The following is a 56,233-nucleotide window of genomic DNA, read 5'->3' on the forward strand; positions in this document are numbered from 1 at the left end:
CGGTCACGGCGGGCAAGATCGGGTACTACGGGTTCTCCAACTACCTCGGCTGGCAGCTGACCAAGGCCGTGGCCGTCGCCGACGGCTACGGGTTCGTCCCTCCGGTCACGCTGCAGCCGCAGTACAGCCTCCTGGTGCGGGGGATCGAGCACGAGATCGTGCCGGCCGCGCTCGACGCGGGCGTCGGTCTGCTGCCGTGGTCGCCGCTCGCGGGCGGCTGGCTGAGCGGCAAGTACCGCCGCGACCAGGCGCCGACCGGCGCGACGCGCCTGGGTGAGAACCCGAAGCGCGGCATGGAGGCCTTCGACGCCCGCAACGCCGACCCGCGCACCTGGGAGGTCATCGACGCCGTGCAGGCCGTCGCGGAGGAGACCGGGTCGAGCATGTCCCGGGTGGCGCTGGCGTGGCTGGTCGATCGTCCGGCCGTGACGAGCGTCATCCTGGGCGCGCGCACGGTCGAGCAGCTCGACGACAACCTCGCCGCGGCCGACCTGGTGCTCAGCGAGGAGCAGCGCAGCCGTCTCGACCGGGTGAGCGAGCCGCGCACCGAGGTGTACCCCTACGGGCCGCAGGCGGTCGCGCAGCGGCACCGCAAGCGCGAGGGCGGCCGCTGAGCGCTGCAGGGGGGGCGTGACGCGCCGCCACCCGATCGGGAGAACGGCGTGTCGCGTCCCCTCTGCGCCCCGGCGGCGCCGCTCGCGCCGTGCGCGACGGCCTCGCCCGGCAGGGCGACGCTGCGCGGCTCGTCGGCATCCTCCAGGAGCACGGGCGTCACCGCGGCGGCGGGACGACGGTCAGCACGCGCTCGATGTACTCGAAGAACGACACCATGAAGCCGCGCAGGAATGCCTCGGTCGACTCGTCGGTGACCACGCCCTCGTCGTCGATCAGCCCGGGCCGCAGCTGGATGTAGGCCTCCGGCGCGTTCATCTGCGGAGCCTGCAGGAAGCTGAGCACGCTGCGCAACTGCTGCTGCGCCACCGCGGTGCCGATCGCCCCCGTGGAGGCCCCGATCACGGCGGTCGCCTTCCGCGCGATCACATTCTCCCCGTGGGGCCGGCTCGCCCAGTCGATCGCGTTCTTCAGCGCGCCAGGGATCGACCGGTTGTACTCCGGTGTGACGAAGAGCAGGGCCTCCTGCGCGGCGATCGACGCCTTGTAGTCGCGGGCGACCTGCGGGAAGTCGCCGTCCAGGTCGCGGTTGTAGAGCGGCAGGTTCCCGATCGCGATCTCGGTGAAGACGAGCTCGTCGGGGGCGAGGCGGAGGAGGGCCTTCGACAGCCTCCGGTTGATGGAGACCGAGGAGAGGCTCCCGACGAAGTAACCGACGCGATAGGGAGGCCGGAGCTCGTTGATCGTTGCCATGAGGTCAGCTTGCTCCGGCGGTCGCACACTGTCGAGTCCCTGCCTCCCCGATCGACGTAGGAGGAGAGAGCGGACCGGAATAGGGCATCTTCCCGATGTGGGAGGGGGGCCTTAGCGACGAGTCTGAGGGAGTCGAAGAAAGCAGTGGAACGAAGGGTGAGGCTCATGATGCTGTCCGAGGAGTTCGTCGCCGGGCGCGTGTTCGAGGGGGATGTCCGCCGTGCGGAGCGGGAGCGCGATCTGCTGCGCCGCGTCCGTGAGCAGCAGGCCGGGCGGCGCGCGGAGCGGGCCACCCGGCGCGCTGCACGCGACGACGTTCGTGCGGCGGCGAGCACGGGCCGCAGCGCGGCCTCGATCCCCGTCGCCCCGGCCGCCGTGCCGGCCGCAGAAGCCCCGGCCGAGCTGCAGCGGGAGCTCGCCCGCGCCGGGCGATGAGGTTCGTTCTGCCCTCCGCGAAGCCGGGCGCGCGGGAGGTGAGGATGTCGGTGGTGCGTGGCACGATGAGGCCATGCGATCACCGGCGTCCAGCCCCACGATGATCGGACGCGAGTCCGATCTCGAGGCGCTGCGCGATGAGCTCCGTGCCGTCGAGCAGGTCGGCGGCCTCCGCGCCGTCGTCGTCGGAGGAGAGGCCGGAATCGGCAAGTCCCGGCTGCTCGCGGAGTTCCTCGCCGAGGCCGAAGGGTCGGCGACGGTACTTCTCGGGAGGTGCGTCGATCTCGGCAACGACGGGGCGCCGTACGCGCCCTTCGCGAGCATCCTGCGCCGGCTCATCGAACTGCGCGGGCTCGACACCGTGCTCGCGGCCGCCGGGCACGGCGCCGGCGTCCTCCCGGTGCTGCTGCCCGAGCTCGCCGACGACTCGGCCGTGCCCGCCCGCACCGGCGCCGAGCGGCTCTACGAGCTCGTGACGGTGCTGTTCGAGACGCTGTCGGCCGACCGGCCCCTCGTGCTCGCCGTCGAAGACATCCACTGGGCCGACTCGGCGACGCTCGAACTCCTCCGGTTCCTCGTGCGCATGGCCGAGCGCGGGCGCATCCTCGTGCTGCTCAGCTACCGCAGCGACGAGGTCGGGCGTGGGCACCCCCTGCGGTCGTACCTCGCCGAGCTCGAGCGCACGCGACGGCTCACGCGGTGGGAGCTCTCACGGCTCGGCCGCGACCAGGTGGAGGCCCTGATCGCCCGGCTGCTCGGCTGCGAGCCCGACGCGGCGACCGTCGAGCGCGTCTACGAGATGAGCGAGGGCGTGCCCTTCTTCGTCGAGGAGCTCATCGGGATCGACGGGCTCGTGACCGGAGAAGACCTCCCCGAGACGTTGCGCGAGCTGCTCCTGGCGCGGTTCGAGAAGCTCAGCGAGCCCGCCCAGCAGCTGCTGCGCCTGGTGTCGGCGGGCGGGGTCTGCGTCGACCACGAGCTGCTGAGCGCGGTCTTCGAGGGAACGGCCGACCAGCTCGACGCGGCGGCTCGCGAGGCCGTGGTCGCCAACGTTCTCGCTGCCGACACCACCGAGTACACGTTCCGCCACGCGCTCGTTCGGGAGGCGATCCACGCCGATCTCCTCCCGGGCGAGCGCAGCCGGTACCACCGGCGGTTCGCCGAGGCGCTGGAAGCCGGCCCGCAGCGCTCCGCCACGCAGCTGTCCACGCACTGGCTGGCCGCGCACGACCTGCGGCGGGCGTTCATCTCCTCGCTCGAGGCGATGGAGGAGGCGCGCCGTTCGTACGCGTACGCCACCGCCGCGGCGATGGGCGATCGCGCCCTCGAGCTGTGGGACAGCGTGCCGGACGCCGCCGAGCTCGGCAGGGGTGCGCTCGGCATCACCAGCCGCACCGAGCTGCTCGCACGCACGGCTTCTGCGCTCCGCAACGCGGGCGACAACGAGCGGGCACTGGCGACGGTGAACGCCGCCCTCGACTCGGCCGTCGAGCTGCCGCCTGCCCGGTATGCCCGCCTCCTGCGCGACAAGGCCCAGTACCTCATGAACCTCAACCGGCCGGGAGTCATCGAGCTGCTGCAGCAGGCTCTGGAGGCCGTTCCGCCGGGATCGCTGCCGCCGGCAGACGGACTGCGTCCCCAGTTGCTCACCGAGCTCGCCGCGCGCTACATGCTGGCGGCGCGCTTCGATGAGGCGATCGCGCTCACGACCCGGGCCATCGACGAGGTCGGCGGCGCGCAGGCGGTCGGCGGCGCGGAGTCCGCCGGAGGTGCCGAGGCGCTCCTCTCGGTCGCGCACAACATCCGCGGCAGTTCCCTGGTGGCCGCGGGGTCCGTCGACCGGGGACTGGCCGAGCTCGACGAAGCGGGACGGCTCGCCGAGCGAGACCCCGCCGCGTCGCTGCGCTACGCGGTCAACGCGTCGGACGCCATGAACACCCTGGGCCGCTACGAGGAGGCCGTGGCCCTCGCGGAGCGCGGAGCCCGCGAAGCGCGCGCCCGCGGTGTCGAGCGCACGTCCGGGGTCATCCTCTCGTCGAACGCCGTCGAGCCGCTCCTGGCCCTCGGTCAGCTCGACCGCGCCGAAGCCATGCTCGATCCGGCGCTCGCGCTCGACCCTCCACCGAGCTTCCGCGCGCATCTGCAGCGCATGAAGCTGTGGCTGACGCTCTGGCGGGGCGACCTCCACAGCGCGGAGAATCTGCTGCGCCGCTGGCACGGCGGCCTGCGCACGCTCGGCGAGCTGGAGGTGCAGTCGGAGCTGGGCGTCGCCCGGCTCGTCGCCGAGCTGGCGATCGCACGCGGCGACCATCTCGGAGCGTGGGAGGCGACCGCTCCCGTCCGCGCGCAGGCGCACCCCCGCCTCCCGGCGTCCGACCTCCCGGTGCTCGCCGCTGCCGCGCGGGCGCTCGCAGACGGCGCCTTCAGTACGTCCCGCACGGCGCCCGCGGCCGACGGCGAGGGCCAGACCGCTGAACGCGACGTCGTGGCGGAGGTGGCCCGCCTGGACCAGGTGCTGGCCGCCATCGAGACCTGGCCGACCGCGGTGGTCTGGGGTCCGGTGATCCGCGCCGAGCTCGCCACGGCTCTGGCCGCGGCGGGTGCCGCCGACGCGGACACGCGCGACGGGGTGGGCGCTGTGCGCGACCCGGCCCGGTTCGACGCCGCCCGCGCCGCCTGGGATGCCGCTGTCGCAGCGACGGCCATCCCGCTGGCGCCGGTGCACCTGCACCCGTACGCGCTCGTGCGCGCAGCCCGTGTCGCCCGGGCCGCCGGCGACAGCGGAGCGGTCGAGCAGCTGGCCGGCGCGGCCCGGGCCGAGGCCGATCGCCGGGGCTTCGGGCTGATGAGCGACGCCGCGACCGCTCTCGCCTCGTCGCGGATCCCGCGCGTAGCGCACGGCACCGGGGGAGTCGGCCCCGGGGCTCCGCTCACCGAGCGTGAAGAGCAGGTGCTCGCCCTCATCGAGCAGGGGCTCAGCAACAAGCAGATCGGCGAAGCGCTGTTCATCTCCGCCAAGACCGCGAGCGTGCACGTCTCGAGCATCCTGCGCAAGGTGGGCGCGTCCAGCCGGACCGAGGCGGTCTACCGCGCCGCCCGCGCCTCCCGCTAGTTCGCGCCGGGACGTCTACGCGGGTCAGCGCTCCGCGGCGACCGCGCAGACGATGCACAGCTCGGTCGTCGGGCGCGCCTCGAGCCGCTGCACTCCGATCGGCCGTCCGCACGACGCGCACGTGCCGTAGCGTCCGAGGCGGATGCGTTCCCGAGCGGCATCGACGGCGGTGATGTCGGCCGCCGAGTCGGAGCGCAGTGCGTGCAGGCGGCTCCATTCCGAGCTGAGCGTCGGGCCCTCCGGGTCGTGCTCGTCGTCGGCGGTCGACTCCGACCGCGACGACAGCAGGCTTCCCAGCGCCTCGGCGTGCCGTTGAGATTCGGCGACGTCCCGGCGGCGCCGCTCGTCGAGCATCCTGTCGAAGCGTTCCAGCTCGTCGGCGGTGAGGCCGGATTCCTGGATGATGTAGAGCTCTCGTGTGTCCGGTGATTCGGTGTGCATCGGCGCACCCCCTTCCGATCCCGCCGTGTCAGCGTACGACATAGTAGACCTGCCCGCCGTAGGCTCGGCGCGTGCCTTCGTTTCGTGTGATCATCCCGGTCGGGCGGCTGCGCAGTGACGTGCCGGCCACCTCCATCGAGCCGGCCGCCGCAGCGGCCACCGCCGAACGCGCGACGGTCGAGGCGACGAGCGTCGACGTCGTGAGCCGGGAGGCGCGGCTCACGGTCCGGTTCACCGCCGACCGCGCCGATGAAGCGCTGGCGGTGGCCGAGCACACCGTCGCCGCGGTCCACGCTCTTGCGGAGACGGGAGCGTGGCGGCTCACCGAGCGCGTCGGCGGCCGGTGGTTCCGCCGCGCCTGAGCACGCCTCCGCGCCCTGCGGGCCGGGAACGGGGGATCAGGCGACCGCCGGGAGGGATGCCTCGATCAGTCCGACGATCCGCGGATCGTCCGGCTCGGTCTGCGGACGGAAGCGATGCACCTCGCCGTCGGGCGTGATGACGAACTTCTCGAAGTTCCACTTGACCTTGCCGGCTTTGCCGTCTGCGTCGGGATGGGTGGTCAGCTCGGCGTAGAGCGGGTGCGCGTTGCGCCCGTTCAGCCGCACCTTCTCCATCATCGGGAAGGTGACGCCCCAGGTCGTCGAGCAGTATTCCTTGATCGCGTCCGTCGAGCTCAGCTCTTGCAGGAACTGGTTGCTCGGGAAGCCGATGACGGTGAAGCCGCGGTCGCCGTACGTCTCCTGCAGTCGCTCGAGCTTCTCGTACTGCGGTGCGAGTCCGCAGCGGGAGGCGACGTTGACGACGAGGATCACCTTGCCCGCGTACTCGGACAGGCTGCTCGGCGCCCCGTCGATGGTGTTGAACGGAATATCCATCAGGGTCATGCTCCGAGCCTACGTCCCGCAGTGGCACCGAGTGCCCGATTGCGGTGAAGACCCAGGTCACCGCGAAGCGGGATCACAGACTCGCCAGCGGAGCCTCCGGGTCGGACGCCCACTCGTTGAGCGAACCGTCGTAGACCGTGACGTCGTGGCGGCCGAGGACGGCGAGCGCGAGCGCGTCCGCGGCGGCGGCGATACCACCTCCGCAATAGGCGATGATCGGGTCGGGAGAGGCGAGCACGTCGGCGAAGAGCTCGCGCAGTTGGGCACGGGGCAGGAACGCGTTCGTCGCCCGGTCCACCAGCCGCAGAGCGGGCGCGCTCACGCTGCCCGGGATGTGCCGGGCCGCGAAGTCACGCGGGGCGGTGCCGCAGACCAGCGTTCCCCGGCGTTCGCCGGAGAGGAGGGCTGCAACGTCGTCCGTGTCGCTCCAGAAGCCGCTGAGCTCGGCGGCCGGGAAGGCGTCTGCCGCGACCGGCGCGACCTCGCCGGTCTCGAGCGGGCGGTCCTCGCCGCTCCATTTGGTGACACCGCCGTCGAGCACGGCGACCCGGTCGTGCCCGAACGAACGGAACAGCCACCAGAGCCGCGACGCCCACTGCCCGACGGAGGCGTCGTAGATCACGACGGTGGTGTCGGCGCCGACGCCGAGCGCGGCGGCCGCGTCCGCGAACGCCGCGGCGGTCGGACGGGTGAACGGGAACCGCCCGGACGGGTCGCTGAAGGGGTCGAGCAGATCGGCGAAGACGGCACCGGGCAGGTGTCCCGCGCGGTGCTGCTCCGCGCCGCGGAGATAGGAGACGACTCCGTCGGCTCCCGGCGACGCCACCACCGTCGCATCGATGACGACCAGCCCTTCGGAGCCCAGATGGTCGCAGAGCCACTGCGTCGACACGAGCGGCCCGGCGAGCGCGGCGCCGAGCGGAGTGCTCCGGGGGTCGCGGGACGGAAGCGGGCGATCGTCGGTCGTGATGCTCATGCGGACCACGCTAACGGCGGCCGCCGACGCTCCCAACGGCCTGCGCAACCGGGCGTAACGCGGCGCCCGTGCGCGGCTCAGCACTCGATGACGTTGACCGCGAGGCCGCCCTCGCTGGTCTCCTTGTACTTGGTCGACATGTCGAGGCCGGTCTGCCGCATCGTCTCGATCACGGTGTCGAGCGACACCAGGTGCGAACCGTCGCCGTGCAGCGCCAGGCGGGCCGCCGAGACGGCGGTGGAGGAGGCGATCGCATTGCGCTCGATGCAGGGGATCTGCACGAGGCCGCCGACCGGGTCGCAGGTCAGACCCAGGTGGTGCTCCATCGCGATCTCCGCTGCGTTCTCGACCTGCTTCGGCGTTCCGCCGAGCACGGCGCAGAGCGCGCCGGCCGCCATCGCGCAGGCCGAGCCGACCTCCGCCTGGCAGCCGCCCTCCGCTCCCGAGATCGAGGCGTTCGCCTTGAACAGCGAGCCGATGGCGGTCGCTGTGAGCAGGTACGTGCGGATGCCCTCCAGCGACGCGCCCGGCACGAAGCGCAGATAGTAGTGCGCGACGGCGGGGACGATGCCGGCGGCGCCGTTCGTCGGAGCGGTGACCACCCGCCCACCGGAGGCGTTCTCCTCGTTGACCGCCAGCGCGAACGCGTGCAGCCACTCCAGCGACGTCGCGCGTCCCGGCTCGTCCTGCACCCTCTCGAGGTGCTCTCGCATCGCGGCGGCGCGTCGCTTCACTCCGAGGCCGCCCGGGAGGGTGCCGCCGCCGGCGAGCCCGCGTGCGACGCACTCGGCCATGGCCTCCCAGATCAGGTCGAGCCGCGCATCGGTGGCCTCGGCGCCGTGCAGGGCGACCTCGTTGCGTCGGGCCACCTCGCAGATCGGGATGTCGAGCCGCTCGCAGATCGCGAGGAGCTCTTCGGCGGAGTCGTACGGGAGGGGGTGTGCGGCTCGCGCCGCGAGGTCGGCCTCCTCGCCGTCGCGGCGGATGAACCCGCCGCCGATCGAGTAGAACGTCTCCTCGCGCAGCGGCAGCGGTTCGCGCGCGCCATCGGCGGAGCGCCCCCATGCCCGAAGCGTGAGCGCGTTCGGGTGGCCGGGGAGTCGCGTGCGCGGCTCGAAGGCGATGTCGTCCTTCGATAGCGGGATCTCGTGCAGCCCGGCCAGCGGCAGCGTCGCGCCCGGTTCGATGCCGGACCAGGCGCCGCGCACGTCCTCCGGGCGGCAGTTCTCGGGCTCGTTGCCGCGCAGGCCTGCGACGACGGCGTCCGGGGTGCCGTGTCCGATCCCGGTGGAGCCGAGCGATCCGTAGAGCGTGCAGGTGACCTGGTCGACGCGGTCGAGGAGGCGGTCGGCGAGGAGTCGGTCGGCGAACGCCTTCGCGGCCCGCAGGGGTCCGACGGTGTGCGAACTCGAAGGACCGATGCCGATCGAGAACAGGTCGAAGGCGGAGACGTACGCTGTCACTTCATCAGTGTACGTCGGTCTGTGCGCGGGATTCCGGCGCCAGGTTGCACATCCGCGCAGCTATCGTGCGTGGGGATCAGGTCTCGCGCGGATACACCCGGGCATCGCCCGGAAGGCACCATGCGCTCTCCAGCCTGCCGTCGAGCGCCGAGTACTCGATGAGGAACTGACCGCCTTCGTCCGGTCCTTCCACGACGACTCCGGGGCGATCCCCGAGCCACACGGTGCTGCCGACTCCGATGTCCATGCCGGTCAGGATACGCGTGCTGGTCGCTAACGGAGGAGATCGGCGGCCGGGGCCGGGCGATTTGAGGCTACCGGAGGAGATCGCCCCCGGACGGCACCGGATCTCCTCCGTTGCCGACCCCGCGAACCTGTGCGGCTGCACCATTGATCGCGTGCCGACCGGAGGAGATCCAGCCGGGATGGCACCGGAACTGCTCACTTGCCTGCGCCCGTCCGGCGTGGCGCGCCGAAGCTCCTCCGTTCCCGGCGCGAAGCAACTTGAGCGTCTCGTCGCGTCTCCGCGGGTCGCCCGCCCGCGCTGGGGCGCGTCCGCGAAGGCGGCCGGCGTCGCATCGGTCCGCGACCTGCGCTGACCCCGGCCGCCGCTCACGGCCTGATCTCCTACCGTCGCTTTCACCCCGGCGGTAGCTCTGTAAGCACGCCGTAAGCGCCGTGTAAGCGCGCCCGGCGAGCATCGACGCATCCACCTCATCAGGAAGGACCACCATGACTCGCAGCACCGAGTGGGCCGTCGAGGCCCACGGGCTCGTCAAGGTCTTCGGCGACAACCGCGCGGTCGACGGCGTCGACCTCACGGTCCGCGCCGGCACCGTCTACGGTGTCCTCGGCCCGAACGGGGCCGGCAAGACCACCACCATCTCCATGCTCGCCACCCTGCTGCGGCCCGACGGCGGCGACGCGTTCGTCTTCGGCCACGACATCCGCACGGAGCAGCAGGTCGTCCGCCAGCTGCTCGGCGTCACCGCCCAGTTCGCCTCGGTGGACGAGACGCTCTCGGCCAACGAGAACCTCATGATCTTCGCCCGCCTGCTCGGCCTGAGCGGTCGCGAGGCGAAGGCCAAGACCGCCGAGCTCCTCGAGGAGTTCGGGCTGACGGACGCCGCCAAGCGGCCGCTCAAGAAGTTCTCCGGCGGCATGCGACGCCGTCTCGACCTGGCGGCCAGCCTCATCGCGCAACCGCCGCTGATCTTCCTCGACGAGCCGACCACCGGTCTCGACCCGCGCACCAGGGCGCAGATGTGGGACACCATCCGCCGCCTGGTCGCCACCGGTTCGACTGTGCTGCTGACCACGCAGTACCTCGACGAGGCCGACCAGCTCGCCGACCGCATCGCGGTCATCGACCGGGGCCGGGTCGTCGCCGAGGGCACCGCAGACGAGCTCAAGGCGTCCGTCGGCGAGTCCTCGCTGCAGCTGCGGCTGGCCGACTCCAGCGACATCGAGGACGCCCGCCGTGCCATCGCCGCCGTGCTGGGGGTGGAGGCCGTGGTCTCGCCGGAAGGCTCGCGGCTCACCGCGCCGATGCGCGAGGCGGACGCCGTCACCGACCTGTTCGTCACGTTCCGCGAGGCGGGCATCCACCTGCAGGAGATGTCGGTGCAGAAGCCGACGCTCGACGAGGTCTTCCTGACGCTCACCGGCCACGGCGTGGAGGACGAGGAGACCGCGGACCAGGAGTCCGCCGAGACCGGGCAGGACGCTGCATCAGAAGGAGCCACTACATCAGAAGGAATACGGGCATGAGCGCCATCGCCACCATCACCCCGCCCGCCGAGCGGAACCTGAAGAACCACGTCGGTCTCGGCCAGACGTTCTCGAACACGCTCACCATGGCCCACCGTGGCCTCCTGAAGATCAAGCGGACGCCCGAGCAGCTGTTCGACGTGACGCTGCAGCCGATCATCTTCACGATCATGTTCGCCCTGCTGTTCGGCGGTGCGATCACCGGGAGCGTCTCCAACTATCTGCCGTACCTGATCCCCGGCATCCTGGCGCAGACGGTGATCACGACCTCCGTGGTCACCGGTGTGCAGCTGCGGGAGGACATGGACAAGGGCGTCTTCGACCGCTTCAAGTCCATGCCGATCGCGCGGATCGCGCCCCTCTCCGGGGCACTGCTGGCGGACACGCTGCGCTACGCCATCGCCACGACGATCACGTTCATCACCGGGTTCTTCATGGGCTACCGTCCCGCGGCGGGCCTCGGCTTCGTGATCCTCGCCGGACTGCTCGTCATCGTGTGCGCGTGGGCGATCAGCTGGATCTTCGCCTTCTTCGGCGTGATCGCACGCACGGCCGGATCGGTCCAAGGCATCTCGTTCCTGGTGCTCTTCCCGCTGACGTTCTTCTCGAACGCGTTCGTGCCGGTGTCGTCGCTGCCCGACTGGCTGCAGTGGTTCGTGAACGTCAACCCGGTCTCGCATCTGGTGACCGCGGTCCGCGACCTCGCCAACAACGGCACGTTCGGCGCCGACGGCTGGTGGGCGCTCCTGGGCGCCACGGTCATCGTCGCGGTCTTCGCGCCCCTCACCGTGCGCGCCTACATGCGGAAGGCGTAGCCTCCGCCCCCGATCAGCGGCCGTCGTCTCCTGCGGAGGGAGGCGGCGGCCGCTCTGCTGCTCACCGACAGGAGATCCTGTCCTGCCCCTCAGCCTCGGGCATCGGCCAGCACCGCCAGCCCGCGCACGGCCGCCGCATCCCGCGTCAGCCCCGCCGCCGCCGCCTGCGCCGCGGCCAGCCGCTCATCGCCCCACACGCGACGCACCCGCGCCGCGAGCGGGCCGCGCCGCAGGCTCTCGATGTCCTGCCGGGAGTTCGACCGCTCGGCCAGCGCGAACAGCTCCAGGCCGCTGTCGACCCACGGGTCGCCGTGCGCCGCTGCGACCTCGGCGTCGAGCATCCAGATCGCGTAGCCGAGGAGCCCGGTGCCGACGACCGGCTTGTCCAGGTAGGGCGGGCTCAGGCGCCCGTTCACCAGCACGCGTGTCCGCAGCCGCCGGGCCGCCGCCTCCGTGTCCTCCCGGTCCAGCAGGTCCGGGGCCGCCTCCTGCGCACGCAGCCGGGCCGCGACCAGCGCGGCGCCGAGGATCGTGAGCCACGGGTTGGCGACCGCGTCGCGCCCCGCCGAAGTGTCGTCGAGGTAGACGCCGATGGCCTCCTCGTAGAGCCGCACGCCCGCGCTGAAGTCGCCCTCGGCCAGCGCGATCTCCGCCATGCCGGCGAATCCGATGCCGTGGTAGTCGACGTAGTCGAAGCCGGTGCGGTCGACCTCTTCGTAGAGGTAGTTCTCGAGCAGGATCCGCCCGCGCGCGATGTCGCCCGCCGAGATGGAGTTGACCGCGATCAGCCAGTCCAGCTGCCGCAGGTCGCCGGTGGCCTGGAGCAGCGCCAGGCCGGCGTGCGCCCGCTCGGCCCACTCGAGCGCCTCGCGCGGGTGGGCCAGCTGGCTGTGCAGCTGGGCGAGCGCCTGCGCCGCCGACGCGATCGACCAGGCGTCCTCCGCCTCCCGGGCCTTGGCGTGCGCGTGGGAGGCCGTGACGAGGGCATCGTCGAGCTCGCCGGCGTTCTCCTGCAGCTGCGCCGTGAGGAGGCTGCCCATCGCCGCCAGCTCCGGGTCGTCCGAGCGGCTGAACTCGGCGAGCAGGCGCATGCCCGGTTCGACATGACCCGCCGAGAGCACCAGGCCGGCGATCGCGTCGAGGCGCGGGTCGCCGAACGGCCGTTCGCGCCGCAGCCTCCGCAGGCGCGAGATGGCGCGGACGGCGGTGCGCAGCCCGGCGTAGAGGAACGTGCCGCCGACCAGCGCGTAGCACGCCGCCGCCGCGTCGCGGTCGTCGCCGTCGGGCTCCCAGCCGTCGAGCGCATCCATCACCGCCGGCCCGAACCCCAAGACCTCGGTGTGCATGCTCCGCAGCGACCAGTAGTAGGCCAGCAGCGCGAACACGGCGGCCGCGATCTCCGGCCGCCGCCCGTCGATCGCCGAGCGCAGCACCGCGACCAGATTGTCCTGCTCGGCTGTCACGCGCGCGAACGTCGGCACCTGCGCGGGGCCGTGCATGTGCGCGAGGGCATGGCGTGCGAAGCCGACGGCCCACGCGTCCACGCCGTCGCGGACCTCGCCGGTCTCGCCCGCCGAAGCGAGCTCCCGTTCGCCGAACTCCCGGACGGTCTCGAGCATGCGGTAGCGGAGGATGCCGGTGGCCGCGTCCTCCGACACCGTCACGAGCGATTGCGCGACGAGCGCGTCGAGGTCGTCGAGGACGGATGCGCCGCCCGTGCCGGCGACGGCCTCCGCCGCATCGGTGCTGAAGCCGTCGGGGAAGACCGAGAGCCGGCGCATCAGCGACTGCTCGGACGCTCCCAGCAGGTTCCAGCTCCAATCGATGACCGCGAACAGGGTGCGATGACGTTCCGGGGCCGTGCGATCGCCTCCGGTCAGCAGCGCGAACCGGTTGCCCAGGCGGCGTGCGATCTCCTCCACCGACAGTGAGCGTGTCCGGGCGGCCGCGAGCTCGATGGCGAGGGGGAGGCCGTCGAGCCGTTCGCACAACCGGGCCACGGCCTCCGGAGGCAGCACGACGCCCGGCCGCGCCGCCCTCGCCCGCTCGGCGAACAGCCGAGCTGCGGGCCCGTCGTCGTCGGAGGGCAGCGGGCCGAGGGCGTAGACGCGCTCGGCGCCGATCGCGAGCGGCGCGCGACTCGTGGCGAGTACCCGCACTGTCGGGGTCGACGAGAGGATGTCCTCGATGTAGGCCGCTGCGGCATCCACGATGTGCTCGCAGTTGTCGACGATGAGCAGGGTCTCACGCTCCGAGAGCAGCCCCAGGATCCGCGAGCGCAGATCGAGCTGGGCTCCGGGCTCGGCGAGGCGGGTGGTCCGGGCCTCGCGGATGCCGAGCGTGGAGGCGAACGCCAGCTCCACGTCGTCGCCGGTCCGCACGCTCGCCAGCTCGACCAGGATCACCGCCGGCGTGTGGATGGCGCGCTGGCCGACCTCGTTCGCCAGCCGCGTCTTGCCCAGCCCGCCGGCGCCGAGGATCGTGGTCAATCGGGAGGTCGCGACGAGGTCCTCGACGGCGTCGAGGTCGTACTCGCGGCCGACGAGCGCGTTCGGGGCCGTGCGCAGCCCGATGCGGACCCGGCGGGGCGCGGCGGCCTCGCGATCGTCCTCCTCGGCGAGGAGCTGCGCGTTCAGGGCGACCAGTTCGGGGCCGGGGCGCGTGCCCAGGCGGTCGAGGAGGGCCTCCTTCAGCTCGGCGAACGCCAGCAGGGCGTCGCTGCGCCGTCCGGCGTCGGCGAGGGCGCGCATCCGCTCGGCGTGCAGAGTCTCGTCGTACGGGCGCTCCGCGAGCAGGCGCTGGAGGTCCGCCAGCGCTGTCGCCGTGTCGCCGCTCTCGCGGGCCGCGCCGGCGCGCACCGCCAGCAGGTCGGAGCGCAGTTCGCCGGCCGCCCGCGCGAGCTCGTCGGCCAGCCGCGTTCCGCCCAACTCCAGCCCGGGCTCACCGCGCCACAGCAGGAGGCCCGTGTTCGCGACCCGTGCGGCCTCAGCCGGGTCGCCCGCCGCGCGCGCGGCACGCGCCTGCCCGAGCAGTGCGCGCGCGAGTCCGAGGTCGGTGCGGTCGGCCGCGACCGCGAGTGCGTAACCGGACGGCGTCGACTCCAGCAGGCCGTTCGCGGTGGCCGTCCGCACGCGGGAGACCAGCGTCTGCAGCGCGGCACGTTCCTGGCGTGGCGGGGTGTCGTCCCAGAGGTCTTCGACCAGTGTCGCGACCGACGCTGTTCCGTCGGCCAGCACCAGCGCGACGAGGAGGCTCTTGCCGCGCGTGCCCGGCGGCTCGGCGAGCGTGCCCGTGCGGTCTTCGGCGAGCACCGGGCCGAGCACGGCGACACGGAGGCTGGCGGGCGCGGATTCCACTCGCCGATCTTAGCCAGCGTGGCACACCGCTCGCGGCACCGCGCGTAGGCTCAGCCCATGGCGTTCGACTGGTCCCGCTTCTACGAGAAGCAAGGCGGACGCGGGGTGCGCCCCACGTTCGAGGCGGCACTCGACGCGTGGGACGGCGCTCCGGGGTTCGCGGTCGATCTGGGCTGCGGTGACGGTGTGGAGACGCGCGAGCTCGCCGAGCGCGGCTGGAGCGTGCTGGCGGTCGACGCGGACCCCGGCGTCGACGACCGGGTGCGGGCGGGGCTCTCTCCGGAGGCGTCCGCGCGGGTGGAGACCCGGCGGGCAGCGTTCGAGGCGCTCGGCGAGCTGCCGCGGGCGGAGATCGTCTACGCCGGGTTCGCGCTCCCGTTCTGCGACCCCACGCGGTTCCCCTATCTGTGGGCCGACATCCGCGACGCGATCGAGCCGGGCGGCCTGTTCGCGGGGGAGCTGTTCGGGCCGCACGACGAGTGGTTCGGGCGGCCCGGGATGAACTTCCACGACCGCAGCGGCGTGGAGGCCATGCTCACGGGGCTCGAGGTGCTCCGCCTGGTGGAGGACGACCGCCGCGGGATGTCGTTCGAGGGGCCCAAGCACTGGCACGTGTTCCACATCGTCGCGCGCGCCTGAGCGGCGGTGGACGGTCGGCTCCTCCTCCACAAGGCGCAGGCCGTGCGACTTGTCCACGGTTTCGCGCGACGCGTCCGCAGGCCGTCGCCCGTCGGACACGATGGACGCAGTGAGCACGCGTTCGTGCTCGCGTCCCGCCTTCGACGCTCAGGAGACCTGCACAATGCCATCACTGCTGCTAAAGTGCATGCATGCCCATTTCGATCACCATCCGGTCCGTTCCCGACGATGTCCGCGACGAACTCGCGGCGCGCGCGGCGCGGTCGGGACGCTCACTCCAGGAGTACCTCGTGCATGAACTCACCCGGCTGGCGGGCAAGCGACCCATCGACGACGTCCTCGACGGCATCCGCCGCCGCGCCGAGCACTTCCCTCCGATCGACAGGGAGGTCGTCCTCGACATCATCGCCGGAGGTCGCGAATGATCGGCGTCGCACCCGGCCTACCCGAGACGGTCGTCGTCGATACGAGTGCACTGGTCGGCCTGCTCATCGACCCCTCCGAGGCCGGCCGGGCCGTCGCGGAACGGCTGCGCGGTCGCGATCTGGCCGCCCCCGACCTGATATTCGTCGAGGCGGCGAACGTCTTGCGCAGGCTTCGCCTGCGCGGACTGCTCAGCGACGCGGAGGCATCAATGGCGTACGCCGAGCTGCTGGAGCTTCCGATCGAGGTCTGGCCGTTCGAGACGGTCGAGCATCGCGTCTGGGAGTTGCGTCACGGCATGAGCGCGTTCGACGCGACGTTCGTGGCGCTGGCCGAGCTCCTCACCGCTCCTCTCGTGACCAGCGACGGCCGGCTCGCGCGAGCGGCCGAGTCACTGCCCGCCGCCCGGGTTCGGCGAGTGGAGGTGGTCGAAACGCGCTGACGCGCCTCAGCGGATGGTCTTGCGGGATGTGATCTGGCCGGTGTCGAAGCCCAGCAGATGCAAGCCGCCGTGGAAGCGGGCGTGCTCGATCTTGATGCAGCGATCCATCACCACGGTGAGGCCGAGCGACTCTCCGTGCTCCGCGGCCTCCTGGTTCCAGATCCCGAGCTGCACCCAGACCGTCGGGACGCCCAGCGCGGCGGCTTCGTCGATCACGCTCGGGATGTCGGCCGGACGGCGGAAGACGTCCACGATGTCCGGCACCTCCGGAAGCGAGGCCAGGTCGGGATACGCCGGGTGGCCCAGGATCGTGTCGGCGTTGGGATTGACGAAGTACACGCGGAAGTCGGTGGACTGCAGCAAGTACGTTCCCACGAAATAGCTCGAGCGGGTCGGATTGGACGACGCCCCCACGATCGCCACGGACTTCGCCGCGCGGAGGATGCGCAGTCGTTCCTTGGCGTCCGGTCCGGTCCAGGTGCGCTGCGACTTGAGCAGCTTCGCCAGCGGCGAGTCCGAGGGAAGCGAGCAGCTGAGTCCGTTCACGAGCTGCACGTCGGTCAGGTCGGTTCCCGATGTGGCTGTCGCCGCGTCCGTCGTCGTCATGCTGCCGTCTCCTTCAGCGCCGCGCTCAGCGCTTGGTCCAGATCGTAGATGATGTCGTCCACGTCTTCGATGCCGACGCTGATGCGCACGACGCCGGGGAGGACGCCCGCGTCGAGGAGCTGCTGCTCGGTCAGCTGCGCGTGCGTGGTCGAGGCCGGGTGGATGACGAGGGTCTTGGCGTCGCCGATGTTCGCCAGATGGCTCGCCAGGTTGAGCGACTCGATGAGGCGCTGGCCGACCTCCCGGCCGCCCGCCACCACGAACGAGAACACGCTGCCCGGCCCCTGAGGCAGGTACTTCCGCGCCCGGTCGTGGTGCGGGTGCTCCGGCAGCCCGGCCCAGTAGACCTTCTCGATGCGGGGGTCGGCGTCGAGCCATTCGGCGACCGCGCGCGCATTGTCCACGTGGGCCTGGATGCGGTACGGCAGCGTCTCGACTCCCTGGGCGAGCAGGAAGGCGGAGTGCGGCGCGAGCGACGGGCCGATGTCGCGCAGCTGCTCGGCGCGCAGCCGCGTGAGGAATGCGTACTCGCCGAAGTTGCCCGACCACTGCAGGCCGCCGTACGACGGGACCGGCTCGCCGAACAGCGGGAACTTGTCGGTGTGCCAGTCGAAGCGACCGCTCTCGACCACGACGCCGCCGAGGGTCGTGCCGTGGCCGCCGAGGAACTTGGTGGCGGAGTGGATGACGATGTCGGCGCCCCACTCGATCGGACGGTTGAGGTACGGCGTCGCGATGGTGGAGTCGATGATGAGCGGCAGCCCGGCGGCGTGGGCCACCTGCGCGAGGCCCTCGATGTCGGCGATCTCGCCGGACGGGTTGGCGATCGTCTCGGCGAAGACGAGCTTCGTGCGGTCGTTGATGGCCGCGGCGTAGTCGGCTGGGTCGGAGCTCTGCACGAAGGTGGTCTCCACGCCGAACCGGCGGAGCGTGACGTCCAGCTGGGTGATCGATCCGCCGTACAGGTTGGCGGACGCGACGATGTGGTCACCCGCGCCGGCGAGCGACGCGAAGGTGATGTACTGCGCGCTCAGTCCGCTCGCGGTCGCGACGGCGCCCAAGCCGCCTTCGAGGCTCGCGATGCGCTCCTCGAACGAGGCCACGGTCGGATTGGCGAGCCGGGAGTAGATGTTGCCGTACTTCTGCAGCGCGAAGCGCGCCGCGGCATCCGCGGTGTCGTCGAAGACGAAAGCGCTCGTCTGGTAGATCGGGAGGGCGCGTGCTCCGGTCACGGGGTCGGGGATGTTGCCCGCGTGGATCGCACGCGTCCGGAAGCCATATTCGCGATCAGCCATGCGGCCACGCTACCCGAGGCCGCCGGGGCACCGGACGCGCTGCTCGTAACACGCGGACATCGACCGGCCGGCCGCGTGCACTGCGTGTGCACAGCGTGCCGCTGTACCGTAGGGGCGATCGCGGCGACGGCGATCCCGGACGACGGTTCAGTACCCGGCACGCGACAAGACTGGCCAAGGAGTCGTCATCGTGTCGTGGATCGTCCTCATCCTCTCCGGCGTGCTCGAAGCCGTGTGGGCCACCGCTCTGGGGAGGTCGGCCGGCTTCACCCGGCTCTGGCCGAGCCTCGTCTTCGCCGTCGCCCTGCTGGCCTCGATGGCCGGGCTCGCCTACGCGATGCGCGAGATCTCCACCGGCACCGCCTACGCCGTGTGGGTGGGCATCGGCGCAGCACTCACCGTGGTCTACGCGATGTTCTTCGGCGGCGATGGCTTCTCGCCGGTGAAGCTGTTGCTCATCCTCGGCCTGGTCGCGTGCGTGATCGGGCTCAAGCTGGTGCACTGACGCCGAGCTGGTGCACGGACGCCGAGCCGCAGTCTTCGTGTCGGGCGATTTGGTCGCGTGGATCGAGCACCCGGCTCATCTCACAGCGCCGCGAGCAGCCGGGCCCCCTCCGGCACCCCGAGGCCGGTGCACGCGTCCCAGCCCGCGACCGCCGTGTACGCGCCGTTGTCGCCGGAGGTGATGTCGCGGAACCCGGCGGCCACCTGTCCGGCCCGTGTCGAGTCGTAGAGCGCGGGCTGCACGAGTCCGAAGCGCTTTCCGGTCGACTGCGCCAGTCGCGCGATCAGTGCCGCCCAGAGCGGTGCGACGGCGCTGGTCCCGCCGATGACAAGGTCCTTCCCGTCGACGCGCACCTGGTAGCCGGTCTGCGGGTCGGCCACCGCCGAGACATCGGGTACGCCGCGGCCACCCGCGCCGTTGGCGTTGCCGCCCGCGTCCGTCCCTCCCGGTCCCGACGGCACTCCGACCGTGCGTTGCCACGACGGGAGGGCGAACACCGCGCTGACACCGCCACCGGTGGCGCCGCCTCCTGCCCCGTTGTTCCACACGGTCTCGGAGCGGACGGTTCCGGTGGAGGTGTCCGCCTCGAGGCGCGTCCCGCCGCAGGCGAGAGCGTGCGGCGACGAGGCCGGGAAGTCGACGTGCGCCTTCCCGTCGCCGACGCGATCGCTGCTGCCGTCGTCGCCGGCGGCGACGGTGGTGGTCACACCGAGCGCCGCGGCGTCCTGCAGCGCCTGGTCGAAGGCGGTGCGTGCCTGCGACGTCCACTGATCCTCCGACTGCCCCCAGCTGATGCTGATGGCCGCCGGGGTCGGTGTCGCGTGCGCCGCGGTGCTGACGGCGTCCAGGAAACCGGCATCGGTGTTGGGTGCGAAGTACACGACGATCGCCGCGCCGGGCGCCAGGGCGCCGGCGACCTCGATGTCGAGCATCACCTCGCCGTCGGCGCCGTTCGGGTCCTGACCCGGCACGTTGGCGCCGCCGTCGACGCCCACCGCCGTGACGGACGGCGTGGGGACGCCGAGGCCGGAGAAGTACGTGTCGAGGTCCGACTGCTCGTAGCCTCCGCCGAGCTCGACGATCGCGATCGTCTGGCCGGTGCCGTCGGTCCCGGCGGGGAAGTCGTAGATCGTGCCGAGCTGCGGCGGCGTGTAGCTCGTCGAGACCGCGGCCGTTCGTGCGACGCGGAACTGGGCGCGTGCCTGCGGGCGGTCGTCGAGCCCGAGAACCGCGGTCACGACCCCGTCGAGCTCGGCGGGGATGCTCAGGCCGCCGGAGCGCTGGCGGTAGCGCGGCGCGTCCGCACCGGCGTCGGCGGGGCGGGACTCGGCGAGGTCGGTTCCGAAGACACGCGCGAGGACCGACGCGGGGCCGGACACCCGCACGCGACGCTCTGCCGCGTTCTCCTCGTCGATCGTCACCCCGAGCCGGGTGAGGGTGGAGACGACGAGCTGCAGGTCCTCCGGCGATGCCCCGTAGCGCTCGCCCAGCTCCTGGGCGGTCATCGGCGACGCGAACGCGTCCTCCGGCAGCGGCGTCCTGCGTCGCAGGATCAGCGTCGCCTGGACGGGCGCTTGCGGCGCGACGGCGCCGTGCGCCTCGTAACCGGTGCGTTCCGGTCGTTCGCTGCCGGGAAGGGGGACGAGGTGTAGCGGCTCTTCGGCATCCATACCCACCGGTCTACCACCGGGGGCCGACAGCCGGAACGGCTCGAGGCGCCGGAAGCGTTCACACCCAGCTGGGCAGCCACATGTGGATCTGCCAGTACCAGAACGGCACCTGCTGCGCCGTCCAGAGCGGCCAGAAGAAGACGCTCACGGCGGTGACGACCGCGAGGAAGACCGCCGTCCAGGCGATGCCGCGCCGCCGTCGATGCTCCGGGTCGGTCCGTCTCCCGAGCACGATGCCGATGACCGCGGCCAGGCCGAGGATCAGGTAGGGCTCGAAGGCGATCGCGTAGAACTGGAAGATCGTCCGGTTGATGTAGAGCAGCCACGGCAGGTAGCCGGCGGCGAGCCCGGTGAGGATGAGGCCGGCCTGCCACTCGCGATAGCGCGCCAGCCGGTAGACGAGATAGAACGCCGCTGCGGCGGCGGCCCACCAGATGATCGGGTTGCCGAGCGAGGTGATCGCCGCCGAGCAGCCGCCCGGGGCGGTGCAGCCGGCCTGCCCGAACGCGTTGCCGGTGTAGTACATGCTCGTCGGCCGGATCATGAACAGCCAGGTCAACGGATTCGCCTGGTACGGGTGGGGCACGTGCAGGTTGATGCTGTAGTTGTACATCTCGGTCTGGTAGTGCCAGAGGTTCTGGAACCAGAGCGGCACCCACGAGAGCGCGCCGGTCCACTGCCCGTGCGCCGACTCCGCCCAGTCGCGGTAGTAGCCGCCGCTGGTGACGAGCCAGCCGGTCCAGGTGGCGATGTACGAGACCAGGGCGATCGGCACCATCAGCACGAAGGTCGCAGGGGCCTGCTTGAGCAGCGAGCCGCTGACGTAGAAGGCGATGCCCTCCCGCCGACGGGCCACCGCATCCACCACGACGGTGTAGACGGCGAAGAACGCGAGGAAGTAGAAACCGCTCCACTTGACTCCGGCGCACAGCCCGGCGAGGATGCCGGCCGCGATCAGCCACGGGCGCCACCAGAGCACCGGCCCCCAAGCGGGGTCGCGCCCGGCCGACCGTTCCGCGGCGACGCGCGCCGCGAGCCGGGTCGCGTGCCAGCGGCGGTCGAGCAGGATGCAGCCGAACGCGAGGAGCGCGAAGAACATCACGATGTCGTCCAGGAGGGCCACCCGGCTCATCACGATGGCGTGCCCGTCGATCGCCATCAGGAAGCCCGCGATGGTCGCCAGGATGGTCGAGGAGAACAGCATCCGCGCGATCAGGAAGACCAGCAGCACCGCGAGGGTCCCGACGACCGCCGTCGAGACACGCCAGCCGAACGAGTTCCCCGCGCCGGTCGCGGCCATCCCGAGCGCGATGATCCATTTGCCGAGCGGGGGATGGGCGACGAACGACGGCGAGGAGGAGAACACGTCGGTGTTCCCTGCGGCGAACGACTGGTCCGCCTTGTCGGGCCAGCTGCCCTCGTAGCCGAGGTGGAAGAGGCTCCAGGCGTCCTTGACGTAGAAGGTCTCGTCGAAGACCAGCACGTGCGGCGAGCCGAGGTCCCACAGGCGCAGCACGGCCGCGAGCAGGGTCACGCCGATCGGGGCTCCCCAGTACCAGAGCTTCAGCCGCAGCGGAGTGCGCAGGACCCGGGCCCACCAGTCGTCGAGCCGGCTCCCGGTGCGCTCGGGTGCGACGTGGGCTGCGGGCGCCGACGAGTGCGCGGTGTCGCCCGCGAGAGGGGAAGGGGAGCTCACCAGGACATCCTGACAGACTGGACCTATGATCATCCTCGCCGCGACGCCGATCGGTAACCTCGGCGACGCCTCCGCCCGGTTGACCGAGGTGCTCGGCTCCGCGACGATCGTCGCAGCCGAGGACACCCGCGTCACCCAGCGGCTCCTGACCGGTCTCGGAATCGACAACCGGCCCCGCCTCATCGCGCTCCACGAGCACAACGAGCGCGAACGCGCGGCGGAACTCGTCGAGCTGGCCCGCGACCAGGACGTGGTCGTGCTCTCCGACGCGGGCATGCCGACCGTCTCCGACCCGGGATTCCCGCTGGTGGAGGCCGCGGCGGCTGCCGGCGTCGACGTCACCGTGATCCCGGGGCCGAGCGCCGTGCTCACCGCGCTCGCCGTCTCCGGTCTCCCGACCGACCGCTTCACCTTCGAGGGGTTCCTGCCCCGCAAGCAGGGCGAGCGGCTCTCGGCGCTCAACGCGCTCGCTGCCGAGCAGCGCACGATGGTCTTCTTCGAGTCCCCGAACCGGCTCGCGGCCTCCCTCGCCGATCTCGCCGCGGTGTTCGGCGCGGACCGCCGGGCCGTGGTCTGCCGCGAGTTGACCAAGCTGCACGAGGAGGTGCGCCGCGCTCCGCTCGCCGAGCTGGCCGAGTGGGCGGCCGACGGGGTGCGCGGCGAGATCGTGGTCGTCGTCGCGGGTGCGCCCGCACGGGAGGCCGACCCGGCGACGGCGCTCGACCAGGTGCTCGCCCTCGTCGCCGACGGCGTGCGCCTCAAGGACGCCGCAGCCGAGGTCGCGGAGGCCACTGGTCTGTCCAAGCGCGACCTCTATCAGGCCGCGCTCGACTCCCGCCACCGCTAGCGCCCAGGAACGTGCCCCTCGGCGGCGGCCTCGGTAACATCGCCGGCCCATCCCGCGCGCGCCCGTAGGATAGTCAGCATGTCCGACGGCTCCGCGTTCTACATCACCACGCCGATCTTCTACGTCAACGACGTCCCGCACATCGGGCACGCCTACACGGAGGTCGCCGCGGACGTGCTCGCGCGCTGGCACCGCCAGGCCGGCGACGACACCTGGCTGCTCACCGGCACGGATGAGCACGGGCAGAAGATCCTGCGCACCGCGACCGCGAACGGCACCACACCGAAGGAGTGGGCCGACCGGCTGGTGACGAACGAGTGGCTGCCGCTGCTGAAGACGATCGACATCGCCAACGACGACTTCATCCGCACCACCGACGAGCGGCACGAGAAGAACGTCCAGAAGTTCCTGCAGAAGCTCTACGACGACGGCTTCATCTACGCCGGCGAGTACGAGGCGCTGTACTGCGTCGGCTGCGAGGAGTTCAAGCCGCAGAGCGAGATCGTCGACGGCACGGGGGAGTACGAGGGCCAGAAGGTCTGTGCCATCCACTCCAAGCCGCTGGAGCTGCTGCAGGAGAAGAACTACTTCTTCCGCATGAGCGAGTTCGCCGACCGGCTGCTCGCGCTCTACGAGGAGCGGCCGGACTTCGTCCAGCCGGAGTCGGCGCGCAACGAGGTGGTGTCGTTCGTGCGGCAGGGTCTCAGCGACCTGTCGATCTCGCGTTCGAGCTTCGACTGGGGCATCAAGGTGCCGTGGGACGAGTCCCACGTCGTCTACGTGTGGTTCGACGCCCTCCTCAACTATGTGACCGCGGTCGGCTACGGCCAGGACGACGAGACCTTCGAGCGCCGCTGGCCCGCCACCCACCTCGTGGGCAAAGACATCCTCCGCTTCCACGCCGTGATCTGGCCGGCGATGCTGCTGGCCGCCGGCCTGGAGGTGCCGCACCAGGTCTTCGGGCACGGCTGGCTGCTGGTCGGCGGCGAGAAGATGTCCAAGTCGAAGCTCACCGGCATCGCCCCGACCCAGATCACCGACACGTTCGGCTCCGACGCGTTCCGGTACTACTTCCTGCGCGCCATCAACTTCGGCCAGGACGGCTCGTTCAGCTGGGAGGACCTCGCCGCGCGCTACCAGGCCGAGCTGGCGAACGGCTTCGGCAACCTCGCGTCGCGCGTCATCGCCATGCTGACCCGGTACTTCGAGGGCATCGTGCCGCCGGCGGCGTCCTACGAGGAGGCCGACCTCCACGTGCAGGAGATCGTCGCGAAGGCGACGGCCGACGCCGACGCCGCGATGGGCAAGCTGGCGATCCACGACGCCCTCGCGGCCGTCTGGACGGTGGTCGACGAGCTGAACGGCTACATCACGCTGCAGGAGCCGTGGAGCCTGGCGAAGGACGATGCGAAGCGCGAGCGTCTCCAGACCGTGCTGTACACGGCGGCGGAGGGCCTCCGCGCCCTCGCGGTACTGCTGTCGCCGGTCATCCCCCAGGCGACCGCCAAGCTGTGGACGGCGCTCGGGGCGACGGACGAGCTGGGACCGCTGGAGGCGCAGCCGCTGCGTCGCGCGGGCGACTGGGGCCGGCTGCCGGCCGGCACCGAGGTCAACGGCCTCGAGGCGCTGTTCCCCCGGATCGACGCGGACGCGGTGCCCGCGGCATGACCGACCCGGCGTTCATCCGCCAGCGGCATGTCACCGACGGCCGCGACCTCGCGTACCCTCCGCTGCCGGAGGCGCTGGTCGTGCCGGTGTACGACAACCACACGCACCTGGAGATCGCCGACGGGGATGACCCGCTCGACTATCGCGAGCACCTCGACCGGGCGTCGAGCGTCGGCGTGCGCGGCGTCGTGCAGGTCGGCAACGACGTGGAGACCTCGCGGTGGTCGGCCGAGACCGCGGCCGTCGAGCCGCGCATGCTCGCGGCCGTGGCGCTCCACCCCAACGACGCACCCGACTATGCCGAGCGCGGGGAGCTCGGCGACGCTCTCGCGGTGATCGCCGAACTGGCCGGCCGCCCGCGCGTGCGGGCCGTCGGAGAGACGGGACTCGACTTCTTCCGGACCGAGGAGGGCCCGCGGCGCGACGCCCAGTTCGCGTCGTTCGAGGCGCACATCGAGATCGCGAAGCAGAACGACATCGCGCTGCAGATCCACGACCGGGATGCGCACGCGGCCGTCGTGGCGACGCTGAAGCGGGTGGGCGCCCCGGAACGCACCGTCTTCCACTGCTTCTCCGGCGACGTGGAGCTCGCGCGGATCTGCGCGGAGAACGGCTGGTTCATGTCGTTCGCCGGCAACGTGACCTTCAAGAACGCGCCCGGCCTGCGCGAGGCGCTCCGCGTGGCGCCGCGGAACCTGATCATGGTCGAGACCGATGCGCCGTTCCTGACGCCCACCCCGTTCCGCGGGCGGCCGAATGCGCCCTACCTCATCCCGCTCACCGTGCGCGCGATGGCGGAGACGATCGGCACCGACGCATCCACGCTCGCGGCGCAGATCAACTCCAACACCGAGCTGGTCTACGGCCGGTGGGACAGCGAGCCGGTCGGGTCGCCGCCGACGGAGCCGATCGGGACGATCGCGTGAGCGAGCTGCGCCTGCTCGGACCGGCCGAGATCCGCGATCTCGCGGAGCTCCTCGACGTGACGCCCACCAAGAAGCTCGGCCAGAACTTCGTCATCGACGCCAACACGGTGCGCCGCATCGTGCGGGTGGCGGAGGTGGCCGAGGGTGACATCGTGGTCGAAGTCGGGCCCGGTCTCGGCTCGCTCACGCTCGGGCTGCTGGAGGCCGGAGCACGGGTCGTCGCCGTCGAGATCGACGGTCGGCTGGCCGCGCAGCTCCCGGTCACGGTCGGGCAGCTCGCGCCGTCCGTCGCTGACCGGCTGACGGTCGTGCACCAGGACGCGCTCGCCGTGTCCGCCCTCCCGGAGAGCCCGGTGCGCCTGGTCGCCAACCTCCCCTACAACGTGTCCGTGCCGGTGCTGCTGCATTTTCTCGAGACCTTCCCGACGCTGCGATCGGGCGTGGTGATGGTGCAGGCCGAGGTCGGCCACCGCATCGCAGCCGGCCCCGGGTCCAAGGTGTACGGCGCACCCAGCGTCAAGGCCGCCTGGTACGGCGCGTGGCGCACGGCGGGCACGGTGAGCAGGCAGATCTTCTGGCCCGTGCCCAACGTCGACTCGGTGCTCGTCGCCTTCGATCGCCGGCCGGAACCGCGGGGGGACGAGGCACTGCGGAAGCGCACGTTCGCCCTGGTGGACGCCGCCTTCCAGCAGCGCAGGAAGACCCTCCGTCAGTCGCTCTCGACGGTGTTCGGCGACCCGACCGCGGCTGCGACGGCGCTGGAGGCCGCGGGCATCGCTCCGTCGCTGCGCGGCGAGCAGCTGGAGCTCGACGACTTCGTGAGACTCGCCGCCACCACCTGATCGGGTGGTCCGCGCAGCACCCCCGCGGTGTGTAGGTTTGAGGCATGGTCGAGGCGGGTACGGGGTGGGACGTGGATGCCGTCCACGTGCGCGCTCCGGGCAAGGTCAACGTGTTCATGCGCGTCGGCGCCGTCCGCGAAGACGGCTATCACGACGTCGCGACGGCCTACCAGGCCGTGTCGCTGTATGAGGATGTGCGAGCTCACCGTGCCGATGACTTCTCGGTGAGTTTCGCGGGCAGCATCGACACCAGCGGCCTGGCGACCGACGACTCCAATCTCGCCATCAAAGCCGCGCGGCTGCTCGCCAAGAAGACCGGGTACACCGGCGGCGTCCGGCTCGAGATCGACAAGCACGTACCGATCGCCGGAGGAATGGGCGGCGGCTCGGCCGACGCCGCCGCCACCCTGGTGGCCTGCGATGCACTGTGGGGCACCGAGCTCGGCCGCGACGAGCTGCTCGCGCTGGCGGCACGACTGGGCGCGGACGTGCCGTTCGCGCTGATCGGCGGCACCGCCATCGGCACCGGCCGGGGCGACCGGCTCAGCCCGGCCCTGGCGACGGGGCAGTTCCACTGGGTGCTCGCGTTGCCGGAGGGTGAGCTCAGCACACCGGCCGTCTACAGCGAGCTCGACCGGCACCGTCAGCGTCACGCGGGCGAGATCGCACCGGCTGAACGCAGCCCGAGCGTCGACGCGCCCGTGTTGCACGCGCTGCGCGCAGGGGACCCGGCGATGCTGGCCGAGGCGCTCAGCAACGACCTCCAGGCGCCCGCCATCCATCTCGTGCCGAGGATCGCCGAGGTGCTCGAGCTCGGCGAGTTGAACGGCGCGCTGGCCGGCATCGTCTCGGGCTCGGGGCCGACCGTCGCGTTCCTCGCCGCCGACCTCGACAATGCGCTCGATCTGCAGATCGCGCTGAGCGCCGCCCGCATCCACGCGGTGCGTGCGACCGGTCCGGTGCACGGCGCGCGGATCATGGGCGACTGAGCTGCCGACCGTTGCCGGTCTTGCCCGAGGATGCCCGAGCCCGCGTCGCACGTCGGGTTGAGACGATTCGTCGGTGGAGTCGTATCCGCGCGGTGCGGGTCGGGCATCCCAGGTGATTTCCACGGTAGCGCCGCGGTGCCGTGTCCTCATAGTGGGGGACCCGGAAACCGTCAATTCTTGACGGGTCGGTCGCTCCGGGCGGGTCGGCGCCGGGGAAGCGCGAGGGCACGGAGCTCACGGCGGGAACGCATCCCGAGCTTCGCGAGGATGTTGCGCACGTGGAAGTTGACCGTCGTCACCGAGACGTAGAGCCGCTCGGCGATCTCCTTGTTCGTCATCCCCGCGGCCAGGGCGTGCGCGACCTGACGCTCCCGCGTGGTCAACGAGGCGAGCGGGTCGGCCGCCGACGCCTGTCGGGCGTCCGCGGCGTCGCCGGCGGTGCGCATCGCGTCCAGCAGGTGGGCGGTGCGGGCGAGGTAGGTGCTGGCGCCGAGCCGGCAGAAGGTGGCGGCGGCCTGCTCCAGCAGCGCGATCCCGGCGGCGCGTTCCGCGTCGCCGTCGGCCGGGGTCGCCCTGCTTGCGTCGACGGTTCCGGCCGCCAGCAGGCGGCCGGCGTCGAGCGCCGCGATCGCGGCGGGGAACGGGAAGCGGGGTGACGCCGCGGCCTCCCGGTACGCGTCGAGCGCCTCTGCGCGGCTGCCCTCCGCCTCCAGCACGCGTCCCTCCAGCCAGCGCAGAGAGCCGTAGTACGGCCGCCAGGGCCCGGGGGCGGCGCACTGCAGGTACGCTGCCCGGGCCTCGGTGGCGCGGCCGAGTGCCGCCAGTGCGTCCACCCGGTAGGTCAGCCAGCCCTGTGTCGAGGAGCGGCTCGCCGCCTCCTCGGCGTCGAGGGTGGCGCGGTGCTGGTCCTCCGGCCGCCCGAGTGCGCGTGCCAGTTCGGCGCGGGCCAGGAACGGCAGGTCGCCGTCGTACGATCCGGTGATCCGCGGGTCGGCCTTCGCGGCGGAGCGCAGGCGCTCGTTCACCGGTTCGGTCTCGCCTCGGCCGGCGCGTACGAGCGTCGACGTCCAGAGCGCGATCGGCCAGCACGACAGGTCGGTCTCGTCGAGGGCCAGCGCGACCGCGGTGTCGGCCAGGGTGACCGACTCCTCCCACTCGCCCGACAGGAAGAGCAGGTGCGCGTACATCGTCCGCACGAAGCCCGCCGTCCAGCTGCTCGGGAAGCGGCGGACCAGGTCGTTGGCGCGCGCGAGGTCGGCGTGCGCGCCCTCGATGTCGCCGCTGATGATGAGCACTCGGGACCGGGCCACGAGCGCGTCCACGGCGGCCGGGGACTCGTGATGCGCGAGCAATGCGTCGAGCTCCGCCGTGAGCGGCGCGAACAGGTCAGGGCGCCGCGCGTGCGCGGCCGAGATGAGCGCCCAGCCGACCAGCCGGACGAGGTGCTCCTCCGGTTCGGCGAGCCAGCGCAGCGCGGGATCTGCGACGTCTTCGGGGCGCGGGCAGGCGGCGATGTGCTCGCGTGCCGTGTCCAGGTGGTCCAGCACGCCGGCGAAGTCTCCCATCGCCATCAGCACCTTGGGCAGCGCCTCGGCCACGTGGGTGCGGATGGCGCGCTCGTCGGGAGTGCGCGCCGGGGCGGCCTCCAGCTGGAGGGCGAGCTGGAGCGCCCCCGGCACGTCGCGCGAGAGCGTGCGCAGCTCCAGGAGCACGGCATCGCGGGCGGGCGACGCCGGAAGCGCCTCGATCGCCGGGCGCAGGTCGAGGATCTGCTCGTGCAGCCGGAAGCGCAGCGCGAGCAGCCCCAGCTCGACCAGCGGACGCTCCCGCTCGCCCTCCGTGGCCAGGTGCATGGCCGAGCGGGCGTAGCTCATCGCCTGCTCCGCCCTGCCCAGCTCGGCCGCAGCCAGGGCGGCCGTGAGCAGCTCGTCGACGAGGCGGGGGTCGGCCGTGTCGGCGGCCTCCACCCGGTGCCGCAGGGCGCGGTGCCCGTCGAGCACGTCGGCGGCGACCCGGTGGATCTGCACCCGCCGTTCCACGGTGAGCCCGGCGGCCAGGGCATCGGCGAGGAGGGCGTGCGCAGGCTCCACCCACAGCACGCCGTCGCGCGGCGTTCCGAGCACGAGGCCCCGCGTCACGGCCCCCGGCACGTCGAGCCGCTCGCCCAGGCGGGCGGCGATGGAGCCGACCACGGGGGCCGGGAGCGGGTCGCGCAGCACGGCGATGAACTCGGCAGCAGTGCGAACTGACCGGTCGGCGCCCTCCAGGGCCGCCGAGATCGCCGACGCGAGCGGCATGATCGCGGTGTCGGGCAGGTCCCAGCCGGCCGGATGCAGGGCCTGCGTGAAGGTGTCGCGCAGCTGCCCGAGGAGCACGCTGAGCAGCAGCGGAGAGCCCTGGGTGGCCTCGGTCAGCCGGGTCGCGGTGCGTCGCGAGATCGCGTGCCCCAGAATGTGCTCCGCGAGTTCCTGCGTGTCGGAGACCGTGAGGGGCGACAGGTCGATACGGGCGTGGTTGACCGACGACGCCGCGAGGTCCTCGAACAGCGAAGACACGCTGTTCGGCTGCGGCCGCGTCGCGGCGGTGAAGAGGAAGCCGCGATCCGACATCCGGCGGACGACGAATCGCAGCGCTCGCGCCGACGGCTCGTCCACCCACTGCGCGTCGTCCACGATCAGGCACACCGGTCCGGAGAGCGCGTCGACGGCGTCGAGAAGCAGCCGCCCGACCGTCAGCGCGTCGTCGTCGGGGGCGGGAGGCCGGATCGGCCGGCCGCCGAGCGCGGCGAGGCCACGGACGAGGGTCTCGACGGTGGCGTAGGCGAGGTCGGACTCGAACGAGTCGGCGCTCGCCCGCAGCACCGTCCAGCCGTCCAGCCGCTGGGCGACATCGGCGAGCAGCGCCGTCTTGCCGAGGCCGGCCTCGCCGGTGATCAGCACGGCGCCGCCGCGGTCGAGCGCACGATGCGCGACGAGGAGGATGGTCTCGCGGGAGCGGTCCCGGCCGATGAGCGGCCGCGCCGTCGAGTCCACGTCGGTCACGGTCGCCCCCATCCACCCGCGCGGGTCGGGTAACGGGAGTGCGCGGTCCGGTTCGTCGATCATCGCACACCCGGGCGTATGGTCGGTTTCCCCCAAGGAGGGGGAGTGATCCGCCTCCGGCGTCCGGGCGGACGGCGCGACGGTAGGCTGGAGGACCGTATGGCTCATCTCCTCGGCGCCGAATCGCTGCATCTCGAATACCCGACGCGGGTCGTCTTCGACTCGGTGACCATCGGCGTCTCCGAAGGCGACCGCATCGGCGTCGTCGGACGCAACGGCGACGGCAAGTCGACCCTCCTCTCCCTCCTCGCCGGGCGGCTCGAACCCGACTCCGGCCGCGTCACCCGGCGCCGGGACGCGACGGTCGGGATGCTCGACCAGCGCGACGACCTCCCGGACGCACTGACCGTCGGCCGGGCCATCGTCGGCGATCGCGAGGAGCACCTGTGGGCGGGCGACCCGCGCGTGCGCGACGTGCTCGCCGGTCTCGTCGCCGACATCCGCTGGGAGGCGACCATCGGCGAGCTCTCGGGCGGCCAGCGCCGCCGGGTGGCGCTCGCGGCGCTGCTGGTGCACGACCACGACCTGCTCTTCCTCGACGAGCCGACCAACCACCTCGACATCGAGGGCGTCGCCTGGCTGGCGTCGCACCTCAAGCAGCGCTGGGCAGCCGGATCGGGCGCCCTCGTGGTGGTCACCCACGACCGCTGGTTCCTGGACGAAGTGTCGACCTCGACCTGGGAGGTCCACGACGGGATCGTCGAGCCCTTCGAAGGGGGCTACGCGGCATATGTCCTGCAACGGGTCGAGCGCGACCGCATGGCTGCCGTCGCCGAGACCAAGCGCCAGAACCTCATGCGCAAGGAGCTCGCCTGGCTGCGCCGCGGAGCCCCTGCGCGCACCTCCAAACCGAAGTTCCGGATGGACGCCGCCGCGGCGCTGATCGCCGACGAGCCGGCACCGCGCGACGCGGTCGAGCTGACCAAGCTCGCGACGGCCCGGCTCGGCAAAGACGTCGTCGACCTCCTCGACGTCACCGTGGAGTTCCCGCCGAAGACCGTGCTGCGCGACGTGGAGTGGCGCATCGCTCCCGGTGAGCGCACCGGCATCCTCGGCGTCAACGGCGCGGGCAAGTCCACCCTGCTCGGCCTCGTCGCCGGCAGCGTCGAGCCGACCTCCGGACGCGTCAAGCGCGGCAAGACGGTCAAGATCGCCACGCTCACGCAGCAGCTCGACGAGCTCGACGCCGTGCGCGACCAGCGCGTCAGCGCCGTCGTCGCCGACAAGCGCACCACCTACCTCGCGGGCGGCAAAGAGGTCACGCCCGGCCAGATGCTCGAGCGCCTGGGCTTCACGAACGCGCAGCTGTCGACTCCGGTGAAAGACCTGTCGGGTGGTCAGAAGCGCCGCCTCCAGCTGTTGCTGATCCTGCTGGACGAGCCGAACGTGCTCATCCTGGACGAACCGACGAACGACCTCGACACCGACATGCTCGCTGCGATGGAGGACCTGCTCGACGGCTGGCCCGGCACGCTGCTGGTGGTCTCGCACGACCGTTACCTCGTCGAGCGCGTGACCGACCAGCAGTACGCGGTGATCGACGGCGCCTTCCGGCACCTGCCCGGCGGCATCGACGAATATCTGCGGCTGCGACGGGAGCGGAGCGCTTCGCCGAGCGCAGCGGCCGGCACTGCCGCGACCCCGGCGGCCGGGGCCACCGCTGCCGCGTCACCGGTTCTCTCCGGCGCGGCCCTGCGCGCGGCGGAGAAGGAGCTGGCGTCGATCGACCGGCGGCTCGCGAAGCTGGCCGGTCAGGTCGCCGAGCACCACGAGTCGATCGCACGCCACGATCAGTCCGACTACGTCGGCCTCGGGCGCCTCACCGAAGAGCTGCGCGCGCTGGAGGGCGAGATCGCCGACCAGGAGACCCGCTGGCTGGAACTCTCGGAGCAGCTCGAGGGCTGACCGCGCTGCGGATGCCGGACCGATCGGCGCCGGAGGACTCCCGCGCCGCCCGGGCTCGAATCACCTCCGCTGACTGCGGGCCGCCGGCGTGTCGCCGTGCGGCTCCTCCGTTGCCGTCACGAACAGTTCCATCCGCACGTTGTAGTAGGCGTCCGTCGGGCCGACGCGGCGCATGCCGATGCGCTCGCACACCCGCTGCGACGCCGCGTTCTCGGGATAGGTGACGGCGACGACGCGATCCAGGTCGCGCAGGGCCGCCGCGAGGAGCGCGCCGGCCGCCTCCGCCGCATAGCCGCGCCCCCAGTGGTCCGGGTGGAAGTGCCAGCCGATCTCGGTGTCGCCGGACGGCCGCAACGGCTCAGGGCCCGACGCGGGGATCGGCTGCAGCATCACGGTTCCGACCGGTTCGCCGGTGGCGGCCACCGAGACGACGCGGAACGCGCGCAGGTCGTCCTCGAGCGCCCGCAGCCGGGCGATGCGCCGCACGGCGTCCGCCGGGTCGGTCAGCACGGCCGGCGCGCGGCCGAGGAACCGCGCGACCTCCCACCGCGAGTAGAGGTCGAACGCGAAGGCGGCATCGTCGTCGCGCCAGGGCCGCAGCTCGAGGCGCTCGGTGGTGAGCTCGATCGGGATGTGCACCCGGTCCACCCTAGCCCGCGGCGCGCCCGCACTAGACTCGCCGCATGCCCACTCACACCGTCGTGAACCAGGCCCCGCCGCGCGTCGACCTCGACGAGTTCGCCGCCGACATCCCCCTGCGCGAGGCGGTCGAACGGTACGACGCCGACTGGGCGATCGCCGACCTCGGCGCCGTCGGGCGGCTGGTCGGGTCCGCCGGTTTCCAGGCCGACGCCGAGCGCGCGAACGTGCGCGAGCCGCAGTTGCGCGCGTTCGACCGGTGGGGCGACCGCGTCGACGAGGTCGACTACGACGAGAGCTACCATCGCGTGCTCCGGCAGGCCGTCGCCGCCGGAGCGCACACCTCCGCGTGGGCCGATCCACGGCCGGGCGCGAACGTCGCCCGGGCCGCGACGTTCATGCTGTTCGCGCAGGTGGAGCCCGGGCACGCCTGCCCGGTCTCGATGTCGCACGCGGCCGTGCCGGCCCTCGCCGCCGCCCCGCGCCTCGCCGACGAGTGGATCCCGCGGCTGCTCTCTCGCGAGTACGACGGCCGCCTCGGCCCGGCCAAGCCGTCCGCCCTGTTCGGGATGGCGATGACCGAGAAGCAGGGCGGCTCCGACGTGCGCGCCAACACGACCCGCGCGCTCGCCGACGGCGACGGGCGCTGGCTGCTGACCGGCCACAAGTGGTTCTGCTCGGCCCCGATGTCGGACGCCTTCCTGGTGCTCGCCCAGACGGCGGGAGGCCTGAGCTGCTTCGTGGTGCCCCGCGTGCTGGAGGACGGCGCGCGCAACGTCTTCCTCATCCAGCGGTTGAAGGACAAGCTCGGCAACCGCTCCAACGCCTCCGCCGAGGTCGAGTTCGACGGCACGGTCGGCTATCTGCTCGGCGAGGAGGGCCGCGGCGTCCGGACCATCCTGGAGATGGTCGACCGCACCAGGCTCGACTGCGTGCTCGGCACCGCGGCCGGCATGCGGCAGGGCGTCGCCGAGGCCGCGTGGCACGCGCGTCACCGGTCGGCGTTCGGCCGGCGGCTCGTCGACCAGCCGGCGATGACGGCGGTGCTGGCCGATCTGGCCCTCGAGTCGGAGGCGGCGACCGCCGTCGCGCTGCGACTGGCGCGTGCGCACGACGACGACGCCTCGGAGACCGATGTCGCGTTCCGGCGGCTCGCGACCGCCGTGAGCAAGTACTGGGTGTGCAAGCGCGGACCCGGCCATGCCTACGAGGCGATGGAGTGCCTCGGCGGCAACGGGTACACCGAGGCTTTCCCGCTGGCCCGGCGGTATCGCGAGCAGCCGGTGATGGCGATCTGGGAGGGGTCCGGAAACGTGATCGCGCTCGACGTGCTGCGCGCGCTGGCCCGCGAGCCCGCGAGCGCGGAGGCGTTCGATGCCGAGCTCGCCGCCGCCCGGGGCGCGAACGCGGTCTTCGACGCCCACCACGACAGGGTGCGACGAGCTGTCGCCGCCGCAGACGAGTCGACGGTCCGCAGCCTGGTCGCCGCGCTCGCCGTCGGCCTCCAGGCCTCGCTGCTCCTGCGCCACGCCCCGGCGGCGGTCGCCGACGCGTTCGTCGCCTCCCGCCTCGGCCCGGATCGCGGAGCCCTCTACGGGGAACTGCCCGCGGGCCTGGACCTCTCGGCCCTGGTCGCGCGCGCCTGACCCGCACACGCCGAGGTGGCGGAGAATCCGCCTCCTGGGCGGTTCTCAGCCGATCTTCTGCCGCTTCGCGGGCGTGCCGGGTGCGGCTTCGGGAGCCGCGGCTTCGGGAGCCGCGGCGGGCGCGGGGTCGGGGGCGGCTCCGATCGCTCGGTAGAACTCGGCGACCGCTTTGCGGTTGTACGCAGCCCAGTCGAAGCCGCCGTCGGGCACGTCGCCGCGCAGGAACGCGCGCAGCCCATCGGCAACCCCCTCGACCGACTGCGGGACCACCAGGCCGCTGCCCTGCGGCAGCGCGTTCTTGGCCGAGGCGAACTCGACCGTGACGATCGGGAGCTGCAGGACGAGGGCCTCGAGGATGACCATCGGCTGGCCCTCGTAGTCGCTGGACAGCACGAAGCAGTCCGCCTTCGCCATGATGGCGTGCGGATTGCGCTGCATGCCGGTGAGGAACACCGAACCCTCCAGCCCGAGTTCCGCGACCACGGACTCCAGGTGGCCCGCGAGCGGACCCGAGCCGACGATCAGCAGTCGCGTCTTGGCGCTCTCGGCGTGCACCTGCGCGAAGGCGCGGATGAGACGCTCCTGGTTCTTCTCCGGAGAGAGCCGGCCCACGTTCACGAACGTCGTGACGTCGTCGTCGGCCGCCAGCAGCTGCTCCGCCCAGTCGGGGATGCTGCCCGTCTCCTCGTCGAAGGCGAGTGCGTGGAGGTCGGCCGCGGCGTTCTCGAGGATGTGCTCGGCATCGACCGTGTTGAGCGCGGAGCGGAACTTCGCCGGCTCCGCGTACTCGGCGAGCGACGCGCGGTTCACCTCGGACAGCGTCGGCGAGACCGAGACCAGGTGGTCGTACTGCGCGTACAGCGTGAACAGCTGGGTGAGCGAGTGCAGCATGCGCTTCTCGCCGTTGACCTCGCGGTGCGCATCGGCGGCGAGGTCGTTGTGCATCCAGATCGACCGCTGCGCCTCGGGGGAGTGCAGGAGCAGGATCGCCCAGAACGGGCCGTAGCCGGAGAAGTCCACGACATAGTCGAACCGGCTGTCGCCGAAGCAGCGGTACCACTCGTCGTCCCAGAGCAAGTTCTGCGCCTCGGTCTGCGCGTGCTGGGCCGTACGACCCCGCCGGAAGTCGAGGTGCCGGGCCAGGTGCCGCAGCTTGGCGCCGTTCATCCCGCCGACACGGGGGAACTGTCGCACGGCCGGGTGGATCCGACGCTGCTTGGCGATGATCGTCTGCGAGCCGCTCTGCGCGAAGAACGCGGACACGTCGTAGCGCTCGTGATCGAGGTTGTTGAGCAGGTTGAGGGCGGAGGTCGTGATCCCGTTGGGGCGCATACCGCCCAGATACAGCAGGATCTTCTCCCGGCCGTCGTCGTCGAGCGACGTGCGCAGGCGGTACCCGTCGCGCACGCCGCGGAACACGATGTCGATGACGCGGTCGGAGGCCGCGCCGTCTTCGTAGGGCGTGAACCGGCGCTGCATGTCGAGATACCGGTCCCGGTACTCGGCCGGCACCTGGTCGCCGTCGGCCGCGACGGCTGCGAGCGCGTCGCCGAGTTCGCGCGCCGACATGAGCGTGGGCCCCGGCCACTCGTCCGGCTCGAAGTAGAGTCCGCGCGTTCCCGCGTACTCGGCGAGGTCGGGTGTGAAGAACAGGATCGGCCGGCCCGTGCGGAGGTAGTCGAAGAAGATGCTGGAGTAGTCGCCGACCAGGATGTCGGTGGCGCCGAGGACGAGGTTGGTCGGCATCTCGTTGGGCACGAGCATCCGAGCGAGCTCCGGGCGGTCGGCGGCGAGCGCGTGCACCGTCTGGTGCGTCTTGACCAGCACCGCGTAGCGGCTGGAGTCGATGCGCTCCTCCACCTCGCGGAGATGCGCGAGCAGCGCGTCGAGGTCGTCCTCCGGTCGTCCGAACGTCTGGCCCTTCCACGTGGGAGCGTAGAGGATGACCTTACGGTCGCCGAGCGGGATGCCGGAGGCGATGAGTCGACGGCGCACGTCGTCGCGCTGCGCGTCGTCGAGGAACTGCCGGTCCACACGCGGGTAGCCCTCTTCGATGATCGTGCCGCGGTAGATGCCGTCGAGTTTGTACGCGCTCCGGTACATCTGGTCGGCCATGAACGGGTTGGCGGCCAGCAGGTAGTCGGTCTGCACGAAGTTGCGCACGATGTTCGCGGTGGCCAGCGCCCCGTCTTCGATGTCGTAGCCCATGCGCTTGAGCGGCGTGCCGTGCCAGGTGTTCAGATAGACCTGGCCGGGGCGCTTGGAGAAGTCGAACGGGAACGTCGCGTTGTTGACCAGGTACTGGCTCGTGGCCAGGGCCCGGTAGTAGGCCGCGGACCCGTAGCGCACGAACGTCACGCGGGGGTCGTCGGCGAACTCCTCCACGGCGGCGCGGTACCGGTGGAGGTCGGAGAGCGCCCAGATGTGGGTGAGGTGCTTCAGATCGGGTGCGGCCAGCAGCCGGCGGAACAGCGCCTCCGGGTTGTCGAGCATCCCGTTGCCCGAGAAGGACTCGTAGAACACCGAGCCGAGGACGAGCGGCTGCCGGCGCCAGTGCGCATGGATCTCGAAGCGAGCGGCGCGCTTCACTCGGGACGGGAGGCGCTTCAGGCGGGAAAGTCTCATCGCGGCGAGTTTATGAGAGCGGGATAACAGTCTGCTGGGAACCCGCGTTGCAAGGGCTGGTCAGACTCCGGTGTCGAATCCCAGGCTCAGCTTGCGCAGCAGCGCCGCCAAGCGCTCCTGATCGCCCGGCGAGAGCGAGTCGAGCAGATCGGCCTCGGCGTCGACCAGCCGGGTGATGGCGGCGTCCACCCTGGCGAGGCCCTGGGCGGTCATCTGCACCAGGATGCCGCGGCCGTCGTTGGGGTCCGTGCGGCGCTCGACGAGGCCGCGCGCCACGAGACGGTCGATGCGGTTGGTCATCGTGCCGGACGACACCAGCGTCTGCTGCAGGAGCGACTTGGGGCTCAGCTGGAACGGCGATCCCGCCCGCCGCAGCGCCGAGAGCACGTCGAACTCCCAGGAGTCGAGATCGGAGCGCTCGAACGCGCTGCGGCGCGCCCGGTCGAGATGCCGGGAGAGCCGGTCGACCCGCGAGAGCACCTGCAGCGGCGAGAAGTCGAGGTCGGGACGCTCGCGGAGCCAGGCCCCGACGATGCGGTCCACCTCGTCGCGCGCACCACCGCGCGCGGTCCCGTCGTGTGCCTCGGCCATCCCTCCATGCTATTCGGCTGCTGCGCCGGCTCGGCGGCACGCGCGGCCGAGTCTGGCAGACTGTGTGTGCGCGTTGCGCGGTCCGCCTTGGTGTAATGGCAGCACGACAGCCTTTGGAGCTGTGAGGTCTAGGTTCGAGTCCTGGAGGCGGAGCGACGTCTGCAGCCCCACCGACCCGTCAGATCGCACCCGGGAGCATCATGACCGACCAGAATCTCGCCATCGTCGTTCTCGCGGCCGGCCAGGGCACGCGGATGAAGTCCGCGACGCCCAAGCTGCTGCACCCGCTGGGCGGCCTCCCGGTCGTCGGGCACGTGCTGGCGACCGCACGCGAGCTCGACGCCGCGCGCGTCATCGCCGTCGTGCGGCACGAACGCGACCGGCTCGCCGAGGTGATCACAGCCGACCTGCCCGGGGCCGTCATCGTCGACCAGGACGAGGTCCCCGGTACCGGGCGCGCCGTGGAGCAGGCCGTCGCCGCGCTCCCGGAGGACTTCAGCGGAGACGTCCTCGTGGTCAACGGCGATGTGCCGCTGCTCGACGCGGCGACGCTGCGCGAGCTCGTGGCGACCCACCGCGCGGGCGGCGCGGCAGCGACCATCCTGTCGTCCTTCCCGGCCGACCCGACCGGCTACGGCCGCATCGTCCGCACCGCCGAAGGCCACCTCGACCGCATCGTCGAGCACAAGGACGCCAGCGACGACGAGCGCGCCATCGGCGAGATCAACGCCGGCATCTACGTCTTCGGCGCCGCGGCGCTGCGCGACATGCTCGCGAACGTGACCACCGACAACGCCCAGGGCGAGAAGTACCTGACCGATGTCATCGGCCTGCTGCGCGAGGCCGGTTTCGACGTCGACGCGCTGCCGGTGTCCGAGTCGTGGCTCGTGGAGGGAATCAACGACCGGGCGCAGCTGAGCGAGGCCGCGGCGCGGCTCAACGCCCTCGTCGTGCGCACCTGGCAGCTCGCCGGCGTGACCGTGCAGGACCCCGCCACCACCTGGATCGACGTCACGGCGACCCTGGAGCCGGACGTCACCATCCTTCCCGGGACCCAGCTGCGCGGGGCCACGGCCGTGCGCACCGGCGCCACCGTCGGTCCCGACACCACGCTCCTCGACACGGAGGTGGGCGCGGGCGCGACCGTGACCCGCACGGACGCCACCCTCGCGGTGATCGGCGACGGCGCCACCGTCGGGCCCTTCGCCTACCTGCGCCCCGGCACGGTCCTCGGCGAGAACGGCAAGATCGGCACGTTCACCGAGACCAAGAACGCCGTCATCGGCGCGGGGACGAAGCTGGCCCACTTCAACTACGTGGGCGACGCGGAGGTGGGCGAGAAGGGCAACCTCGGCGCCGGCGTGATCACCGCCAACTACGACGGCGTGAACAAACACCGCACGGTCATCGGCTCCCACGTCCGGATCAGCACGAACACGGTGCTCGTCGCGCCCGTTAGGATGGGTGACGGAGCGTACACCGGAGCGGGAACCGTCGTCCGGAAGGACGTTCCACCCGGCGCGCTCGCCATCACGGTCGCGCCTCAGCGCAACATCGAAGGCTGGGTCGCCGACAAGCGGCCGGGCACTGACGCCGCACGTGCCGCCGAACAGGCCACGGCCGCGGAAGAGAGCGGAGAGTAAGTGTCAGGGATCACTGCCACCGGCCAGAAACGACTCGTTCTGATCTCGGGGCGTGCGCATCCCGAACTCGCGGAGCAGATCGCCGAGTGCCTCGGCAGCGAGCTGGTGCCGACCGACTCCCGCACTTTCGCCAACGGTGAGATCTACGCGCGGTTCGACGAGAGCGTGCGCGGCTCCGACGCTTTCGTCATCCAGTCGCACACCTCGCCGATCAACGAGTGGCTCATGGAGCAGCTGATCATGGTCGACGCGCTCAAGCGCGCCTCCGCCAAGCGGATCACCGTGGTCGCCCCGTTCTATCCCTACGCCCGGCAAGACAAGAAGGGCCGCGGCCGCGAGCCGATCTCCGCCCGCCTGGTCGCCGATCTCTTCAAGGCCGCAGGCGCCGACCGCATCATGTCGGTCGACCTGCACGCCGCCCAGATCCAGGGCTTCTTCGACGGCCCTGTCGATCACCTGTTCGCCATGCCGGTGCTCCTGGAGCACATGCAGCGCGAGCTCGACCCGTCGACGCTCACGGTCGTGTCACCCGACATGGGCCGCGTCCGCGTGGCCGACATCTGGAGCGACAAGCTCGGCGCACCGCTCGCGATCATCCACAAGCGCCGCGACCCGCTCGTCCCCAACCAGGTCTCGGTGCATGAGATCGTCGGTGAGGTGGAGGGCCGCGTCTGCCTCCTCGTCGACGACCTGATCGACACCGGGCGCACCATCGTCAAGGCGGCGGAGGCGCTCAAGGCCAGCGGCGCGATCGGCGTCGTCGTCGCTGCGACCCACGCCGTCTTCAGCGACCCGGCCGTGGAGCTCCTCCAGTCGGAGGCGATCGACTCGGTCGTCGTCACCGACACGCTCCCGCTTCCGGCGCACAAGCGCTGGGACGGCCTCACCGTGCTGCCGATCGCGCCGCTCCTGGCCAACGCCATCCGCGAGGTCTTCACCGACGGCTCGGTGACCTCCATGTTCGACGGCGCCGCCTGAGCGACCCTCTTCGAGGGGCGCGCCCTTCGGCGAACGGCGGCTGGAGCTTTCCTCGTCACCGGAGGGCGTGCGGCGTCGACGGGATGAGGCCGAGCGGCGCGATGAACGTGGCGTCGCCCTCGGTGTTGAGCGCGTAGCACTGCCAGCCCGGCCCGGCCGGGGCGAACAGCTCGAAGCGCGCCGACGAGCCCACCGAGTCGGGCGCGTAGTGGCGGGCGTAGACCGCGCAGGTGCCGGTCGCGGTGTCCGTCTGGATGCTGATCGTCAGCATGATGCCGGGCAGGACGAGGGCGGTGAGCGCGACGACGACGAAGACGCGGGTGGCGATCATCCGGCGCCTCCCGTGCAGCGGACGGTCCGACGGCTCGTACTCCGCCAGTTCCGGGTGGTCCTCGAACGTCACGTTACGAGTCTGAGCCGCACGACCCGCTATTGCAAACGCCGAAGGGCACGTCGTTGTCGCGTTCCGAACCCGGAAGCGACAACGACGTGCCCTTCGACGGTGGTCGCTAGTGCGAGGAGCCCTCGGTCTCGATCTCGGTGCGGTCACCCGACCACAGCGTGTGGAAGACCCCGTCCTTGTCGACGCGCTTGTAGGTGTGCGCGCCGAAGAAGTCGCGCTGCCCCTGCACGAGCGCGGCCGGGAGACGGGTGGACGCGAGCGAGTCGTAGTACGACAGCGCCGAGCCGAACCCCGGCACCGGCACGCCGTTCAGGGCGGCGGTGGCGACGATGCGGCGCCAGGCGGCCTCGCCCTCGCGCACGGCGTCGGCGAAGTACGGCGCCTCCAGGAGGGTCGCGATGTCCGGGTTCTCGTCGTAGGCGTCGGCGATGCGGTTGAGGAACTGTGCCCGGATGATGCAGCCGCCGCGCCAGATCTTGGCGATCTTGTCCTTGTTGATGTGCCAGCCGTACTTCTCGGCGCCGGCGATGATCGCGTCGAAGCCCTGCGCGTAGGCGACGACCTTGGAGGCGTAGAGCGCCTTCGACACGTCGTCGGCGAACGCGGCCACGTCGTCGGCCTTCTGCACCTCGGGACGCGACCGGATGGTCGCCTGCACCGCGGCACGCTGCGCGGGCTTGGAGGACACGGCGCGGGCGAACACGGCCTCCGCGATGCCGCCGACCGGGATGCCCAGGTCGAGTGCGTTCTGCACCGTCCACACGCCGGTGCCCTTCGAACCGGCCTGGTCGAGCACGATGTCCACGAAGGGCTTGCCGGTCTCGGCGTCGACCTGGCGCAGCACCTCGGCCGTGATCTCGATCAGGTACGACTCGAGGTAGCCCTTGTTCCACTCGGCGAACACGTCCGCGATCTGCGCCGGCTCCAGCCCGCCGACCGTGCGCAGCAGGTCGTACGCCTCGGCGATGAGCTGCATGTCGGCGTACTCGATGCCGTTGTGGATCATCTTGACGAAGTGGCCGGCGCCGTCGGTGCCGACGTGGGTCACGCAGGGCTCGCCCTCGGCGACCGCGGCGATCGACTCCAGGATCGGGCCGAGGGTCTCGTACGACTCCGCCGAGCCGCCGGGCATGATCGAGGGGCCGTGCAGGGCGCCCTCCTCACCACCCGAGATGCCGGCACCGACGAAGTGGATGCCGGTCGGCGCGATGCGCTTCTCGCGCTCGATGGTGTCGTGGAAGTTCGCGTTGCCGCCGTCGACGATGATGTCGCCCGGCTCGAACCGCTCCACCAGCTGGTCGATCACGGCGTCGGTGCCGCGGCCGGCCTGCACCATGATGATCGCGGTGCGCGGCTTCGACAGCGAGGCGACGAAGTCGTCGATCTGCTCGGAGGACACGAACCCGGCCTCCGGGTGGGCGTTCACGAGCTCCTCGGTGCGTGCGTAGGTCCGGTTGAAGACGGCGACGGTGTTGCCCTCGCGCGACGCGAGGTTGCGGGCCAGGTTCGACCCCATCACCGCCAGACCGACGACTCCGATGTTGGCCGTTGCGTGGTTCTCGGGCACGGAGGACTCCTTCGTTGAGTGGTTTGCGTCCAGCGTAGTCGCGCGGCAGCGCTGTGGTCTCCTGTGTGACGAGAGGCGGCTTCAACCGAGCCGGAACGTCGCACGCGGGATGTCGTCGACCAGCCGCCGCGCGATCGCGAAGGCGTCTTCCTCGGCGAGCTGGTGGGTCACCACGAGCGAGGCCAGGAACGACGCGTCCACCCGGCGCGACATGTCGTGGCGGGCCGGAATCGAGCAGAAGGCACGGGTGTCGTCGATGAAGCCGCTGGTCTTCGTGAAGCCGGCGCTGTCGGTGATGGCGCGGCGGTAGCGGAGGATCGCGGAGGGGGTGTCGAGGAACCACCAGGGGGCGCCGGCGTAGACCGACGGATAGAAGCCGGCGAGCGGGGCGATCTCGCGTGAGAACGTGGTCTCGTCGACCGTGAACAGCACGAGCCGGAAGGTCGCGTTCGTGCCGAAGTCGCGCAGGATCGGCGTGAGCGGCTCGGTGAACGACCCCACGGCGGGCAGGTCGTGGCCGGTGTCGGGCCCGTAGGCCTCGAACGTCGGACGGTGGTGGTTGCGGTGCACGCCGGGGTGCAGCTGCATCACGAGCCCGTCGGACGCGGCCATCTCGGCCAGGCGGTAGAGCATGTTGCGGCGGTAGGCCACGGCCTCCGCCGGCGTGAGCGAACCGTCGAGCGCGGCGCGGTGGATGCGGGAGGCCTCCGCGTCGTCGAGCGGCTCGCTGCCGGCATCGATGACGCCGGTGTCCGTCGCCGTGCCGCCTGCGGCCGCGAACGCCGCACGGCGCACGCGCAGCGCCTCCAGCAGGCCGGCGTACCCGGAGGTGTCGACGTCGGCGCGCTCGGCGAGCGTCTGCAAGCGGCCCGCCCAGCCGGGCTCGTCCGGGTGCATGTAGCGGTCGGCGCGGAAGGTCGGGATGACGCGGCCGGTGAAGCTCGGGTCGGCCGCCAGCCGCGCGTGCGCCTCGAGGTCGTCGGCGGGGTCGTCCGTCGTGGCGAGCACGGCGATGTTGAAGCGGTCGAACAGGGCGCGCGGCCGGAACTCGGGGGCGGCCAGAGTGGCCTCCAACCGGTCGTAGAGCGCGTCGGCGTTGGCGGCGGACGGCTGCTCGGTGAGCCCGAACACCTCGCTGAACTCCGATTCGAACCAGAACCGCACCGGGGTGCCGAGGAACGCGTCCCAGTGCTCGCACAACGTGCGCCAGATCTCACGGCCGGAGGCGGAGGAGGGGACGCCGTCGCGCGCCAGGCCGAGCGCGTCGAGGGGCACTCCGACGGCGTGCAGCATCCGCGTCACGTAGTGGTCGGGCGTGATGAGCAGAGCCGCCGGGTCGGGGAACGGCTGGTCGTCGGCCAGCATCGCCGCCGGCACATGCCCGTGCGGGGAGTAGATCGGAGCATCGGCGACCGTGGCGTGCAGCCGACGCGCAAGCTCGCGCTCTGCCGGGTCGGCGGGGAGGAGGCGGTCCGGATGCGGGGCGAGCGCGGTCATCCGCGTCCTTTCGTCGGAGTGGTCTCGGTGGAGGGGGCGGGAGCCGCGCCCGTGGAGGCGCGGACCGTCAGATGGGTGGGCAGCGTCGCGGCCTGCCTGCTGACCGGAGCCGCGCTGTCGTCGAGTCGTGCGAGCAGCATCGCCACAGCCGTTCGGCCCGCCTGCTCGATGGGAGCGGTGAGCGTGGTCAAGGGAGGGTTGCAGAAGTCGGCGCCGAAGATGTCGTCGCAGCCCACGAGCGACACGTCGCCGGGGACGTCGACGCCGCGCTCGCGGAACCGGGCGAGCATGCCGATCGCGAGCAGGTCGTTGAACGCGATGCAGGCGGTCGACCCGGCGTGCATCACGGCGTCGGCGGCGGCCGCTCCGGCGTACTGGCGCGGAGCGAACGGTCCGACCCGGAGCGATTTCACGCCGTACGAGTCCGCGGCCCGCACCAGGGCACGCCAACGGCGCTCGTTCGACCACGACGTCTCCGGCCCCGCCGCATACACGATCTCGCGGTGGCCCAAGGAGACCAGGTGACCGACCGCCTGCTCGACGCCGTTCGGCGTGTCGATGAAGACGTTGGCCACTCCGCGGGTCTGGCGGTTGATGGCGACGAGCGGGACCTCCTCCGCGAGGGCGGTCAGCCGGCGGTCGGTGAGCCGGGAGGCCGCCAGGATCGCTCCGTCGAATGATGGCCGCAGCTTGTGCAGCATCCCGTCCTCCAGCTCGTCCGACTCCTCGGTGTCCACCAGGAGCTGCGTGTAGCCGGCGGCCTTGAGCTGCTGCTGGGTGCCACGGATGATGCCGAAGTAGAACGGGTTCGTGACGTCGGACACGAGGACGGCGATGCACCGGGTCCGGCCGCTGGTGAGTGCCCTGGCCTGCGAGTTCGGGATGTAGTTGAGCTCCCGTGCGGCACGCTCGATCCGCTCGCGGGTGACGGCGTTGACCCGCCCCGGATTGGACAGCGCGCGCGAGACGGTGGAGGTCGCCACGCCGCTCGCCGCAGCGACGTCCGCCAGGGTGGCGGGACGGTCCAGGGTGGCGGGACGATCCGGAGTGGACCCGCGAAGCTGAGGGCTCATGTGCCCATCACAGCACACGATGGCAAATTTTGGCAATCGGTTGCACTCGTGTTGCCACCTCCCTAGGCTCGGCCCCAGTCCTCCGGGGTGCACCGCATCCGGGGGCCACGATCCGCACATCACCGTCCTCAAGGGAGAGTCACACGATGAGATCACGTTTCGCGCTGGCAGCAGTCGCGGGCATCGCCGCGGCAGGCCTGGTCCTGACCGGGTGCTCGGGCACCAGCGGCAGCAGCAGCACCTCCTCCAGCGGCAAGGTCGACGGCACCGGCAAGACCCTCGACGTCATGATCGCCGCCAACGCGCTCTATCCCACCGAGCAGCAGCAGTGGTTCAAGGACGTCTCGGCACAGTTCCAGAAGGAGACCGGCGCCACAGTCAAGTTCGAGACGTTCGCCTCCGCCAACGACGAGCTGACCAAGATCCAGACCTCGGTGCTCAGCGGCCAGGGTCCGGACATCTACGACCTCGGCACGACGTTCACACCGACCGCCTACTCCACCGGAGCCTTCGTCAAGCTGACCGACGCCGACTGGGCGAAAGTCGGCGGCCGCGACCGGTTCGTCCCCGCCACCCTCGGCATCTCCGGGCCGGACGCGAAGAACGAGGTCGGCATCCCCTTCCTCAGCCGTCCGTTCGTGATGGCCTACAACAAAGACCTCCTGGCGGCCGCCGGGATCGACAAGCCGGCGACGACCTGGGACGGCCTCGCCGAGCAGGCGAAGAAACTCACCTCCGGCGATGTCCACGGCATGGCGATCGCGTACGCCGACGGTTACGACCCGTGGAAGTTCGTCTGGGCGATGGCGATGCAGCAGGGCAACACCATCCTCGACATCCCGAGCAAGAAGGCGATGATCGACGACGCCGCGGTCAAGAAGGCCTACGAGACCTACTTCGGCTGGCTGACCGACGACAAGGTGGTCGACCCGGCCGCCATCGGCTGGAAGAACGCGCAGGCGGTCGCCGCCTTCGCGAACGGCAAGGCCGCGTTCCTGCCGATGGTCTCCTCCTCGTCGCAGGTGTCGCTCGACAAGTCGCCGATGGCGGGCAAGTACGCGTACGCGGTCATGCCGACCGTTCCTCCGGGGGCGACGAAGCTGCCGAGCGACGGCAAGGCCGCCGCGACGATCATCTCGGGCGACAACATCGTGGTCGCCAAGTACTCCAAGAACCAGGATCTCGCCTTCGCCCTGGTGAAGATGCTCACGAGCGCCGACAACCAGGTGAAGTACACCAAGACCTTCGGCGACCTGCCGACGAACGCCGACGCGGCCAAGCAGGTCGAGCAGGGCAACCAGCTCATCGCGCCGATCCTCGACGCGGGGACCAAGGCCTACGGCACCCCCTTCACGGGCGCCTGGGGCGACACCCAGCTCGCGCTCGTGAACGTCGTGGTCCAGTCCATCCCGGCGTTGTCCTCCGGCACGGTTTCGTCGTCGGACCTCGAAGCGAAGCTCAAGGCCGCGCAGAGCACCGCGCAGAACGCGCTCGACAAGGCGAAGTGACGCGAGGCCGCTGATGTCGAACTCCACGCTGACCCCGCCCCCGGGTGCGGTCGTGACCGGCGCGTCGCCCGCGGGGACCACCCCCGCGGGCGGCCGCCCGGCCAGGCGCCGCCGGCACGGCGAGCGCAACCGGCCGCTCTGGATGCTGCTGCCCGGCGGCGTCCTGATGCTCCTCATCATCGTGGTGCCGCTGATCGTCGCCGTGGTGATGTCGACCCTCGACCTCGACCAGTACACGCTGCAGAGCTGGCTGCAGGCCCCGTTCATCGGACTCGGCAACTATGTGGAGGCCGTCACGGCCTCCCCGCTGCTGCGCTCGATCGGGATCAGCGTCTCGTTCGCGGTGATCGCGGCGGTGGTGACCATGCCGATCGGGCTGGCCGCCGCGCTCGCGACCCAGAACCGCTTCCGCGGCCGCGCGCTGGTGCGGTCGCTGTTCCTCATCCCCTACGTGCTGCCCGCGTTCGTGGTCGGCACGCTGTGGCGCACCATGCTGCAGCCGGGAGGTGTCGTCGACGCCACTCTCGGCGCGGTCGGCATCCACAGCGGGCTCTGGCTCAACGGACCGCTCAGCTTCTGGGCGCTGATCATCGTGCAGATCTGGACGTCGTGGCCGTTCTTCTACCTGCTCGTGCTCGCCGGCCTCCAGTCGGTCGACCACGAGGTGCACGAAGCCGCGGCGATCGACGGCGCGACCTGGGGGATCAAGCTGCGTTACGTGGTGCTGCCGTACCTGCGCGGGCCGATCTTCCTGGCGCTGATCATCGCGCTTCTGCACAACATCAACGCGTTCTCGCTGCCGTTCGTGCTGTTCGGCGTTCCCGCTCCGCAGGACGTGGACGTCCTGCCGGTGCTCACCTACGTGACCAGCTTCCAGAGCTTCCGGTTCGGGCTCAGCGCGGCGATGGCGATCTGCTCGCTCGTGCTCATCGCAATCCCGTTGTTCATCTATCTTCGAGCGGTCAAGCTCGACTCCGGAGAGGAGGAGCAGCGATGACCACCGCCACCCGCTCCCTGCACGCCGTGTCGCCCCGCGACGCCCGCCGTGCCGCACGACCCGGTCGCGGGCCCTCCGCCGACGTCACCCGGCTGCTGCCGCGCCCGCTCCTGGTCGCGATCATCACCGTCCTGCTGGTCATCGTGCTCGGCCCGGTGCTGTACATGCTGTTCGCGTCCGTCAACTCCGACGTGTCGGTGGCGGCCGGGGCGTTCTTCCCGACCGAGCTGCACTTCGACAACTACCTCAAGGTGTGGAGCACGGTCGACCTCGGCACCGGCCTCATGAACAGCGTCATCATCTGCGGCGCGGTCGCGATCGTCTGCGCGTTCCTCGCGGTCGCCACCGCGTACGTGCTCGTGCGGTACGAGTTCCGCGGCCGGCTGACCTTCCTGCGCGGCCTGCTCGGTCTCCAGTCGATCCCCGGCACGCTCATGCTGCTGCCGGTGTTCGTGCTGTTCTCGTCGACCGCGTCGCTCCTCGGCGTCCAGATCATCGGGACCCGATGGGCGGTGTTCATCACCTACCTGACCTTCGCGTTGCCGTTCTCGACCTGGGTGATGGTGACCTACCTGCGCGGCCTGCCCAAGGCGCTGGAGGAGGCCGCGCGCATCGACGGTGCCTCGTCGTGGCGCATCCTGACGCAGATCGTCATGCCGCTGAGCTGGCCGGGGATCGTCGTGTCGGGCATCTTCGCCTTCCTGCTCGGCTGGAACGATGTGCTGTTCGCGTCGGTCCTGACCAACCCCGAGTCGCGCACCGCCGCCGTCGCGCTGCAGGTGTTCGGCGCCACGCAGGAGGGCGGAGCGATCCCGCTCTACGGGCAGATGATGGCGGCGTCGCTGATCTGCGCCGTGCCCGTCGTGGTCCTGTATCTCGTTTTCCAGCGCTACCTGATCGGTGGCCTCACCAGCGGAGGAGTGAAGTAAGTGTCAGAAACAACCTGGGCCCTCTCCGGGTTCGGCGACGAGATCGACCCCGACCCGGCCGTGCAGGTCGCGGTGCTGCAGGCGCTCGGCGCGAACCACATCGAGGTGCGCAGCGCCTGGGGCGTCAACATCGTCGACCTCGACGACGAGCAGCTCGACCGCCTGGCCGAGGTCTTCGCCGAGCGGGGAATGCAGGTATCGGCCATCGCGTCGCCGATCGGCAAGGTCGACGTCGCGCTCCCCGTGCAGCACGAGGTCGACCGGCTGGGCCGCGCGATCGCGGCGGCGAAGCGGCTCGACACCCGCTACATCCGCCTGTTCTCGTTCTACCGCGCCGAGGGCGTCCCGGTCGAGAGCATCCGCGACGACGTGATCGAGCGCATGCGCGCCCTCGCCGCGGCGGCCGAGGAAGCCGGAGTGGTGCTGCTGCACGAGAACGAGAAGGACATCTACGGCGACACCCCGGAGCGCTGCCTCGACATCGTCGAGTCGGTCGGCTCGCCGGCCCTGCGGCTCGCCTGGGACAGCGCCAACTTCGTGCAGGTGGGCGTGGCCGCACCGTTCGACGACGGGTACGCGATGCTGCGCCCGCACCTGGAGTACCTGCAGGTGAAGGACGCGCTGGCGGCGACCTCCGAGGTCACCCCGGCCGGCGAGGGCGACGGCCAGCTGCTGCAGACCCTCACCGCCCTGCGCGACGACGGCTACACCGGTTTCGCCTCGCTCGAACCGCACCTCACCGACGTGAACGCCCTCGGCGGCTTCTCCGGGCCCGCGGCGTTCGGCGTCGCCGGCCGCGCCTTCCGCCGCCTGACCGACCAGATCGGAGTCACCCTCGCATGACCGCTTCCTCCACCCTGCCCCTGCGCGTGGCCATCGTCGGCTGCGGCATCATCGGCCTCAACCACGCCCGCGCGATCCTGAAGCACCCCGACCTGGCGATCACCGCGCTCGTGGATGCCGTGCCCGCCGCAGCCACCGGCCTCGCCGACCAGCTGGTCTCCGAGCACGGCGCCGAGCGTCCCGCCGAGTTCGCGTCGCTCACGGCCGCGCTCGCCGGAGCGCCGATCGACGTCGTCGTCATCTGCACACCGAGCGGCCTGCACGTCGTGCTCGCCGAGGAGGCGCTCGCCGCGGGCAAGCACGTCGTCATCGAGAAGCCGCTCGACGTCTCGCTGCCGCGCGCGCGGAAGATCCTCGCGCTGTCGCGCCGGGCCGAGGCCGACGGGCTCGTGGTCTCCGTGATCAGCCAGCACCGCTTCGACCCGGCCTCCCGTGTCGTCGCGGACGCCGCGCACTCCGGGGCGTTCGGCCGGCTGACCAGCGGCATCGCCTCCGTCGCCTGGTGGCGCAGCCAGGAGTACTACGACTCGGGCCAGTGGCGCGGCACCTGGGAGCTCGACGGCGGGGGAGCCGTGATGAACCAGGGCGTGCACACGGTCGACCTCCTGGTCTGGTTCCTCGGCACGCCGGTCGAGATCGACGCCCGCACCGCACTCCTCGCGCACGAGCGGGTCGAGATCGAGGATGTCGCGGTCGCGACCATCCGGTTCGAGTCGGGCGCCCTCGCCGTCCTGCACGCCACGACCGCCGCCTATCCCGGACTGTCGGTGCGGGTGCAGGTGCACGGCGACCGCGGGTCGGCGATCATCGACGACGACCAGCTCGAATACTTCGCGACCGCCGAGACCGACGGCGATCGCGCCGCCGACATGGTGCCGGCGAGCGAGCTGCGCGGCGCCGACCGCGGCCCCGAGCAGTTCGTGATCGGCCACCTCCGGCAGTACGAGGACATCGTCGACGCCATCCGCGAAAACCGTGCCCCCGGTGTCACCGTCGCCGACGCATTCCTCTCGCTCGCCGTCGTGCGGGCCGTGTATCTCTCGGCGACGCTCGGCCGGCCGGTGCTGCTGGACGACGTGCTCGACGGCTCCCTCGACGACGTCGTCGTCACGACGGGGGTGAACGCATGAAGTTCTCCGTCTTCACCGCCTCGACCCCCGACTGGGCTCCCGACGAGGCCGTGCGGAACATCGCGGCCCAGGGCTGGGACGGCATCGAGTGGCGCATCGTCGACCAGGAGGCCGTCGCCGAGCCGGGCTTCTGGGCGGGCAATCGCGCGACCTGGCCGCTCACCGGGCTGGAGGAGTCGCTCCCCGAGATCGCCCGGCTGACCCGGGAGGCCGGACTCGAGTTCTCGGGCATCGGCGGCTATGCGCGCTGCGACGACCACGAGAACGTCGACCGGATGCTCGCGGCGACAGCGACGCTCGGGGCACGGCAGGTGCGGGTCACAATGCCGCGCACCGACGCCGGCGACTACCGCGAGCTCTTCGCCGGGGCCCGACGCGACCTGGAGCGCGCGGCGACCGTCGCGGCCTCCCTCGGCGTGAAGGCGCTCGTCGAGCTGCACCACGAGACGATCACGGCGTCCGCGTCCGCCGCGTTCCGCCTGCTCGACGGGCTCGACCCGGCGGCCGTCGGCGTCATCCACGACCTCGGCAACCTGGTGATCGAAGGACAGGAGCGCACGCTTTCGGCCCTCCAGCTGCTCGGGCCGTACCTCGCGCACGTCCACGTGAAGAACGTCGCCTGGCTGCCGGGGGAGCCCGAGGCCGACGGCACGGTCCGCTGGCGTCACGAGTGGGCGCCGCTGCGCACCGGCACCGGCGACGTGGACGGTTACTTCCGCGCCCTGCACGAGTTCGGCTATGACGGGTGGGTGACCAGCGAGGACTTCTCGACCGAGCTGCCGCTCGTCGATCGCACCGCGGACGACCTCGCGTACCTGCGGGCGGTCGAGTCCCGGACCCGCGCCGCGGTGGCGGCATGACCGTTCCTTCCCGGTCGGTGCGTCGCCCGGTACGGGCGGCACACCTCGGTCTCGGGGCGTTCCACCGCGCCCATCAGGCGTGGTTCACGCAGCTCGCCGGCGACGGCTCCGGCATCGCGGCCTTCACCGGGCGCAGTGCGGAGGCTGCGCGAGTGCTCGCGGCACAGGACGCGGTCTACACACTCCTCGAGCGCGGGCCGGAGGGGGACAGCGCCACGCTCATCGAGTCGCTGAGCGAGGTCCACGACGGCGCCGACCTCGACGCCTGGCGACGGGTGCTCGCCGACCCGGAGGTCGGCGTGCTGACCCTCACGGTCACGGAGGCCGGTTACCGTCCCGGCTCGTCGGCCCCCGCGCGCGTGCTCGACGGGCTCCGGGCGCGCCGGGCGGCGGGCGCCGGCGGCATCGCGGTCATCAGCTGCGACAACCTCCCGGACAACGGTCGCGTCATCCGTGACGCGGTGCTCGCGCTCGTCGAGCCGGGCTCCGACCTGGAGGGCTGGATCCGCACCGAGGTGTCGTTCGTGTCATCGATGGTCGACCGGATCACCCCGGCGACCACGGACGCCGACCGCGACGCCGTCCTCCGCCTCACCGGCTGGGACGACGCGGCGCCGGTGGTGACCGAGCCGTTCGCCGAATGGGTGCTCGCCGGTGCGTTCCCCGCGGGCCGGCCCGCCTGGGAGGCGGCGGGCGCGCAGTTCGTCGACGATATCGCTCCCTACGAGCGCCGAAAGCTCTGGCTGCTCAACGCCGGACACTCGCTGCTCGCCTACCACGGACTCGCCGCCGGGCATCAAACCGTCGCCGAGGCGGTCGCCGACCCGGCGCTCGCCGCGGAGCTCGAGCGTCTCTGGGAGGAGCAGCGCACCGAGCTGCCGTTCGACGCCGCGACGGTGGACGAAGCGCTCGCCGCCCTCCGTGCCCGGTTCGGCAACGCGCGCATCGAGCACCGGCTCGCCCAGATCGGCACCGACGGCTCGCAGAAGCTCGGACCGCGCATCCTCGACCCGCTGCGCAGCAGACTCGCCTCCGGACGTGCGCCGGGCGATGCCCAGCTCGGCGTCCTCGCCGCCTGGGCCGGCCACCTCGTCGGACCGGACGTCCGCGACCCCGGCGCCGCCGCGCTGGTCGAGCGGCTGCGGGAGGCGACCGCGCCGCGCGAGCGCGCCGCCGCCGTCCTCGAGTCACTCGCCGCGCTGTCCCCCGACAAGCCCGACCTCACCGACCTCACCGACCCTCTCGCCGAACGGATCGCCGCCCGGCAGCAAGGAGCACACGCATGAGAATCACCGCAGCGGACGTCCTCGTCTCGAGCCCCGGCCGCAACTTCGTCACCCTGCGCATCACGACGGACGACGGGGTCACCGGGCTCGGCGACGCCACGCTCAACGGCCGTGAGCTCGCCGTCGCCGCCTACCTGAGCGAGCACGTCGTGCCGCTTCTGATCGGGCGGGACGCGCACGCCATCGAGGACACCTGGCAGTACCTGTACCGGGGCGCGTACTGGCGGCGCGGACCGGTCACCATGGCCTCCATCGCCGCCGTCGACACCGCGCTCTGGGACATCAAGGCGAAGGTCGCCGGCCTCCCGCTCTACCAGCTGCTGGGCGGCCGCAGCCGCGAGGGCCTGCTGGTCTACGGACACGCCTCCGGCGCCGAGCTCCCGGAGCTGTTCGACTCCATCAACGAGCACCTGGAGGAGGGGTATCGGGCGGTGCGCGTGCAGACCGGCATCCCCGGTCTGCCGTCGGTGTACGGGGTGGCGTCGAGCAAGAACGCCGCCGCGGGAGCGGGGACGGGCTCCGACGCCCGCTACGACTACGAACCCGCTCGTCGCAGCGCCGTACCGGTGGAGGAGACCTGGGACACCCGGGCCTACCTGCGGCACGCCCCGACCGTCTTCGAAGCCGTGCGCAACGAGTTCGGCCCGGAGCTGCCGCTGCTGCACGACGCGCACCACCGGCTGACGCCGATCCAGGCGGCGAAGCTCGGCAAGTCTCTGGAGCCGTACGACCTGTTCTGGCTCGAAGACGTCACTCCGGCCGAGAACCAGGCCGTGCTGCGCCGCGTGCGCGAACACACGACGACGCCGCTCGCGATCGGCGAGGTGTTCAACACAATCTGGGATTACCGCGAGCTGTTCGAGGAGCAGCTGATCGACTACGTGCGTTCTCCCGTCACCCACGCCGGAGGCATCACCGGGCTGCGCCGGATCTTCGACTACGCCGCCGTGTATCAGATCAAGTCCGGCGTGCACGGGCCGACCGATGTCTCTCCCGTCGGACTGGCGGCGGCCGTCCACCTGGGAATCGCCATCCCGAACTTCGGCATCCAGGAGTACATGCAGCACAGCCCGGCCACGCACGAGGTCTTCCGGACGACCTACACGTTCGAGGACGGCATGCTCAAGCCCGGCGAGGCCCCCGGCCTCGGCGTCGACTACGACGACGTCGTCGCCGGCTCCTTCCCCTACGAGGCCGCCTACCTTCCCGTCAACCGCCTGCTCGACGGCTCGATGCACGACTGGTGAGCGTCGCCGGGCCGCAGAATAGAGCACGGGAACGGGAGGTGTGCGCGTGGGCGTGCGAGTGGTCGTGATGGGAGTGTCGGGTTCCGGCAAATCGACGGTCGGGCGGGTGGTGGCCGACGCGCTCGGTGCGTCGTTCGTCGACGGCGACGACCTCCACCCGGCGGCCAACGTCGCGAAGATGGCCGCCGGGATCCCGCTCACCGACGCCGACCGTGAGCCCTGGCTCCGAGCGGTGGGCCGCACTCTCGCCGATGGCGATGATACGGGCGTGGTCGTCGCCTGCTCCGCGCTCAAGCGCTCCTACCGCGACCTGATCCGCGCCGAGGCTCCCGGAACGGTGTTCGCGGAGCTCGACGGGCCTCGCGAGCTCCTTCAGGAGCGGATGATCCGGCCCGGCCACTTCATGCCGGCCTCCCTGCTCGACTCGCAGCTCGCAACCCTGGAGCCGCTGCAGGCCGACGAGGCCGGCCTCCGTCTCGACATCGCGGAATCGCCTGCCGAGCTCGCCGCCGCCATCGTGGATCGCGTCGGCCGCCGCGTCGGGTAGACTGGGCCACTGAACTTCGGCGAGGGATGCGCCACGCATCCGTTATCGACGCGGTGGAGCAGGCTACGCAGTCTTTCCTCGCGCACTTCGATGCGCTCGAGTCGAACACCCAACACTGCGAGCCCCTCGGCTCGCCTGACAGCCGGCACCGCCGGCGAGGAGGCATCATGGCTGACGAGTCCAACACGGTCGCCGCGGAAGTCCGCGACAGCTTCGGCAAGGGCGCTGCCCGCAAGATCCGCGCCGCGGGCAAGATCCCCGCGGTCATCTACGGCCACGGCACCGACCCCGTCCACATCACCGTCCCGGCGCACCAGGTGGGCCTGCTGCTCCGCAAGGCGAACGCCGTCCTCGACCTCGACATCGAGGGCACGAGCCAGCTCGCCCTGGTCAAGGACGTCCAGAAGGACCCGGTGCTCCAGATCATCGAGCACCTCGACCTGCTGGTCGTGCGCCGCGGCGAGAAGGTCCAGGTCGAGGTGCCCGTGCACGTCGAGGGCGAGCCGTTCTCCGGCACCATCGCCGTGCTCGACATCCCGACCATCAAGTTCGAGGTCGAGGCCACCCACATCCCCGAGCGCATCGTCATCGACGTCACCGACGCCGAGGAGGGCACGCAGTACCACGCCAAGGACTTCGTGCTTCCGACCGGCGCGGTGCTCGCCGAGGACGAGGACCTCCTGATCCTCAACATCGTCGTTCCCGCCGCCGCGCGCGCCGACGAGGAGGAGGCTGCTGGGGAGGCCGCCGCCGAGGAGGCCGCCGAGGGCGCCGCCGCCGAGTCCGCGGAGTAAGCATCTCCCATGGCCGATCCTCAGCAGCAGGAGGGCCCTTGGCTCGTGGTCGGGCTCGGGAACCCCGGGCCCGGCTACGCCGCCACACGTCACAACGTGGGCCAGCTGGTGCTCGACGAGCTCGCCTCGCGCGGACGTCTGACCTTCAAGACGCACAAGACGAACGCCACGGTCGCCGAGGGGCGTCTCGCCCCCGGCGGGCCGCGGTTCATCCTGGCCAAGCCCAACACGTACATGAACGTGTCGGGGGGGCCGGTGTCGCAGCTGCTCCGGTTCTACTCGCTCGAACCGTCGCAGCTGATCGTCGTGCAGGATGAGCTGGACATCCCGTTCGACACCCTCAAGCTCAAGTTCGGCGGGGGTCACGGCGGACACAACGGCGTGCGCGACGTCATCGCCGCGACCGGCACCGGCGACTTCACGCGGGTGCGCGTCGGCGTCGGCCGGCCTCCCGGTTCGCGTGCGGCAGCCGACCATGTGCTCGCCGGCTTCAGCGCGACCGAGCGTAAGACCCTGCCCATCCTGGTGGCCGATGCGGCCGATGCCGTCGAGCAGATCGCGGCCGAGGGCCTCACGGCCGCCCAGAACCGGTTCCACACCGAGCGCTGACGCGTCACGGTCGACCGCCGAGGGGTGCCTGAAGGCCCCTGAAACCCCGTTTTAGGGGCCTTTGCGCCCCCCCTCGATCGGGTTCTGCGGGCGACGGGTGCGAGCGTGTCCGGCCGTTCGGGGTGAGATGCGAGGTGTCCTCACCGTCGACTCACGTCGGACACTCAGCCGGAGCGAGGCGGACGTACTGCGCCGCCCCAGTTCCACGGGGTACCGTCTCGGTCCATGAAGTTGTACACGCGCGAGTGGGGCACCGGCGACCGCTACGCGGTCCTGGTCCACGGCGTCATGTCGGACTCGCGCAACTGGCGGCGGGTCGGGCCGGTGCTCGCCGAGCGCGGCTACCACGTCGTCGCCGTCGATCTGCGCGGTCACGGTCACAGCCCGCGCGCGGCGGAGTACACGGCCGAGCTGATGGCGGAGGACATCCTCGACACCGTTCCGTATGCTCCCGAACTGGTGATGGGGCACTCGCTCGGCGGCCTCACGGTGAGCCTCGCGGTCGACCGGCTCCATCCCGAACGCGCCGTCTACGTCGATCCCGCCTTCTCCTGCCCGGCCGCGAACTGGCTCCAGCTCAAGCTCGCACCCGCGTTCCTCCGCACGCTCGCGCGGCAGTCGGCGGCGAAGATCGCCAAGCGCAACCC

General features: G+C 71.5%; 49 protein-coding genes, 1 tRNA gene, 1 pseudogene and 1 riboswitch (2 of these 52 only partly in view). Of the genes and pseudogenes, 32 read left to right on the plus strand and 19 right to left on the minus strand.

Annotation, left to right across the window (positions count from 1 at the left end; all coding sequences use genetic code 11):
- Positions 1-614, plus strand: partial view of an aldo/keto reductase gene (locus tag Q0Q23_RS05515; protein ID WP_295120615.1) — the 3' portion only. The gene continues 418 nt to the left of window position 1, outside the view; 614 of the gene's 1,032 nt are visible here — the last part of the coding sequence; its start codon lies off the left edge, out of view; it ends in the stop codon at positions 612-614.
- Positions 615-771: 157 nt separating this feature from the next.
- On the opposite strand, the gene Q0Q23_RS05520 is transcribed toward Q0Q23_RS05515, so the two are convergent.
- Positions 772-1,365, minus strand: a complete 594-nt coding sequence (locus Q0Q23_RS05520) for an NADPH-dependent FMN reductase (RefSeq protein ID WP_295120617.1) — start codon at positions 1,363-1,365, stop codon at positions 772-774.
- 165 nt (positions 1,366-1,530) lie between these two features.
- Between Q0Q23_RS05520 and Q0Q23_RS05525 the strand changes: the two genes are divergently transcribed.
- A complete protein-coding gene (locus Q0Q23_RS05525; protein WP_295120620.1) occupies positions 1,531-1,800 on the plus strand; it encodes a hypothetical protein in 270 nt (89 codons plus the stop codon).
- A gap of 73 nt (positions 1,801-1,873) precedes the next feature.
- Positions 1,874-4,912 (plus strand): helix-turn-helix transcriptional regulator, encoded by a 3,039-nt coding sequence (locus Q0Q23_RS05530; protein ID WP_295120624.1) that lies wholly within the window; start codon positions 1,874-1,876, stop codon positions 4,910-4,912.
- A 24-nt stretch (positions 4,913-4,936) separates the two neighbouring features.
- On the opposite strand, the gene Q0Q23_RS05535 is transcribed toward Q0Q23_RS05530, so the two are convergent.
- Entirely contained in the window at positions 4,937-5,353 is a 417-nt protein-coding gene (locus tag Q0Q23_RS05535; protein ID WP_295120627.1) for a TraR/DksA C4-type zinc finger protein, read from the minus strand.
- 71 nt (positions 5,354-5,424) lie between these two features.
- Here Q0Q23_RS05535 and Q0Q23_RS05540 point away from each other — a divergent pair, with 71 nt between their 5' ends.
- Positions 5,425-5,715: a hypothetical protein gene (locus Q0Q23_RS05540; RefSeq protein WP_295120631.1), complete on the plus strand. Its 291-nt coding sequence runs from the start codon at positions 5,425-5,427 to the stop codon at positions 5,713-5,715.
- Positions 5,716-5,751: 36 nt separating this feature from the next.
- Here the strand turns inward: Q0Q23_RS05540 and Q0Q23_RS05545 are convergent, their stop codons facing one another.
- From Q0Q23_RS05545 to Q0Q23_RS05560, 4 genes are all read right to left on the minus strand, one after another.
- Positions 5,752-6,240: a glutathione peroxidase gene (locus tag Q0Q23_RS05545; RefSeq protein ID WP_295120634.1), complete on the minus strand. Its 489-nt coding sequence runs from the start codon at positions 6,238-6,240 to the stop codon at positions 5,752-5,754.
- A gap of 73 nt (positions 6,241-6,313) precedes the next feature.
- The gene (locus Q0Q23_RS05550) at positions 6,314-7,216 is read right to left on the minus strand and encodes a sulfurtransferase (protein ID WP_295120637.1); all 903 of its coding nucleotides are present in this window, start codon (positions 7,214-7,216) and stop codon (positions 6,314-6,316) included.
- A gap of 77 nt (positions 7,217-7,293) precedes the next feature.
- Positions 7,294-8,679 carry an L-serine ammonia-lyase gene (locus Q0Q23_RS05555; protein WP_295120640.1) on the minus strand — a complete coding sequence of 462 codons (1,386 nt, stop codon included), beginning with the start codon at positions 8,677-8,679 and terminating at the stop codon, positions 7,294-7,296.
- Positions 8,680-8,755: 76 nt separating this feature from the next.
- Positions 8,756-8,926 carry a hypothetical protein gene (locus Q0Q23_RS05560; protein WP_295120643.1) on the minus strand — a complete coding sequence of 57 codons (171 nt, stop codon included), beginning with the start codon at positions 8,924-8,926 and terminating at the stop codon, positions 8,756-8,758.
- A 485-nt stretch (positions 8,927-9,411) separates the two neighbouring features.
- On the opposite strand from Q0Q23_RS05560, the gene Q0Q23_RS05565 reads away from it, so the two are divergent.
- Complete coding sequence (locus Q0Q23_RS05565; protein ID WP_295120646.1) at positions 9,412-10,449, plus strand: ATP-binding cassette domain-containing protein; 1,038 nt, start codon at positions 9,412-9,414, stop codon at positions 10,447-10,449.
- Positions 10,446-11,264: an ABC transporter permease gene (locus Q0Q23_RS05570; RefSeq protein WP_295120651.1), complete on the plus strand. Its 819-nt coding sequence runs from the start codon at positions 10,446-10,448 to the stop codon at positions 11,262-11,264. The genes Q0Q23_RS05565 and Q0Q23_RS05570 overlap by 4 nt, the downstream gene beginning before the upstream one ends.
- Positions 11,265-11,353: 89 nt before the next feature.
- Here the strand turns inward: Q0Q23_RS05570 and Q0Q23_RS05575 are convergent, their stop codons facing one another.
- Positions 11,354-14,620: a BTAD domain-containing putative transcriptional regulator gene (locus tag Q0Q23_RS05575; RefSeq protein WP_295120654.1), complete on the minus strand. Its 3,267-nt coding sequence runs from the start codon at positions 14,618-14,620 to the stop codon at positions 11,354-11,356.
- Between the two features lie 57 nt (positions 14,621-14,677).
- Here Q0Q23_RS05575 and Q0Q23_RS05580 point away from each other — a divergent pair, with 57 nt between their 5' ends.
- From Q0Q23_RS05580 to Q0Q23_RS05590, 3 genes are all read left to right on the plus strand, one after another.
- Complete coding sequence (locus Q0Q23_RS05580) at positions 14,678-15,259, plus strand: trans-aconitate 2-methyltransferase (protein ID WP_295120657.1); 582 nt, start codon at positions 14,678-14,680, stop codon at positions 15,257-15,259.
- Positions 15,260-15,450: 191 nt separating this feature from the next.
- Positions 15,451-15,684, plus strand: coding sequence for a FitA-like ribbon-helix-helix domain-containing protein (locus Q0Q23_RS05585; RefSeq protein ID WP_295120659.1), 234 nt, complete (start codon positions 15,451-15,453; stop codon positions 15,682-15,684).
- Positions 15,681-16,124 carry a type II toxin-antitoxin system VapC family toxin gene (locus Q0Q23_RS05590; protein WP_295120662.1) on the plus strand — a complete coding sequence of 148 codons (444 nt, stop codon included), beginning with the start codon at positions 15,681-15,683 and terminating at the stop codon, positions 16,122-16,124. The genes Q0Q23_RS05585 and Q0Q23_RS05590 overlap by 4 nt, the downstream gene beginning before the upstream one ends.
- A gap of 6 nt (positions 16,125-16,130) precedes the next feature.
- Here the strand turns inward: Q0Q23_RS05590 and Q0Q23_RS05595 are convergent, their stop codons facing one another.
- Together Q0Q23_RS05595 and Q0Q23_RS05600 are read right to left on the minus strand one after the other, a co-directional pair.
- Positions 16,131-16,730, minus strand: a complete 600-nt coding sequence (locus Q0Q23_RS05595; RefSeq protein WP_295120665.1) for a CoA-binding protein — start codon at positions 16,728-16,730, stop codon at positions 16,131-16,133.
- Positions 16,727-18,025, minus strand: coding sequence for an O-acetylhomoserine aminocarboxypropyltransferase/cysteine synthase family protein (locus tag Q0Q23_RS05600; RefSeq protein WP_295120668.1), 1,299 nt, complete (start codon positions 18,023-18,025; stop codon positions 16,727-16,729). Before Q0Q23_RS05600 ends, Q0Q23_RS05595 begins: the two co-directional genes overlap by 4 nt.
- 113 nt (positions 18,026-18,138) lie before the next feature.
- Positions 18,139-18,204, plus strand: a riboswitch (guanidine-III (ykkC-III) riboswitch).
- A gap of 11 nt (positions 18,205-18,215) precedes the next feature.
- Between Q0Q23_RS05600 and Q0Q23_RS05605 the strand changes: the two genes are divergently transcribed.
- A complete protein-coding gene (locus tag Q0Q23_RS05605; RefSeq protein WP_295120671.1) occupies positions 18,216-18,530 on the plus strand; it encodes a multidrug efflux SMR transporter in 315 nt (104 codons plus the stop codon).
- 80 nt (positions 18,531-18,610) lie between these two features.
- Here Q0Q23_RS05605 and Q0Q23_RS05610 read toward each other — a convergent pair whose 3' ends face one another.
- Complete coding sequence (locus tag Q0Q23_RS05610) at positions 18,611-20,200, minus strand: protease pro-enzyme activation domain-containing protein (RefSeq protein WP_295120674.1); 1,590 nt, start codon at positions 20,198-20,200, stop codon at positions 18,611-18,613.
- A gap of 58 nt (positions 20,201-20,258) precedes the next feature.
- Entirely contained in the window at positions 20,259-21,896 is a 1,638-nt protein-coding gene (locus tag Q0Q23_RS05615) for a dolichyl-phosphate-mannose--protein mannosyltransferase (protein ID WP_295120677.1), read from the minus strand.
- A 25-nt stretch (positions 21,897-21,921) separates the two neighbouring features.
- Between Q0Q23_RS05615 and rsmI the strand changes: the two genes are divergently transcribed.
- From rsmI to Q0Q23_RS05640, 5 genes are all read left to right on the plus strand, one after another.
- Complete coding sequence (gene rsmI, locus Q0Q23_RS05620) at positions 21,922-22,743, plus strand: 16S rRNA (cytidine(1402)-2'-O)-methyltransferase (protein WP_295120686.1); 822 nt, start codon at positions 21,922-21,924, stop codon at positions 22,741-22,743.
- Positions 22,744-22,821: 78 nt separating this feature from the next.
- Positions 22,822-24,411 carry a methionine--tRNA ligase gene (metG, locus tag Q0Q23_RS05625; protein WP_295120687.1) on the plus strand — a complete coding sequence of 530 codons (1,590 nt, stop codon included), beginning with the start codon at positions 22,822-22,824 and terminating at the stop codon, positions 24,409-24,411.
- The gene (locus tag Q0Q23_RS05630; protein ID WP_295120688.1) at positions 24,408-25,337 is read left to right on the plus strand and encodes a TatD family hydrolase; all 930 of its coding nucleotides are present in this window, start codon (positions 24,408-24,410) and stop codon (positions 25,335-25,337) included. The genes metG and Q0Q23_RS05630 overlap by 4 nt, the downstream gene beginning before the upstream one ends.
- Positions 25,334-26,179, plus strand: a complete 846-nt coding sequence (gene rsmA / locus Q0Q23_RS05635; RefSeq protein WP_295120689.1) for a 16S rRNA (adenine(1518)-N(6)/adenine(1519)-N(6))-dimethyltransferase RsmA — start codon at positions 25,334-25,336, stop codon at positions 26,177-26,179. Before Q0Q23_RS05630 ends, rsmA begins: the two co-directional genes overlap by 4 nt.
- Before the next feature lie 44 nt (positions 26,180-26,223).
- Entirely contained in the window at positions 26,224-27,168 is a 945-nt protein-coding gene (locus Q0Q23_RS05640) for a 4-(cytidine 5'-diphospho)-2-C-methyl-D-erythritol kinase (RefSeq protein WP_295120690.1), read from the plus strand.
- Positions 27,169-27,338: 170 nt separating this feature from the next.
- Here the strand turns inward: Q0Q23_RS05640 and Q0Q23_RS05645 are convergent, their stop codons facing one another.
- A complete protein-coding gene (locus Q0Q23_RS05645; RefSeq protein WP_295120691.1) occupies positions 27,339-30,272 on the minus strand; it encodes a LuxR family transcriptional regulator in 2,934 nt (977 codons plus the stop codon).
- Positions 30,273-30,368: 96 nt separating this feature from the next.
- On the opposite strand from Q0Q23_RS05645, the gene Q0Q23_RS05650 reads away from it, so the two are divergent.
- Positions 30,369-32,174: an ABC-F family ATP-binding cassette domain-containing protein gene (locus Q0Q23_RS05650; protein WP_295120692.1), complete on the plus strand. Its 1,806-nt coding sequence runs from the start codon at positions 30,369-30,371 to the stop codon at positions 32,172-32,174.
- 60 nt (positions 32,175-32,234) lie between these two features.
- Here the strand turns inward: Q0Q23_RS05650 and Q0Q23_RS05655 are convergent, their stop codons facing one another.
- Entirely contained in the window at positions 32,235-32,813 is a 579-nt protein-coding gene (locus tag Q0Q23_RS05655; protein WP_295120694.1) for a GNAT family N-acetyltransferase, read from the minus strand.
- On the opposite strand from Q0Q23_RS05655, the pseudogene Q0Q23_RS05660 reads away from it, so the two are divergent.
- Positions 32,806-34,459 (plus strand): annotated as a pseudogene (locus Q0Q23_RS05660) (acyl-CoA dehydrogenase family protein). The gene Q0Q23_RS05655 and the pseudogene Q0Q23_RS05660 sit on opposite strands and share 8 nt — an antisense overlap.
- A 45-nt stretch (positions 34,460-34,504) precedes the next feature.
- Here Q0Q23_RS05660 and Q0Q23_RS05665 read toward each other — a convergent pair.
- Together Q0Q23_RS05665 and Q0Q23_RS05670 are read right to left on the minus strand one after the other, a co-directional pair.
- Positions 34,505-37,084 (minus strand): glycosyltransferase, encoded by a 2,580-nt coding sequence (locus tag Q0Q23_RS05665; RefSeq protein WP_295120696.1) that lies wholly within the window; start codon positions 37,082-37,084, stop codon positions 34,505-34,507.
- A 60-nt stretch (positions 37,085-37,144) separates the two neighbouring features.
- Positions 37,145-37,675 (minus strand): MarR family winged helix-turn-helix transcriptional regulator, encoded by a 531-nt coding sequence (locus Q0Q23_RS05670; protein WP_295120697.1) that lies wholly within the window; start codon positions 37,673-37,675, stop codon positions 37,145-37,147.
- An 81-nt stretch (positions 37,676-37,756) separates the two neighbouring features.
- On the opposite strand from Q0Q23_RS05670, the gene Q0Q23_RS05675 reads away from it, so the two are divergent.
- From Q0Q23_RS05675 to Q0Q23_RS05685, 3 genes are all read left to right on the plus strand, one after another.
- Positions 37,757-37,828, plus strand: a tRNA-Gln gene (locus Q0Q23_RS05675).
- A 47-nt stretch (positions 37,829-37,875) separates the two neighbouring features.
- Positions 37,876-39,318, plus strand: coding sequence for a bifunctional UDP-N-acetylglucosamine diphosphorylase/glucosamine-1-phosphate N-acetyltransferase GlmU (glmU, locus tag Q0Q23_RS05680; protein WP_295120698.1), 1,443 nt, complete (start codon positions 37,876-37,878; stop codon positions 39,316-39,318).
- Positions 39,319-40,296: a ribose-phosphate diphosphokinase gene (locus tag Q0Q23_RS05685; RefSeq protein WP_295120700.1), complete on the plus strand. Its 978-nt coding sequence runs from the start codon at positions 39,319-39,321 to the stop codon at positions 40,294-40,296.
- A 55-nt stretch (positions 40,297-40,351) separates the two neighbouring features.
- On the opposite strand, the gene Q0Q23_RS05690 is transcribed toward Q0Q23_RS05685, so the two are convergent.
- The 4 genes from Q0Q23_RS05690 to Q0Q23_RS05705 all read right to left on the minus strand — a co-directional run bounded on the left by Q0Q23_RS05690 (position 40,352) and on the right by Q0Q23_RS05705 (position 44,836).
- On the minus strand, positions 40,352-40,699 hold the full coding sequence (locus Q0Q23_RS05690; protein WP_295120702.1) for a hypothetical protein: 348 nt from the start codon (positions 40,697-40,699) through the stop codon (positions 40,352-40,354).
- Positions 40,700-40,805: 106 nt separating this feature from the next.
- Positions 40,806-42,266, minus strand: a complete 1,461-nt coding sequence (gene gndA, locus Q0Q23_RS05695) for an NADP-dependent phosphogluconate dehydrogenase (RefSeq protein ID WP_295120704.1) — start codon at positions 42,264-42,266, stop codon at positions 40,806-40,808.
- Positions 42,267-42,347: 81 nt separating this feature from the next.
- A complete protein-coding gene (gene uxaC, locus Q0Q23_RS05700; RefSeq protein ID WP_295120706.1) occupies positions 42,348-43,763 on the minus strand; it encodes a glucuronate isomerase in 1,416 nt (471 codons plus the stop codon).
- Positions 43,760-44,836 (minus strand): LacI family DNA-binding transcriptional regulator, encoded by a 1,077-nt coding sequence (locus tag Q0Q23_RS05705; protein ID WP_295120707.1) that lies wholly within the window; start codon positions 44,834-44,836, stop codon positions 43,760-43,762. Before Q0Q23_RS05705 ends, uxaC begins: the two co-directional genes overlap by 4 nt.
- 146 nt (positions 44,837-44,982) lie before the next feature.
- On the opposite strand from Q0Q23_RS05705, the gene Q0Q23_RS05710 reads away from it, so the two are divergent.
- From Q0Q23_RS05710 to Q0Q23_RS05765, 12 genes are all read left to right on the plus strand, one after another.
- The gene (locus Q0Q23_RS05710; protein WP_295120710.1) at positions 44,983-46,344 is read left to right on the plus strand and encodes an ABC transporter substrate-binding protein; all 1,362 of its coding nucleotides are present in this window, start codon (positions 44,983-44,985) and stop codon (positions 46,342-46,344) included.
- 13 nt (positions 46,345-46,357) lie between these two features.
- On the plus strand, positions 46,358-47,341 hold the full coding sequence (locus Q0Q23_RS05715) for a carbohydrate ABC transporter permease (protein WP_295120713.1): 984 nt from the start codon (positions 46,358-46,360) through the stop codon (positions 47,339-47,341).
- Positions 47,338-48,270, plus strand: coding sequence for a carbohydrate ABC transporter permease (locus Q0Q23_RS05720; protein WP_295120716.1), 933 nt, complete (start codon positions 47,338-47,340; stop codon positions 48,268-48,270). Before Q0Q23_RS05715 ends, Q0Q23_RS05720 begins: the two co-directional genes overlap by 4 nt.
- Positions 48,271-49,113 carry a sugar phosphate isomerase/epimerase gene (locus Q0Q23_RS05725; RefSeq protein WP_295120719.1) on the plus strand — a complete coding sequence of 281 codons (843 nt, stop codon included), beginning with the start codon at positions 48,271-48,273 and terminating at the stop codon, positions 49,111-49,113.
- On the plus strand, positions 49,110-50,243 hold the full coding sequence (locus Q0Q23_RS05730) for a Gfo/Idh/MocA family protein (RefSeq protein ID WP_295120721.1): 1,134 nt from the start codon (positions 49,110-49,112) through the stop codon (positions 50,241-50,243). The genes Q0Q23_RS05725 and Q0Q23_RS05730 overlap by 4 nt, the downstream gene beginning before the upstream one ends.
- The gene (locus Q0Q23_RS05735; RefSeq protein WP_295120724.1) at positions 50,240-51,103 is read left to right on the plus strand and encodes a sugar phosphate isomerase/epimerase; all 864 of its coding nucleotides are present in this window, start codon (positions 50,240-50,242) and stop codon (positions 51,101-51,103) included. The genes Q0Q23_RS05730 and Q0Q23_RS05735 overlap by 4 nt, the downstream gene beginning before the upstream one ends.
- Entirely contained in the window at positions 51,100-52,389 is a 1,290-nt protein-coding gene (locus Q0Q23_RS05740; protein ID WP_295120727.1) for a mannitol dehydrogenase family protein, read from the plus strand. The genes Q0Q23_RS05735 and Q0Q23_RS05740 overlap by 4 nt, the downstream gene beginning before the upstream one ends.
- Complete coding sequence (gene manD, locus Q0Q23_RS05745) at positions 52,386-53,636, plus strand: D-mannonate dehydratase ManD (protein WP_295120730.1); 1,251 nt, start codon at positions 52,386-52,388, stop codon at positions 53,634-53,636. The genes Q0Q23_RS05740 and manD overlap by 4 nt, the downstream gene beginning before the upstream one ends.
- Positions 53,637-53,682: 46 nt before the next feature.
- Positions 53,683-54,183, plus strand: coding sequence for a gluconokinase (locus tag Q0Q23_RS05750; protein WP_295120733.1), 501 nt, complete (start codon positions 53,683-53,685; stop codon positions 54,181-54,183).
- Between the two features lie 167 nt (positions 54,184-54,350).
- The gene (locus Q0Q23_RS05755) at positions 54,351-54,977 is read left to right on the plus strand and encodes a 50S ribosomal protein L25/general stress protein Ctc (RefSeq protein ID WP_295120736.1); all 627 of its coding nucleotides are present in this window, start codon (positions 54,351-54,353) and stop codon (positions 54,975-54,977) included.
- 9 nt (positions 54,978-54,986) lie between these two features.
- Positions 54,987-55,586 carry an aminoacyl-tRNA hydrolase gene (gene pth, locus Q0Q23_RS05760; RefSeq protein ID WP_295120739.1) on the plus strand — a complete coding sequence of 200 codons (600 nt, stop codon included), beginning with the start codon at positions 54,987-54,989 and terminating at the stop codon, positions 55,584-55,586.
- A 225-nt stretch (positions 55,587-55,811) separates the two neighbouring features.
- Positions 55,812-56,233, plus strand: the 5' portion of a protein-coding gene (locus Q0Q23_RS05765; protein WP_295120742.1) for an alpha/beta fold hydrolase. It continues 283 nt past the right edge of the window; 422 of the gene's 705 nt are visible here — the first part of the coding sequence; it begins with the start codon at positions 55,812-55,814; its stop codon lies beyond the right edge, outside the window.

The sequence above is a fragment of the uncultured Leifsonia sp. genome, from assembly GCF_945957465.1.
Taxonomy (GTDB): Bacteria; Actinomycetota; Actinomycetes; order Actinomycetales; family Microbacteriaceae; genus Leifsonia.

Coding starts and splice junctions, on each gene's coding strand:
- Q0Q23_RS05520 (WP_295120617.1), bottom strand. CDS start 1,365: ATGGCAACGATCAACGAGCTCCGGCCTCCCTATCGCGTCGGTTACTTC.
- Q0Q23_RS05525 (WP_295120620.1), top strand. CDS start 1,531: ATGATGCTGTCCGAGGAGTTCGTCGCCGGGCGCGTGTTCGAGGGGGAT.
- Q0Q23_RS05530 (WP_295120624.1), top strand. CDS start 1,874: ATGCGATCACCGGCGTCCAGCCCCACGATGATCGGACGCGAGTCCGAT.
- Q0Q23_RS05535 (WP_295120627.1), bottom strand. CDS start 5,353: ATGCACACCGAATCACCGGACACACGAGAGCTCTACATCATCCAGGAA.
- Q0Q23_RS05545 (WP_295120634.1), bottom strand. CDS start 6,240: ATGACCCTGATGGATATTCCGTTCAACACCATCGACGGGGCGCCGAGC.
- Q0Q23_RS05550 (WP_295120637.1), bottom strand. CDS start 7,216: ATGAGCATCACGACCGACGATCGCCCGCTTCCGTCCCGCGACCCCCGG.
- Q0Q23_RS05560 (WP_295120643.1), bottom strand. CDS start 8,926: ATGGACATCGGAGTCGGCAGCACCGTGTGGCTCGGGGATCGCCCCGGA.
- Q0Q23_RS05565 (WP_295120646.1), top strand. CDS start 9,412: ATGACTCGCAGCACCGAGTGGGCCGTCGAGGCCCACGGGCTCGTCAAG.
- Q0Q23_RS05570 (WP_295120651.1), top strand. CDS start 10,446: ATGAGCGCCATCGCCACCATCACCCCGCCCGCCGAGCGGAACCTGAAG.
- Q0Q23_RS05580 (WP_295120657.1), top strand. CDS start 14,678: ATGGCGTTCGACTGGTCCCGCTTCTACGAGAAGCAAGGCGGACGCGGG.
- Q0Q23_RS05585 (WP_295120659.1), top strand. CDS start 15,451: ATGCCCATTTCGATCACCATCCGGTCCGTTCCCGACGATGTCCGCGAC.
- Q0Q23_RS05590 (WP_295120662.1), top strand. CDS start 15,681: ATGATCGGCGTCGCACCCGGCCTACCCGAGACGGTCGTCGTCGATACG.
- Q0Q23_RS05595 (WP_295120665.1), bottom strand. CDS start 16,730: ATGACGACGACGGACGCGGCGACAGCCACATCGGGAACCGACCTGACC.
- Q0Q23_RS05600 (WP_295120668.1), bottom strand. CDS start 18,025: ATGGCTGATCGCGAATATGGCTTCCGGACGCGTGCGATCCACGCGGGC.
- Q0Q23_RS05610 (WP_295120674.1), bottom strand. CDS start 20,200: ATGGATGCCGAAGAGCCGCTACACCTCGTCCCCCTTCCCGGCAGCGAA.
- rsmI (WP_295120686.1), top strand. CDS start 21,922: ATGATCATCCTCGCCGCGACGCCGATCGGTAACCTCGGCGACGCCTCC.
- metG (WP_295120687.1), top strand. CDS start 22,822: ATGTCCGACGGCTCCGCGTTCTACATCACCACGCCGATCTTCTACGTC.
- Q0Q23_RS05630 (WP_295120688.1), top strand. CDS start 24,408: ATGACCGACCCGGCGTTCATCCGCCAGCGGCATGTCACCGACGGCCGC.
- Q0Q23_RS05640 (WP_295120690.1), top strand. CDS start 26,224: ATGGTCGAGGCGGGTACGGGGTGGGACGTGGATGCCGTCCACGTGCGC.
- Q0Q23_RS05645 (WP_295120691.1), bottom strand. CDS start 30,272: ATGATCGACGAACCGGACCGCGCACTCCCGTTACCCGACCCGCGCGGG.
- Q0Q23_RS05650 (WP_295120692.1), top strand. CDS start 30,369: ATGGCTCATCTCCTCGGCGCCGAATCGCTGCATCTCGAATACCCGACG.
- Q0Q23_RS05665 (WP_295120696.1), bottom strand. CDS start 37,084: ATGAGACTTTCCCGCCTGAAGCGCCTCCCGTCCCGAGTGAAGCGCGCC.
- Q0Q23_RS05670 (WP_295120697.1), bottom strand. CDS start 37,675: ATGGCCGAGGCACACGACGGGACCGCGCGCGGTGGTGCGCGCGACGAG.
- glmU (WP_295120698.1), top strand. CDS start 37,876: ATGACCGACCAGAATCTCGCCATCGTCGTTCTCGCGGCCGGCCAGGGC.
- uxaC (WP_295120706.1), bottom strand. CDS start 43,763: ATGACCGCGCTCGCCCCGCATCCGGACCGCCTCCTCCCCGCCGACCCG.
- Q0Q23_RS05705 (WP_295120707.1), bottom strand. CDS start 44,836: ATGAGCCCTCAGCTTCGCGGGTCCACTCCGGATCGTCCCGCCACCCTG.
- Q0Q23_RS05710 (WP_295120710.1), top strand. CDS start 44,983: ATGAGATCACGTTTCGCGCTGGCAGCAGTCGCGGGCATCGCCGCGGCA.
- Q0Q23_RS05715 (WP_295120713.1), top strand. CDS start 46,358: ATGTCGAACTCCACGCTGACCCCGCCCCCGGGTGCGGTCGTGACCGGC.
- Q0Q23_RS05720 (WP_295120716.1), top strand. CDS start 47,338: ATGACCACCGCCACCCGCTCCCTGCACGCCGTGTCGCCCCGCGACGCC.
- Q0Q23_RS05730 (WP_295120721.1), top strand. CDS start 49,110: ATGACCGCTTCCTCCACCCTGCCCCTGCGCGTGGCCATCGTCGGCTGC.
- Q0Q23_RS05735 (WP_295120724.1), top strand. CDS start 50,240: ATGAAGTTCTCCGTCTTCACCGCCTCGACCCCCGACTGGGCTCCCGAC.
- Q0Q23_RS05740 (WP_295120727.1), top strand. CDS start 51,100: ATGACCGTTCCTTCCCGGTCGGTGCGTCGCCCGGTACGGGCGGCACAC.
- manD (WP_295120730.1), top strand. CDS start 52,386: ATGAGAATCACCGCAGCGGACGTCCTCGTCTCGAGCCCCGGCCGCAAC.
- Q0Q23_RS05755 (WP_295120736.1), top strand. CDS start 54,351: ATGGCTGACGAGTCCAACACGGTCGCCGCGGAAGTCCGCGACAGCTTC.
- pth (WP_295120739.1), top strand. CDS start 54,987: ATGGCCGATCCTCAGCAGCAGGAGGGCCCTTGGCTCGTGGTCGGGCTC.